Source organism: Micromonospora sp. CNZ280, from assembly GCF_011759515.1.
Genome location: NZ_JAAOYP010000004.1, coordinates 393,729 through 450,049 on the forward strand (window position 1 = coordinate 393,729; position 56,321 = coordinate 450,049).

Annotated in this window: 56 protein-coding genes, 2 pseudogenes and 1 riboswitch (2 of these 59 cut by a window edge); of the genes and pseudogenes, 27 read left to right on the top strand and 31 right to left on the bottom strand. The window is 71.0% G+C overall.

Annotated features, from left to right (window positions below):
* A protein-coding gene (locus FHX32_RS28960; RefSeq protein ID WP_167190237.1) for a LysR family transcriptional regulator crosses the window boundary here: on the top strand, window positions 1-460 show its 3' portion. 383 nt of this gene lie to the left of the window's left edge; the window shows 460 of its 843 coding nt (coding positions 384-843); its start codon lies beyond the left edge, outside the window; the stop codon is at window positions 458-460.
* Window positions 461-661: 201 nt separating this feature from the next.
* A complete protein-coding gene (locus tag FHX32_RS28965) occupies window positions 662-1,318 on the top strand; it encodes an HAD family hydrolase (protein WP_208419462.1) in 657 nt (218 codons plus the stop codon).
* Between the two features lie 9 nt (window positions 1,319-1,327).
* Here the strand turns inward: FHX32_RS28965 and FHX32_RS28970 are convergent, their stop codons facing one another.
* Window positions 1,328-2,266, bottom strand: coding sequence for a LysR family transcriptional regulator (locus FHX32_RS28970; protein ID WP_167190241.1), 939 nt, complete (start codon window positions 2,264-2,266; stop codon window positions 1,328-1,330).
* 125 nt (window positions 2,267-2,391) lie between these two features.
* Between FHX32_RS28970 and FHX32_RS28975 the strand changes: the two genes are divergently transcribed.
* The 3 genes from FHX32_RS28975 (at window position 2,392) to FHX32_RS28985 (ending at window position 7,058) form a co-directional block, all read left to right on the top strand.
* Window positions 2,392-3,675, top strand: coding sequence for an MFS transporter (locus FHX32_RS28975; RefSeq protein WP_167190244.1), 1,284 nt, complete (start codon window positions 2,392-2,394; stop codon window positions 3,673-3,675).
* Between the two features lie 146 nt (window positions 3,676-3,821).
* Window positions 3,822-5,858, top strand: coding sequence for a hypothetical protein (locus FHX32_RS28980; RefSeq protein WP_208419463.1), 2,037 nt, complete (start codon window positions 3,822-3,824; stop codon window positions 5,856-5,858).
* 186 nt (window positions 5,859-6,044) lie between these two features.
* Entirely contained in the window at window positions 6,045-7,058 is a 1,014-nt protein-coding gene (locus FHX32_RS28985) for a LysR family transcriptional regulator (protein ID WP_167190249.1), read from the top strand.
* Here FHX32_RS28985 and FHX32_RS28990 read toward each other — a convergent pair.
* Genes FHX32_RS28990 through FHX32_RS29010 form a run of 5 tightly spaced genes read right to left on the bottom strand, consistent with a single transcriptional unit; the run spans window position 6,941 to window position 11,973 of the window.
* On the bottom strand, window positions 6,941-7,738 hold the full coding sequence (locus tag FHX32_RS28990) for a serine hydrolase (RefSeq protein ID WP_167190253.1): 798 nt from the start codon (window positions 7,736-7,738) through the stop codon (window positions 6,941-6,943). The two genes, FHX32_RS28985 and FHX32_RS28990, sit on opposite strands and share 118 nt — an antisense overlap.
* On the bottom strand, window positions 7,735-9,357 hold the full coding sequence (locus FHX32_RS28995; RefSeq protein WP_167190255.1) for a D-aminoacylase: 1,623 nt from the start codon (window positions 9,355-9,357) through the stop codon (window positions 7,735-7,737). Before FHX32_RS28995 ends, FHX32_RS28990 begins: the two co-directional genes overlap by 4 nt.
* A complete protein-coding gene (locus tag FHX32_RS29000) occupies window positions 9,357-10,121 on the bottom strand; it encodes an amino acid ABC transporter ATP-binding protein (RefSeq protein ID WP_486481389.1) in 765 nt (254 codons plus the stop codon). The genes FHX32_RS28995 and FHX32_RS29000 overlap by 1 nt, the downstream gene beginning before the upstream one ends.
* A complete protein-coding gene (locus FHX32_RS29005) occupies window positions 10,118-11,089 on the bottom strand; it encodes an amino acid ABC transporter permease (protein ID WP_208419464.1) in 972 nt (323 codons plus the stop codon). The genes FHX32_RS29000 and FHX32_RS29005 overlap by 4 nt, the downstream gene beginning before the upstream one ends.
* Complete coding sequence (locus FHX32_RS29010) at window positions 11,086-11,973, bottom strand: ABC transporter substrate-binding protein (RefSeq protein ID WP_208419465.1); 888 nt, start codon at window positions 11,971-11,973, stop codon at window positions 11,086-11,088. Before FHX32_RS29010 ends, FHX32_RS29005 begins: the two co-directional genes overlap by 4 nt.
* Before the next feature lie 454 nt (window positions 11,974-12,427).
* On the opposite strand from FHX32_RS29010, the gene FHX32_RS29015 reads away from it, so the two are divergent.
* Window positions 12,428-13,624, top strand: a complete 1,197-nt coding sequence (locus FHX32_RS29015) for an epoxide hydrolase family protein (protein ID WP_167190261.1) — start codon at window positions 12,428-12,430, stop codon at window positions 13,622-13,624.
* A 19-nt stretch (window positions 13,625-13,643) separates the two neighbouring features.
* Here FHX32_RS29015 and FHX32_RS29020 read toward each other — a convergent pair whose 3' ends face one another.
* Genes FHX32_RS29020 through FHX32_RS29030 form a run of 3 tightly spaced genes read right to left on the bottom strand, consistent with a single transcriptional unit; the run spans window position 13,644 to window position 16,649 of the window.
* Window positions 13,644-15,149: a tripartite tricarboxylate transporter permease gene (locus FHX32_RS29020; RefSeq protein ID WP_167190264.1), complete on the bottom strand. Its 1,506-nt coding sequence runs from the start codon at window positions 15,147-15,149 to the stop codon at window positions 13,644-13,646.
* Between the two features lie 20 nt (window positions 15,150-15,169).
* Window positions 15,170-15,631: a tripartite tricarboxylate transporter TctB family protein gene (locus FHX32_RS29025; protein ID WP_167190267.1), complete on the bottom strand. Its 462-nt coding sequence runs from the start codon at window positions 15,629-15,631 to the stop codon at window positions 15,170-15,172.
* A gap of 1 nt (window position 15,632) precedes the next feature.
* Window positions 15,633-16,649, bottom strand: coding sequence for a tripartite tricarboxylate transporter substrate-binding protein (locus FHX32_RS29030; protein WP_208419466.1), 1,017 nt, complete (start codon window positions 16,647-16,649; stop codon window positions 15,633-15,635).
* Window positions 16,650-16,825: 176 nt separating this feature from the next.
* Here FHX32_RS29030 and FHX32_RS29035 point away from each other — a divergent pair, with 176 nt between their 5' ends.
* Entirely contained in the window at window positions 16,826-17,509 is a 684-nt protein-coding gene (locus FHX32_RS29035; protein ID WP_167190270.1) for a response regulator transcription factor, read from the top strand.
* A gap of 6 nt (window positions 17,510-17,515) precedes the next feature.
* A complete protein-coding gene (locus FHX32_RS29040; protein ID WP_208419467.1) occupies window positions 17,516-17,767 on the top strand; it encodes a hypothetical protein in 252 nt (83 codons plus the stop codon).
* A 41-nt stretch (window positions 17,768-17,808) separates the two neighbouring features.
* Here the strand turns inward: FHX32_RS29040 and FHX32_RS29045 are convergent, their stop codons facing one another.
* The gene (locus FHX32_RS29045) at window positions 17,809-17,979 is read right to left on the bottom strand and encodes a type II toxin-antitoxin system Phd/YefM family antitoxin (protein ID WP_486481390.1); all 171 of its coding nucleotides are present in this window, start codon (window positions 17,977-17,979) and stop codon (window positions 17,809-17,811) included.
* Window positions 17,980-18,013: 34 nt separating this feature from the next.
* Here FHX32_RS29045 and FHX32_RS29050 point away from each other — a divergent pair, with 34 nt between their 5' ends.
* Window positions 18,014-19,294: an RNA-guided endonuclease InsQ/TnpB family protein gene (locus tag FHX32_RS29050; protein ID WP_167190276.1), complete on the top strand. Its 1,281-nt coding sequence runs from the start codon at window positions 18,014-18,016 to the stop codon at window positions 19,292-19,294.
* On the opposite strand, the gene FHX32_RS29055 is transcribed toward FHX32_RS29050, so the two are convergent.
* Window positions 19,272-19,535 (bottom strand): hypothetical protein, encoded by a 264-nt coding sequence (locus FHX32_RS29055; protein WP_167190278.1) that lies wholly within the window; start codon window positions 19,533-19,535, stop codon window positions 19,272-19,274. The genes FHX32_RS29050 and FHX32_RS29055 overlap by 23 nt on opposite strands.
* Window positions 19,536-19,660: 125 nt before the next feature.
* Here FHX32_RS29055 and FHX32_RS34685 point away from each other — a divergent pair.
* Window positions 19,661-19,750, top strand: a pseudogene (locus FHX32_RS34685) (HAMP domain-containing protein); the annotation flags it as partial.
* Between the two features lie 6 nt (window positions 19,751-19,756).
* Window positions 19,757-20,521: a sensor histidine kinase gene (locus tag FHX32_RS29060; protein ID WP_167190280.1), complete on the top strand. Its 765-nt coding sequence runs from the start codon at window positions 19,757-19,759 to the stop codon at window positions 20,519-20,521.
* A 32-nt stretch (window positions 20,522-20,553) separates the two neighbouring features.
* On the opposite strand, the gene FHX32_RS29065 is transcribed toward FHX32_RS29060, so the two are convergent.
* The 4 genes from FHX32_RS29065 to FHX32_RS29080 form a co-directional block, all read right to left on the bottom strand.
* Window positions 20,554-21,510, bottom strand: coding sequence for a TAXI family TRAP transporter solute-binding subunit (locus FHX32_RS29065; RefSeq protein WP_167190282.1), 957 nt, complete (start codon window positions 21,508-21,510; stop codon window positions 20,554-20,556).
* Between the two features lie 61 nt (window positions 21,511-21,571).
* The gene (locus tag FHX32_RS29070) at window positions 21,572-23,083 is read right to left on the bottom strand and encodes a family 10 glycosylhydrolase (protein ID WP_167190284.1); all 1,512 of its coding nucleotides are present in this window, start codon (window positions 23,081-23,083) and stop codon (window positions 21,572-21,574) included.
* Between the two features lie 232 nt (window positions 23,084-23,315).
* Entirely contained in the window at window positions 23,316-23,927 is a 612-nt protein-coding gene (locus tag FHX32_RS29075; RefSeq protein WP_167190286.1) for an OmpA family protein, read from the bottom strand.
* On the bottom strand, window positions 23,911-24,498 hold the full coding sequence (locus tag FHX32_RS29080; RefSeq protein ID WP_167190288.1) for a hypothetical protein: 588 nt from the start codon (window positions 24,496-24,498) through the stop codon (window positions 23,911-23,913). Before FHX32_RS29080 ends, FHX32_RS29075 begins: the two co-directional genes overlap by 17 nt.
* 317 nt (window positions 24,499-24,815) lie before the next feature.
* Here FHX32_RS29080 and FHX32_RS29085 point away from each other — a divergent pair, with 317 nt between their 5' ends.
* Window positions 24,816-25,547 (top strand): alpha/beta hydrolase family protein, encoded by a 732-nt coding sequence (locus FHX32_RS29085; protein ID WP_167190290.1) that lies wholly within the window; start codon window positions 24,816-24,818, stop codon window positions 25,545-25,547.
* A 25-nt stretch (window positions 25,548-25,572) separates the two neighbouring features.
* Entirely contained in the window at window positions 25,573-25,806 is a 234-nt protein-coding gene (locus tag FHX32_RS29090; RefSeq protein WP_167190293.1) for an FCD domain-containing protein, read from the top strand.
* A 105-nt stretch (window positions 25,807-25,911) separates the two neighbouring features.
* Here FHX32_RS29090 and FHX32_RS29095 read toward each other — a convergent pair whose 3' ends face one another.
* On the bottom strand, window positions 25,912-26,859 hold the full coding sequence (locus tag FHX32_RS29095) for a CHAP domain-containing protein (protein ID WP_167190296.1): 948 nt from the start codon (window positions 26,857-26,859) through the stop codon (window positions 25,912-25,914).
* Between the two features lie 83 nt (window positions 26,860-26,942).
* Between FHX32_RS29095 and FHX32_RS29100 the strand changes: the two genes are divergently transcribed.
* Window positions 26,943-28,415, top strand: a complete 1,473-nt coding sequence (locus FHX32_RS29100; protein ID WP_167190299.1) for an NF041680 family putative transposase — start codon at window positions 26,943-26,945, stop codon at window positions 28,413-28,415.
* Window positions 28,416-28,903: 488 nt separating this feature from the next.
* On the opposite strand, the gene FHX32_RS29105 is transcribed toward FHX32_RS29100, so the two are convergent.
* The 8 genes from FHX32_RS29105 to FHX32_RS29140 form a co-directional block, all read right to left on the bottom strand.
* Entirely contained in the window at window positions 28,904-30,514 is a 1,611-nt protein-coding gene (locus FHX32_RS29105) for a glycoside hydrolase family 13 protein (protein WP_167190302.1), read from the bottom strand.
* On the bottom strand, window positions 30,511-32,544 hold the full coding sequence (locus tag FHX32_RS29110; RefSeq protein ID WP_167190305.1) for a hypothetical protein: 2,034 nt from the start codon (window positions 32,542-32,544) through the stop codon (window positions 30,511-30,513). Before FHX32_RS29110 ends, FHX32_RS29105 begins: the two co-directional genes overlap by 4 nt.
* A 14-nt stretch (window positions 32,545-32,558) precedes the next feature.
* Entirely contained in the window at window positions 32,559-33,827 is a 1,269-nt protein-coding gene (locus FHX32_RS29115; RefSeq protein ID WP_208419469.1) for a Gfo/Idh/MocA family protein, read from the bottom strand.
* A gap of 78 nt (window positions 33,828-33,905) precedes the next feature.
* Window positions 33,906-34,976, bottom strand: a complete 1,071-nt coding sequence (locus tag FHX32_RS29120; RefSeq protein WP_167190308.1) for a glycoside hydrolase family 130 protein — start codon at window positions 34,974-34,976, stop codon at window positions 33,906-33,908.
* Window positions 34,977-34,980: 4 nt separating this feature from the next.
* Window positions 34,981-35,793 (bottom strand): carbohydrate ABC transporter permease, encoded by an 813-nt coding sequence (locus FHX32_RS29125; RefSeq protein ID WP_208419470.1) that lies wholly within the window; start codon window positions 35,791-35,793, stop codon window positions 34,981-34,983.
* 91 nt (window positions 35,794-35,884) lie between these two features.
* Entirely contained in the window at window positions 35,885-36,811 is a 927-nt protein-coding gene (locus FHX32_RS29130) for a carbohydrate ABC transporter permease (RefSeq protein WP_167190314.1), read from the bottom strand.
* Entirely contained in the window at window positions 36,808-38,091 is a 1,284-nt protein-coding gene (locus FHX32_RS29135; protein ID WP_167190317.1) for an extracellular solute-binding protein, read from the bottom strand. The genes FHX32_RS29130 and FHX32_RS29135 overlap by 4 nt, the downstream gene beginning before the upstream one ends.
* A gap of 44 nt (window positions 38,092-38,135) precedes the next feature.
* Entirely contained in the window at window positions 38,136-39,176 is a 1,041-nt protein-coding gene (locus FHX32_RS29140; protein WP_167190320.1) for a LacI family DNA-binding transcriptional regulator, read from the bottom strand.
* A 274-nt stretch (window positions 39,177-39,450) separates the two neighbouring features.
* Here FHX32_RS29140 and FHX32_RS29145 point away from each other — a divergent pair, with 274 nt between their 5' ends.
* From FHX32_RS29145 to FHX32_RS35475, 3 genes and pseudogenes are all read left to right on the top strand, one after another.
* On the top strand, window positions 39,451-39,750 hold the full coding sequence (locus FHX32_RS29145) for a transposase (protein ID WP_167190323.1): 300 nt from the start codon (window positions 39,451-39,453) through the stop codon (window positions 39,748-39,750).
* A 2-nt stretch (window positions 39,751-39,752) separates the two neighbouring features.
* Window positions 39,753-40,679 (top strand): IS3 family transposase, encoded by a 927-nt coding sequence (locus FHX32_RS29150; protein ID WP_208419471.1) that lies wholly within the window; start codon window positions 39,753-39,755, stop codon window positions 40,677-40,679.
* Between the two features lie 82 nt (window positions 40,680-40,761).
* Window positions 40,762-41,071 (top strand): annotated as a pseudogene (locus FHX32_RS35475) (phosphorothioated DNA-binding restriction endonuclease); the annotation flags it as partial.
* 79 nt (window positions 41,072-41,150) lie between these two features.
* Here the strand turns inward: FHX32_RS35475 and FHX32_RS29155 are convergent.
* The gene (locus tag FHX32_RS29155; protein ID WP_167190326.1) at window positions 41,151-43,286 is read right to left on the bottom strand and encodes an MMPL family transporter; all 2,136 of its coding nucleotides are present in this window, start codon (window positions 43,284-43,286) and stop codon (window positions 41,151-41,153) included.
* Window positions 43,287-43,737: 451 nt separating this feature from the next.
* Entirely contained in the window at window positions 43,738-44,094 is a 357-nt protein-coding gene (locus FHX32_RS29160; RefSeq protein WP_167190330.1) for a nuclear transport factor 2 family protein, read from the bottom strand.
* A 101-nt stretch (window positions 44,095-44,195) separates the two neighbouring features.
* Between FHX32_RS29160 and FHX32_RS29165 the strand changes: the two genes are divergently transcribed.
* Window positions 44,196-44,759, top strand: a complete 564-nt coding sequence (locus FHX32_RS29165) for a TetR family transcriptional regulator (RefSeq protein ID WP_167190333.1) — start codon at window positions 44,196-44,198, stop codon at window positions 44,757-44,759.
* A 456-nt stretch (window positions 44,760-45,215) separates the two neighbouring features.
* Here the strand turns inward: FHX32_RS29165 and FHX32_RS29170 are convergent, their stop codons facing one another.
* Both FHX32_RS29170 and FHX32_RS29175 read right to left on the bottom strand, forming a co-directional pair.
* Window positions 45,216-46,244, bottom strand: coding sequence for an IS110 family RNA-guided transposase (locus FHX32_RS29170; RefSeq protein WP_167181226.1), 1,029 nt, complete (start codon window positions 46,242-46,244; stop codon window positions 45,216-45,218).
* A 163-nt stretch (window positions 46,245-46,407) separates the two neighbouring features.
* Window positions 46,408-47,612, bottom strand: a protein-coding gene (locus FHX32_RS29175; protein WP_486481391.1) for an IS3 family transposase whose coding sequence is annotated in 2 segments (ribosomal slippage) — window positions 46,408-47,381 and window positions 47,381-47,612 — 1,206 coding nt in all. Because the reading frame shifts where the segments join, the coding sequence is not laid out codon by codon here.
* Here FHX32_RS29175 and FHX32_RS29180 point away from each other — a divergent pair.
* The 6 genes from FHX32_RS29180 to FHX32_RS29205 all read left to right on the top strand — a co-directional run bounded on the left by FHX32_RS29180 (window position 47,590) and on the right by FHX32_RS29205 (window position 52,018).
* Window positions 47,590-47,997, top strand: a complete 408-nt coding sequence (locus tag FHX32_RS29180; RefSeq protein ID WP_167190336.1) for a hypothetical protein — start codon at window positions 47,590-47,592, stop codon at window positions 47,995-47,997. The genes FHX32_RS29175 and FHX32_RS29180 overlap by 23 nt on opposite strands.
* 93 nt (window positions 47,998-48,090) lie before the next feature.
* Complete coding sequence (locus tag FHX32_RS29185) at window positions 48,091-48,399, top strand: transposase (protein WP_167190339.1); 309 nt, start codon at window positions 48,091-48,093, stop codon at window positions 48,397-48,399.
* Between the two features lie 9 nt (window positions 48,400-48,408).
* Window positions 48,409-49,170: a prenyltransferase/squalene oxidase repeat-containing protein gene (locus FHX32_RS29190; protein WP_167190342.1), complete on the top strand. Its 762-nt coding sequence runs from the start codon at window positions 48,409-48,411 to the stop codon at window positions 49,168-49,170.
* Window positions 49,171-49,248: 78 nt separating this feature from the next.
* Window positions 49,249-49,361: riboswitch (SAM riboswitch) on the top strand.
* 230 nt (window positions 49,362-49,591) lie between these two features.
* Complete coding sequence (locus FHX32_RS29195; RefSeq protein WP_167190345.1) at window positions 49,592-50,428, top strand: ABC transporter substrate-binding protein; 837 nt, start codon at window positions 49,592-49,594, stop codon at window positions 50,426-50,428.
* A gap of 91 nt (window positions 50,429-50,519) precedes the next feature.
* The gene (locus tag FHX32_RS29200; protein ID WP_167190348.1) at window positions 50,520-51,290 is read left to right on the top strand and encodes an amino acid ABC transporter permease; all 771 of its coding nucleotides are present in this window, start codon (window positions 50,520-50,522) and stop codon (window positions 51,288-51,290) included.
* Window positions 51,287-52,018, top strand: coding sequence for an amino acid ABC transporter ATP-binding protein (locus FHX32_RS29205; protein WP_167190351.1), 732 nt, complete (start codon window positions 51,287-51,289; stop codon window positions 52,016-52,018). The genes FHX32_RS29200 and FHX32_RS29205 overlap by 4 nt, the downstream gene beginning before the upstream one ends.
* Window positions 52,019-52,330: 312 nt before the next feature.
* Here FHX32_RS29205 and FHX32_RS29210 read toward each other — a convergent pair whose 3' ends face one another.
* On the bottom strand, window positions 52,331-53,173 hold the full coding sequence (locus FHX32_RS29210; protein ID WP_167190354.1) for a transposase family protein: 843 nt from the start codon (window positions 53,171-53,173) through the stop codon (window positions 52,331-52,333).
* A 145-nt stretch (window positions 53,174-53,318) separates the two neighbouring features.
* Here FHX32_RS29210 and FHX32_RS29215 point away from each other — a divergent pair, with 145 nt between their 5' ends.
* The 3 genes from FHX32_RS29215 to FHX32_RS35480 all read left to right on the top strand — a co-directional run bounded on the left by FHX32_RS29215 (window position 53,319) and on the right by FHX32_RS35480 (window position 54,863).
* Entirely contained in the window at window positions 53,319-53,462 is a 144-nt protein-coding gene (locus tag FHX32_RS29215) for a hypothetical protein (RefSeq protein ID WP_167190358.1), read from the top strand.
* Window positions 53,463-53,518: 56 nt separating this feature from the next.
* Complete coding sequence (locus FHX32_RS29220; RefSeq protein ID WP_167190361.1) at window positions 53,519-54,259, top strand: uroporphyrinogen-III synthase; 741 nt, start codon at window positions 53,519-53,521, stop codon at window positions 54,257-54,259.
* A gap of 355 nt (window positions 54,260-54,614) precedes the next feature.
* On the top strand, window positions 54,615-54,863 hold the full coding sequence (locus FHX32_RS35480) for a DUF6228 family protein (protein ID WP_486481392.1): 249 nt from the start codon (window positions 54,615-54,617) through the stop codon (window positions 54,861-54,863).
* Window positions 54,864-54,965: 102 nt separating this feature from the next.
* Here the strand turns inward: FHX32_RS35480 and FHX32_RS29225 are convergent, their stop codons facing one another.
* Window positions 54,966-55,817 (bottom strand): ATP-grasp domain-containing protein, encoded by an 852-nt coding sequence (locus tag FHX32_RS29225; RefSeq protein ID WP_167190364.1) that lies wholly within the window; start codon window positions 55,815-55,817, stop codon window positions 54,966-54,968.
* A gap of 346 nt (window positions 55,818-56,163) precedes the next feature.
* Window positions 56,164-56,321: the final stretch of a DUF6882 domain-containing protein gene (locus FHX32_RS29230; protein WP_486481393.1), read on the bottom strand. 466 nt of this gene lie beyond the right edge of the window; 158 of the gene's 624 nt are visible here — the last part of the coding sequence; its start codon lies beyond the right edge, outside the window; the stop codon is at window positions 56,164-56,166.

Below are 56,321 nucleotides of genomic sequence, written 5' to 3' on the forward strand. Positions count from 1 at the left end.
TTCCAACGCCGCGATGCGGGAGGCATACGAGGCGGGCCGCGTCCAACTCGTGCTCGACGAGGCGGCGTACGTTCCCGGGCCGCCGCGCTGGACGGTACGCCGCCCGCTGGTCTGGGCGATCGGCCAGGGTGTGGACGTCGCTGCCGATCCACTGCCGGTGGTGCTGTTCTCGGACCCGTGCTTCTGGCGTACGTCAGTGCTGGAAACGCTCGAACGTGCCGATCGGCGCTGGCGGGTGGCGTTCGAAAGCAACAGCCTGCTCGGTGTGCTCGCCGCGGTACGGGCCGGGCTCGGCGTCGCGGCGCTCATGCCCGCGAACCTCGAACCGGCCATGGCCTGCCATGACGCAGACGCCCTGCCCACCCTGCCGGACGTCGAGCTCGGTCTCGCCCGGCACCCACGGACCGAAGGTGATCCGCTGATCGATGCCGTGGAGACCGCGCTACGACGCATGATCTGAGTTTCGCGGCTGGTCAGCGCGCCGATACTCGACCGGAGCCACCGCCGTACGTGCGGGTGGACCCGACCGTGGTGGTGGAGGTCGGCGCCGACGCCGACCACCCCCGCCGGCCGGCGCCGGCCCGACGTCCGGCAGGCTCTGGGGCATGGCTGGACACGCGATGGTGGCAGCGCCCCCGTACCGCCGTTGCCGGAACCGGGCGTGACCCGGCCGCCCCGCGTCGCCCCGGCCGCTGTCGTGTTCGACCTCGACGGCACGCTGGTCGACACGATGACGATCGCTCCGGCCGTCTACGTCGAGACGATCCGCGCCCTCGGCGGGCCGGACGTCTCGCCGGCCACCGTCGTCGCCACCTGGCACATCGGCCACACCCCGGTGGTGCTGGCCCACTTCCTGCGACGGCCCGTCACCGACTCGGACGTCGAGTGTTTCCACCGCCGGTTCCAGGCCGCGGTCGCCGACATACGACCGTTTCCCGGCGTGTTCGACCTGGCCGACGACCTCCGTCGGGCCGGCTGCCGGCTCGGCATCTTCACCGCCGCCCTGCGCCGGACCACGGCCCTGGTGCTGGCCGGTACCGGGCTCGACCGGCTGTTCCCGGTCGTGGTCTGCGGTGACGACGTCGCCGCACCGAAGCCCGCGCCGGACGGGCTGCGGCTGGCCTGTCGCCGGCTCGACGTCGACGTCGCCGAGACCGCGTACGTCGGCGACGCGGCGGTCGACCTCGCCTGCGCGGAGGCGGCGGGAGCGGTGGCGGTGCACGCCCGCTGGGGCGTCACCGCCGCCGGCGGCGCGGACGTGCCGCTGGTGGCCCGCCGGCCCGCCGACGTCCTCGACCTGCTCGCGGCCCTCGAGTGACCGGTCCCGCTACCGCCGGCAGGCCCAGCGCGGCTCCCAGCTGTCGGGCGGCCGGGCCGGCCGGGTCGCCACCAGGTGCCGGCGGAGCGCGGTGAGGGTGGGGTGCCGGTTGTCGGCGCGGTGCACGAAAGAGTGCGGGTAGATCGGCGTCGGGCCGCGCAGCGGGATCCGGCGCAGGTCCTGGGTGGCCGGCCAGCTGTGCCGGTCACCGGAGCCCACGAGGGTCGCCAGGTCGGCGGCGTCGGCGATCGCGTCGAGCAGCGCCGCGCTGCCGAAGTTCGGGCCGATCGCGTCGATCCGCAGGTCGAACGCCTCGGTCAGCTCGTCGTAGTAGACGGCCCACTCGGCGCCCGGCCGGATGCCCGGGATCCAGATCCGGTGCCCGGCCAGGTCGTCCGGGGTGAGGGTCGCGGCGGCGGCGAGCGGGTGGACCGCGCCGACGAGCAGTTGCAGCGGGTCGTCGAGGACCCGTTCGACCAGGATGCCGTCGGGCAGCTCGCGGGCGGGTAGCGGCACGGCTCGGAAGCTCGCGTCGATCTCCCCGGCGTGGACCGCCTCGATGGCCGCCTCCACGTTGGCGTCCGGGAGCGTGACCACGTCCAGGTCGATCCCCGGGTGGGCGCGGTAGAAGCGGTGCAGGGCCTCGGCCGGGGCGCTGCGCCGGTTCAGGACGTCCACCCGCAGCGCGCGGTCACCGGGCCGGACCGAGGCGGCGGCCCGTTCGGCGGCGCGGAGCAGCTCGCGGGCGTGCGGGAGGAACGCCTGCCCGTCGACGGTCAGCCGGACGCCGCGAGCGGTGCGGATGAACAGGGTGACCCCGAGGCCGCGTTCCAGGTTGGCCACCCGCTTGGAGACCGCCTGCTGGGTGATCCGCAGGTCGACGGCGGCTTCCTGGAACTGCCCCGCGTCGGCGACCGCGAGGAAGGTGCGTACGGCGTCGATGTCCACCGGCGGATGGTACGGACGCACAAGCGTTGGTTGTGGCTCGCCCACCCGGCGGTTGTTGGATCCCACGGACCCCGGCCTGGTCGAATCCTCGCCGTCGACGACCGGTCGTGACGGGGGGATGTGGCGTGGGGCGGCAGCGGCTGGGACGCTCGTTCGGCTGGTTGTGGTCGGCGTACGCGGCGAGCACCGTGGGCACCTGGTTGGGGTTCGGCGCGTTTCCGCTGCTGGCGATCCAGGTGCTCGACGTCGGGCCGGCCGCGGTCTCCGCCCTCGCCGCGGCCGGGCTGGCGGTGGGTGCGCTGCTGGCGCTCCCCCTCGGCCCGTGGCTCGACCGCCGGCGCAAACCGGCGGTCATGATCGTCACCAACGTCGTCCGGTGCGCGGCCCTGCTGAGCGTCCCGATCGCGTTCTGGCTCGGCCTGCTCAGCTACCTCCACCTGCTGATCGTCTCGGTGGTCGGGGCGGCGGCGAACATCGCCTTCACCGCCGCCAGCGGCGCCTACCTGAAGTCGATCGTGCGTCCCGGCCAGCTGCTGGTGGCCAACGGGCGGTTCGAGTCGACCCTCTGGACGGCCACCGCCCTGGGGCCGCCCCTGGGCGGTGCGGCCGTCACCCTGCTGGGGCCCGTCGTCACGGTGGTCGCCAACGCGGCCGGGTTCCTGCTCTCCGCGCTCGGCATCGGCATGATCCGGGACCGCGAACCGCGCCGGGCCGCGAACCGGCCGCCACGGCCGGCCGGTCGTGGTGCCGCCGCGGGTCGGCCGCGCCGCGACGACCTGCTGGCCGGATGGCGGTTCATCCTCGCCGACCGTGAGCTGCGCCGGCTGTTGCTGAACACGGTGACCGTCAACGCGCTGATCATGGCGACCGAGCCGCTGCTGGCCGTGCTGCTCCTGGGGGACCTGGGCTGGGCCGCCTGGCAGTACGGCCTGGCGTTCGGGCTGCCGTGCGTCGGCGGGTTCGTCGGCGCCCAGCTCGCCCCGCGACTGGCGGCCCGCCACGGGCGACGCCGGGTCCTGCTGGTCTCCGGCGTGCTGCGCGCACTGTGGCCGGTCGGCCTGGCCCTCGTCGTACCGGGCACGGCCGGTGTGGTGCTGGTGATCTCGGTCGAGTTGGCGCTGATCACCTGCGTGGGCGTGTTCAACCCGCTGTTCGCCACCGAGCGGCTCCAGCGGGTGCCGGCCGACCGGATCGCCCGCGTGCTGGTCGCCTGGCGGGTCACCGGCACCGGGGCGATCGCGGCGCTGACCGCGCTGTGGGGCGTGCTGGCCGCGGCCACCGGTTCCCGCGTCGCGATCGGGCTCGCCGGCGCGCTGCTGCTGGCCACGCCGTTGCTGCTGCCGTACCGCGGGAGCGGCCGGTCGGCACCCGGCGAGCCGGCCCGGCCGCCGCTGACCGCCGTGCGGTGACGCTTCTGGTCCGCCGTCGGGCCGTGCCGGCCGGCCCCTTGCCGAGACTCCTTGATCGGCGTAGGAAGGACCCACGCCCCACCCCCGGCTCCTCCCACCAGCGTCGGCTGGCGTGGCTCCGGCCACTGCGGCCACCGTCGAAGGAGATGCGTGTGACCACCCCCAGACGGCTCCGTCTCGCCGTGTCGGTGGTGGTGACGGTCGGTGCCGTACTGCTCGGCACCGCCGCCGCCGCCGAACCGCCCGCGCGGCATCCGGCCGCGCACGGCGCCTGCGACCCGATCGACCCGACGGCCTGCCTGCTGCCGTTCCCCAACGACTACTTCACCGTCCCCGATCCCGCCAGCCCCACCGGCAGACGGGTGCGGTTCACGGCCGCCGCGATGCCGGCCACCGTGCAGGGCACCCCGATCGACCCGACCGAATGGAACCGGCAGGACGGGTTCAGCCCCGGCTCGCCGATCCTGGTGCACGTGCCCGGCCTCGACGCCGCGGCCACCGGGATCGCCCCGGTCACCGACATCGGCCGGTCGCTGGCGCCGGACGCGCCGATCGTGCTGCTCGACACGGCCACCGGGAAGCGCACCCCGTACTGGGCGGAGCTGGACGCGCACGCCACCGGTCGGCCCGACCGGCAACTGCTCATCATCCGCCCGGCGGTGGCGCTCAGCGAGGGCACCCGGTACGTCGTGGCGCTGCGCGGCATGCGCGACCGGAACGGCGAGCTGATCCCGGCGCCGGCCGGGTTCCGCTCGTACGTCACCGGCGCCGGCCTCGGCCCGCGGGACCGCCGCACCCCGCAGGTCAAGCGGATCCTCGCCGAACTGACCCGGGTCGGCGTGAAGCGGCACAGTCTGCATCTCGCCTGGGACTTCACGGTGGCCAGCCGGCAGGGGCTGACCGGACGGATGCTGGCGGTCCGCGACGGGGCGTTCGCCACCCTGGGCGCGGCGGCGCCGTCGTTCACCGTCGCGCAGGTGACCGACTATTCGGAGCAGCAGGACGCGCGGATCGCCCGGCAGGTGACCGGCACCGTCGAGGTGCCGTCCTATCTGACCGGCGACGGCGGGCCCGGCTCGCGGCTGCACTACGGGCCGGCCGGCGGCGACGGGACGCCACCCACGACGTACGCCCGGCCCACCCCGTCCGGCGCGACGCTGCGGGCGGACTTCGTCTGCAACATCCCGCGCGGCGCCTCCGCAGCCGACCCGGCCCACCTCTCGCTCTACGGCCACGGTCTGCTCGGCCGGCCGACCGAGATCAACGCCGGCAACGTCAAGACCATGTCGGCGGAGTACGACTTCACCTTCTGCGCCACCAGTTGGATCGGGATGGCCGCCGCCGATGTCCCGTACGTGGCCGGCGCCTTCACCGACCTCAGCGCCTTTCCCGCGGTGGCCGACCGGCTGCAGCAGAGCTTCCTGAACTTCCTCTTCCTGGGCCGGGCGATGATCCACCCGGGCGGGTTCGCCGCCGACCCGGCGTTCCAGGACGCCGCCGGCCGGCCGCTGATCGACGTGGCGGGCGGGCTGCACTACGACGGCAACAGCCAGGGCGGCATCAACGGCGGCGCGCTCACCGCCATCGCCCAGGACTGGACCCGGTCGGTGCTCGGCGTGCCGGCGATGAACTACTCCACCCTGCTGCAGCGCAGTGTGGACTTCGCCCCCTTCCAGTCGATCATGGACGGGTCGTACCCGGACAAGGTCGACCAGCAGCTGATCTTCGCGCTGCTGCAGATGTTGTGGGACCGCGCCGAGGCCAACGGGTACGCCCAGCACATGACGGGCAACCCGTTGCCGCGCACCCCGGCGCACCAGGTGCTGATGCACGTCGCCTTCGGCGACCAGCAGGTCTCCCCCGCCGCGGCCGAGGTGCAGGCGCGCACCATCGGCGCCCGCCTGCACACCCCGGCCCTCGCCGACGGGTGGTCGCTGGACGTGCGGCCGTACTGGGGGATCAAGCCGATCCGGTCGTACCCGTACACCGGCTCGGCGATGGTGGTCTGGAACAGCGGTGCGGCGTACGCGCCGCCGCCGACCAACCTCGCCCCGGCCGGGCCGGAGTACGGCGAGGACTCGCACGAGTTCCCCCGTGCCCAGCCCGGTGCCCAGGAGCAGAAGGCGACGTTCCTGCTCACCGGCAGGATCATCGACGTCTGCGCGGGACGGCCCTGCCCGTGACGCGGTGACCGGCCGCGCCGGACGGGCGCGGCCGGTCCCCCACCGGGCCGGCAACCTCCGGTGCCGGTGACCGTGCGTATCCTCGGTGGGCCGCCGGGGCGACGACCCGGCCGCCTCCGATCCCGGTGCGGCCCACCGGGGAGCCGCCGGGGATCCGGCGGCGGGAGCAGGGAAGGCGGTCCACGCATGTTCAACACGGCACGCCTGCAGGTCGTGCTGGAGATCGCCCGGCACGGCACGATCGTCGCCGCGGCCGAGCAGCTCCGGCTCAGCCCGTCCGCGGTCTCCCACCAGCTCGCCACCCTGGAGCAGGAAGCCGGCGTGGCGCTGGTGGACCGGGGGCCGCGCAGCCTGCGGCTCACGGTGGCGGGCCAGCGGCTGGCCGACTACGCCCAGCAGATCGCCGATCTGATGTCGGCGGCCCGCGACGAGCTGTCCGCGCACGGGGAGGGCCGGCGGGGCGTGCTGCGGATCGGCTTCTTCGCCACCGCCGGCACGGAGCTGCTGCCGCGCGCCCTGTCGAGCTTCACCGCCGAGCATCCCCAGGTCGAGCTGGCCCTGATCCTGGGCCAGCCGCCGGAGCTGCTGCCCCGCCTCAACCAGGGTGAACTGGACCTCGTGGTGGTGTTCAACCATCCGCTGAGCCCGGTCCGGGAGGCGTCCTCCCCGGCGGTCTCCCCGCTGATGGTGGACCCGCAGCTGGTCGTGCTGCCGGCACACCACCCGCTCGCCGGGCGGCGGCGGCTACGGCTCAGCGACCTGGCCGACGAACCGTGGATCACCACCCTCGGCGTGCGGGACGAGGTGTCGGTGCTGGAACTGGCGGCCCGGGCCGAGGGGTTCCAGCCCCGGATCCGCTGTCGCAGCGACCACTACGAGGTGGTGCTGGGCCTGGTCCGGGCCGGCGTCGGCGTCGCGCTGGTGCCGTCGCTGGGACTGCGCAACCCGGGCGGGGTGGCGGTCCGTCCGCTCACCCACGCCAACCTGCACCGGGAGATCGGGGTCGCCCTGCGTCCCGGCAACCCGAATCCGGTGGTCGGCAGCTTCGTCGACCGGCTGACCGACGCCGCGGCCGGGCTCAGTCAGGAGTTGGCCGAGCGCTGGTCGCCGGCGAGCCGGTCGACCGCCGTACCCCACCGGCGCAGCTCCGCCACCGCGGCCCGCTCCGCGCCGGGCGGGAACGCCGCGACCACGGCGTAGACGACGGTGTGCGGGCCGACGACGATGCCGGCGTCGGCGCGTACGCCGGTGTCGGTGCCGGTCTTGTTCGCCACCCGGACTCCGCCGGTCGACCACGGGTCGTGCCGGATGGTGTCGGCGACGAGCGTGCGGTCGGTGTTGCCGGCGAGCCACCCGTGCAGCAGTTCCGACGCCCGCCGGCTCCGCCAGGTCCCGGTCGCCACGTCGGCGAGGAACGCGCAGAGGTCGTGGGCGGTGCCGGTGGCGAAGGTCGGCGGTACGTCGGGGCCGCGGGTGGCCCGGATCCGGTCGTGCACGGTGGTGGCGCGCAGGCCGCTGGTGCGGGCCAGGTGCTGCACGGCCTCCAGGGTCACCAACCTGAGCAGCGCGTTCGTGGCGGCGTTGTCGCTGACCGCGGCGACCGCGGTGGTGAGGTCGGCGACGGTCCAGCGACGCGGCGAGAGCAGACCGAGCAGACCGGTTCCACCCAGTGCCCGGTCGTCGTCGAGCAGGTCGACCGGCCGCTCGGCGGTGAGGGTCCCGGCGGCGAGGCGGCGGGCGACCTCGCCGAGCAGCAGCACCTTCCCGACGCTGGCCAGCGGGAGGACCAGGTCCGGGTCGAGCGAGAGGGTGCGCCCGTCGTCCAGCCGCCGGACCATCGCCCCGATCCGCACCGGGGCCGCCGGGCCGGGGCCGGTCACGGCCGTCCCCGCAGGGCGGGCTCGCGGTCCGGTACGGCGAGCACCCGCCCCGGCCGGGCGTCGGTGACCCGGTCGCCGTCGACGACTACCCGGCCGTCGACCAGCACGTGGCGGATCCCGCGCGGCGGCGCCAGCGGGTCGTCGTAGGTCGCCCCGTCGTTGACTTCCGCCGGGTCGAGGATCACCAGGTCCGCCGCGTACCCGTCGGCGAGCAGGCCCCGCTCGCGCAGGCCGAAGCGCCGGGCGGGCATCCCGGTCATCTTGTGCACCGCCTCGGTGAGGCTCAACAGCCCCACGTCGCGGACGTAGTGGCCGAGCACCCGGGCGAAGCTGCCCGCCCAGCGGGGGTGGGGCCGGCCCGGCTTGGGCACGCCGTCGGAGCAGACCATCGACAGCGGGTGGGCGAGCACCCGCCGGACGTCGTCCTCCCGCATCGAGTGGCTGATGATCGTCACGTTGCCCGCCTCGGCGGCGAGCAGGTCGCAGGCGCAGTCCACGGGGTCGACGCCGCGGACGGCGGCGAGGTCGGCGACGGTGTGCCCCTCGATGGCGGGGCTGGTGGGGGCGGACGCCAGCCGGATCAGCTCCCAGCCGCCGTTGCCGACGGTGTTCTCCCAGCCCGGCAGCCCGGCGGCCAGGTCGGCGCGGATCCGGTCGCGGACGGCCGGGTCGGCGAGGGCGGCGAGCATGGCCGGCACGCCGTCGGCGATGACCCAGGGTGGGAGCATGGCGTGCAGGGCGGTGCTGCCCGCTGTGTACGGGTAGACGTCGCAGCGGACGTCCAGGCCGTCGGCCCGCGCCCGCTCGATCCGCGCCAGGGTGCGCACGGTGGCCCCCCAGGCGTGCCGCCCGGCCGTCTTGTGGTGCGAGACCTGCAACGCCGCGCCGGCCGCGGTGGCGATCTCGATCGCCTCCTCCAGCGCCGACTCGACCTGCGACATCTCGTCGCGCAGGTGGGTCACGTACGGCTTCCCGTGTGCGGCGGCCACCCGGGCGAGCGCGATCACCTCGGCGGTGTCCGCGTTGACCCCGGGCGAGTAGATCAGGCCGGTGGACAGCCCGGCCGCGCCGGCGGTGAGCGCCTCGTCGAGCAGGTCGCACATCCGCTGGACCTCGTCGGCGGTGGCGCGTCGCTGGGCGAAGCCGACGACGGCGGCGCGGAGCGTGCCGTGGCCCACCAGGGCGGCGAGGTGGTTGCGGCGGCCGACACCCTGCGCCGCGGCGAACTCCGCGAAGGACGGGTACGTCGCGGCGGGCGGGCCGAACGTCGCACCGACCAGCTCCCGCACCGTCTCCGCGGGCCGGGCCGGGACCGGGAAGGGGCTGATGCCGCAGTTGCCGCAGATCTCGGTGGTGACCCCTTGGCGCAGCGGTGCGAACCGCAGCGCCTCCCGCTGCTCGTCGTGGCCGGCGAGCAGGTCGGAGTGGGTGTGCACGTCGATGAAGCCGGGGGTGACGACCAGGCCGTCGGCGTCCAGCATGTCGGCGGCGGCGCTGCCACTGCCGGCCGGCAGCAGCAGGAGCCGGCCGTCGCGTACGCCCACGTCGGCGGTGCGGGCGGGTGAGCCGGTGCCGTCGACGACGGTGCCGCCGGTGATCAGCAGGTCCAGCCGGGTCATCAGAGGACCTTGGAGAGGAAGGCGCGGGTCCGGTCGTGCCGCGGCGCGGCGAGCACCTCCCGCGGTGGGCCCTGCTCGATGATCAGGCCGTCGTCCATGAACACGAGGTGGTCGCCGACCTCGCGGGCGAACCCCATCTCGTGGGTCACCACCACCATCGTCATGCCGCTGGCCGCGAGGTCCTTCATCACCTCCAGCACCTCGCCGACCAGTTCGGGGTCGAGCGCCGAGGTCGGCTCGTCGAAGAGCATGAGTTTCGGTGACATCGCCAGGGACCGCGCGATGGCCACCCGCTGCTGCTGCCCGCCGGAAAGCTGCGCCGGGTAGTGGTGTGCCCGGTCGGCGAGCCCGACCCGGTCGAGCAGGTCCCCGGCCTGCCGGCGGGCTTCCGCCGTCCCGACGCCCTTCACGGCGACCAGGCCCTCCATCACGTTCTCCAGGGCGGTGCGGTGCGGGAAGAGGTGGAACCGTTGGAACACCATGCCGATCGACTCGCGCTGTCGCCGCAGCCGGGCATCCGGCAGCGGTCGCAGCCGCCCGTTGCGCTCCTCGTAGCCGATCAGTTCGCCGTCGACGTGGACCCGGCCTGCCTGGGGCTCCTCGAGGTGGTTGAGACAGCGCAGCAGGGTGGACTTGCCGGAGCCGGAGGGGCCGACCACGCAGACCACCTGGCCCCGCTCGATGACCAGGTCGATGCCGCGCAGCACCTCGATCCGGCCGAAGCTCTTGCGGAGCTGCTGGCAGCACACCATCGGCGCGGTCATCGGGCGCTCCCGCTGAAGCGCAGGTTGCGGCCGATCCGCCCGCGCAACGTGCCCGGGGCGGTGGTGCCGAAGCCGCGGCTGAACCGGCGCTCCAGGTAGTGCTGGCCGACGCTGGCGACGGTGGTGAGGACCAGGTACCAGATGGACGCGACGATGAGCAGGGCGATCACCTCGAAGTTGGTCAGGTAGAGCCGCTGGGCGACGGTCAGCAGGTCGGCGCCGGCGATCACCGAGACCAGCGAGGTGGTCTTGAGCATGGAGATGAACTGGTTGCCGGTGGGCGGGACGATGATGCGCATCGCCTGCGGCAGCACCACCCGTCGCATGATCTTCGAACGGGACATGCCCAGGGCGGCCGCGGCCTCCTGCTGGCCGGGATCGACGGCCCGCAGTCCGGCCCGGACGATCTCGCTCATGTAGGCGCCCTCGTTGATGCTGAGCCCGAGCAGCGCCGCGACGAAGCCGGTGACGAGGGCGTTCGTCTCCCAGGTCACCAGCTTCGGACCGCCGAACGGCACGCCGAGGCCGACCTCCGGGAAGATCAGCGCAATGTTGAACCAGAAGATCAGCTGCACCAGCAGCGGGGTGCCGCGGAAGAACCAGACGTAGGCCATCGCGCCGGTGCGCAGGATCCGGCTGCTGGAGGTCTGCATCAGCGCCACCACCACGCCGAGCACCACGCCGATCAGCATCGACGCGACCGTCAGCTGGATGGTGACCCAGAGGCCCTCCAGGATGACCCGGTCGAACTGGTAGGCGACGACGATGTCCCAGTGCAGGTTGGGGTTGACGGCGATGGTCCAGCCGAACCAGATCAGGACCAGGGCGGTCACGCCGGCGGCCAGCCACCGCCCCGGGCGGAGCGGGTGGCTGATCCGGTTCGGCTGCGCGAGGTCGGGCCCGTCGGGCGCCGGGCCCGCGCCGGCCGTGTCCTGCTTGTCGACCGTACGGTCCACCGGCGTGCTCACTTCTGGTCGTTGACGGTGGCCGCTTGGACGGCGCTGCCGGTCACGCCCCACTTCTCCAGGATCTTGGTGTACTCGCCGCTGTCGATCAGCTCCTGGAGCGCCCGCTGCACCGCGTCGCGCAGCTGGCTGTCCTTCTTGTCGATCGCGATGCCCCACGGGCCGGCCTCGTACTGCGCCTCCAGCACGTCGTACTTGCCGCTCTCCTGGGCGAGCATCTTGGCCACCGGGTAGTCGACGATGGTGGCGACGGCCCGTCCGGCGTCGATCTGCAGCAGGCCGGTGGGGGCGTCCTCGCTCTGCGAGATGGTCATCTTCTTCGCGCACCTGGCGTTCTGCCCCTCGCCGATGGCGAGGTTGGAGCTGCCCTTGGCGAGTACGACGGCCCGGCCGCAGAGGTCGGCGAGGTCCTTGACGCCGGCGGGATTGCCCTTGGCCACCATGATCGCGCCGCCGGCCTGGAAGTAGTCCACGAAGTCGACGGCCTTGCGCCGCTCCTCGGTGTCGCTCATCGAGGACATCGCCAGGTCCCAGCGGTCGGCCTGCAGACCGGGGATGAGCCCGGGGAAGCTGGCGTTGGTCATCTCCAGCTTCAGGCCGAGCCGGCCGGCGATGGCCGCGGCCAGGTCGGGGTCGACGCCGATCAGCTCCTGGGTGCCCTCCTTGTACATCTCCATCGGCGGGTAGCCCTCGGCGGTGGCGACCCGGAGGACACCCTTCTCCTTGAGGGCGGCGGGCACCAGGTCGGCGGCCTTGGCGTCGGCGGCGACGGAGGCGGCGGCGCCGGGCTGCGGGGTCTGCCCGCTCGTCGACCGGCCGCAGCCGGTTGCCGCGATCGAGAGTGTGACCAGACCGACGACGACGTGGAGCGCACGCTTCCTGAGCACGGTGAACCTCCTGGCTGAGCGACTGGCGGGGACCCTATCCGGGATCAGCCAGCATGAACAGCCTGAATGCTCTGCATGGTGAGCGTCAATTCGATCGACGCTCAGGTGCCGAGGTGGCCGGCAGCGCCGTGACGGCGGCCAGGTCGACCGGCAGCGCCGTGACGGCGGCCAGGTCGGGCGACCGCCGCGCCGGGTGATGACCCCTGCTGGACCGGAGGGGTAGGGCCGATCGCCACGGGGCGGCGGCGCCGGGCCGGCACACCTCGGCGGGGATCTGAGAGTGTCGTGACCGATTTCGATCAGATCGCGGTCGCGGCCCCCTAGCCGGCCCGGGCCGGACCCGGGCTCGAAATCGCGTTCCGGTCCGCCAGCCGCCGGGCCGGTGCGAGGATGAGCGCGTGCCAGCCTCGCCGGCGCTTCCGCGCCGGTCGACCCGACGCGGCAGGTGGAGAGCATGCCCAACGACCAGGAAATTCGTCCGTTCCGGCTCGACACACCGGAAGAAGCGATCGCCGACCTGCGGCGCCGGATCGCGGCCACCCGCTGGCCCACCCGGGAGCTGGTCAGCGACCGCTCCCAGGGCGTGCAGCTGGCGACCGTCCAGGAGCTGGCCCGCTACTGGACGACCGATCATGACTGGCGCGCGTGCGAGGCGCGGCTGAACGCCCTGCCGCAGTACACGACCTACATCGACGGCGTCGAGATCCACTTCATCCACGTGCGGTCGCAGCACGAGAACGCCCTGCCGCTGATCATGACGCACGGCTGGCCGGGCTCGGTCGTCGAGCTGCTCGGGGTGGTCGGTCCGCTCACCGACCCGACCGCGCACGGCGGACAGGCCGAGGACGCCTTCCACCTGGTGCTGCCGTCCCTGCCCGGCTACGGCTTCTCCGGCGAGCCGACCGAGCTCGGCTGGGATTCGAACCGCATCGCCCGCGCGTGGGCGGAGCTGATGAGCCGCCTCGGCTACCCGCGCTACGTGGCGCAGGGGGGCGACGTGGGCGCCAACGTCACGGACGCGATGGGCCGCCAGGGACCCGAGGGATTGCTCGGCATCCACGTCAACCTGCTCGCCGGGGCGATCGCCGTCAAGGACAAGCTGCCGGCGCAGTCCGAGCCGGAACGCACGGCGCACGACCGGCTCAACACGTTCACGACGGACGGCTTCGGCTACTTCCTGGAGCAGTCCACCCGGCCGCAGACGATCGGCTACTCCCTGCTGGACTCACCGGTCGGGCTGGCGGCCTGGATGCTCGACCACGACACGGACAGCTACTACAAGATGTCCCGCGCGTTCGTCGACGGCGGGCCGGTGGGCGGTCTCACCCGGGACAGCATCGTCGACAACATCACGCTGTACTGGCTGACCGGCACCGGCGCCTCGGCCGCCCGGTGGTACTGGGAATTCGGCCGGTTCCGGGCCGCCGCTGCTGCGTCCGGCCAGGCGCCACCGCCGGTCAAGGTTCCGGTCGGCTTCACCACGTTCCCCGGCGAGCTCTGGGCCGCCCCCCGCAGTTGGGCCGAGGCGGTCTACCCCGGCCTCGCCTACTTCAACGAGGTCGACAAGGGCGGCCACTTCGCCGCCTGGGAGGAACCCGACCTGTTCGCGAACGAGGTGCGGGCCACGTTCCGGCCGCTGCGGGCAGCCTGAGCCGGGGCCGTCGGCGCTTCTACTCCTCGTCGGCGAACACCACCTCGCGGCGCTTGCGGATCGTCGGGAGGACGGCGACGACCAGCGCTGCCACGGCCAGGGCAAGCAGCACCGCGGAGATCGGTCGGGTCAGGAAGACCGACGCGTCGCCGCGGGAGATGATCAGCGCGCGGCGCAGGTTCTCCTCGAGCAGCGGGCCGAGGACGAAGCCGAGCAGCAGGGGCGCCGGCTCGCAGCCGCACTTGATCAGGATGTAGCCCAGCAGCCCGAAGAGCACGATCGCGTAGACGTCGAACGCGTTGAAGCTCAGCGAGTAGGTGCCGATCGCGGCGAACAGGATGATCATCGGGAACAGCACCTGGTACGGGATGCGCAGCATCCGCACCCAGACGCCGATCAGCGGCAGGTTCAGCAGCACCAGCAGCACGTTGCCGATCCACATCGAGGCGATCAGGCCCCAGAACAGCGCCGGCTCGTCGGTGATGACGTTCGGGCCGGGGGTGATGCCGTGGACGATGAACGCGCCGACCATCAGCGCCATCACCGGGTGGGCCGGCAGGCCCAGGGTGAGCAGCGGGATGAACGACGTCTGCGCGGCGGCGTTGTTCGCCGACTCGGGGCCGGCGACGCCCTCGATCGCGCCGCGCCCGAACTCCTCCTGCCGCTTGGAGATCCGCTTCTCGACCGCGTACGAGGTGAACGAGGCCAGCACGTGGCCGCCGCCCGGCAGCACGCCGAGCGCGGTTCCCAGGCCGGTGCCCCGCAGGATCGGGGCGACGATGCGCCGCCGGTCCTCGCGGGTCGGCCAGAGGTTCTTCACCTTGCTGACCACGGCCGTGCGGGTCTGCTCGTTCTCCAGGTTGCGCAGGATCTCGGCCACCCCGAACATGCCGACGGCGACGGACACGAAGTCGATCCCGCCGTACAGTTCGCGCTGGCCGAACACGAACCGGGGCAGGCCGGTGTAGATGTCCTGGCCAACCACGCCGAGCAGGACGCCGAGCGCGATCATCGCGAGGGCCTTGAGCGTGGAGCCGCGCGCCAGCGCGATCGACACGATCAGGCCGAACAGCACGAGCGAGAAGTAGTCCGCCGGGCCGAACTGCAACGCGACGCGGGCCAGCGGTGGGGCCGCCACCGCCAGGGCGACGGTGGCCAGGGTGCCCGCGATGAAGGACCCGATCGCGGCGGCGGCCAGCGCCGGCCCGGCCCGGCCCTGGCGGGCCATCTCGTGGCCGTCCAGCGCGGTGACCGCCGCCGACGATTCACCGGGCAGGTTGATCAGGATGGCCGTGGTCGAGCCGCCGTACTGGGCGCCGTAGTAGATGCCGGCCAGCATGATCAGCGCCGTCACCGGTTCGAAGTTGAACGTGATCGGCAGCAGCATCGCCACCGTGGCCGTCGGCCCGATGCCGGGCAGCACGCCGACCGCCGTACCGAGCAGCACGCCCACGAAGCAGTAGAGGACGTTCTGGACCAGGAAGGCGGTCGAGAAGCCCAGCGCGAGGTTGTCGAAGAGTTCCATGCCTCAGTCCGGGTGGTGCGTCAGAACGCCAGCCACGGGCCCCACAGCGGGATCCGCAGCTGGAGTCCGACGACGAAGATGAGCGTGCTGGCCACGGTCAGTCCGGCGGCCACGGCCAGCGCCGTGAGCAACCGCACCCGCCGGCTGGCCAGGGTGATCAGGAAGGCGGTCACCGCGGACGTCGGCACGAATCCGAGGCGCCGGACGCTGTAGCCGAAGAACACGACGGCGATCACGATGACGCCGACCGCGCGCCACGGGACCGACCCGAACGAGACCACCTCGCCGGCGACGAGCCCCTTGCCGACGATCGCCAGGCCCAGGGCGGCCAGGATCACGCCGACCAGCAGCGGGAAGTAGCCGGGGCCCATCCGCAGTGGGGTGCCCAGCTCGTAGCTGAGCGACCCCACCACGAACGCGCCGCCGATCACGACGAAGATTCCTCCGGCGAGGACGTCCGGAAAGGAGCGTCGGCGTTCCACCTCAGGAGGCCTCGACCCCGGCGTCGGCGATGATCTTCGCCCAGATGCCGAGCTGCTCCTGCAGGTGCGCCCGGTGCGCCTGCGGGGTCGCGTCCTCCGCCGTTACCGGCGCGGTGCCCAGCTTGGCCATCTGGTCGATCACCGCCTGGTCGGCCAGTGCCACCTTCAGCGCCTCGGACAGCTTGTCCACCACCTGCTGCGGCGTGTCGGCCGGGACGTAGAGGCCGTGCCAGACGCTGACCTGGAGCTGGGTCAGCCCCGCTTCGGTCGTGGTGGGCAGGTCGGGCAGGCTCTTCACCCGCTCCGGGGTGGTGACCGCGTACGCCTTGATCTCGCCCGCGGAGATCTGGCCGCTGGTGTTGGTCGTCTGGTCGCACATGAAGTCGACCTGGCCGCCGACGAGGTCGGTCAGCGCGGGGCCGGTCCCCTTGTACGGGACCTCCTGGAGCTTGACCCCGACGGCGTGCTGGAACAGCAGGCCGCACAGGTGGGACGCGGCGCCGACGCCGGCGTTGGCGAGGGTGACCTTGTCGGCGTTGGCCTTCACGTGGGTCACCAGGTCCGGCAGCGTCGCGGGCGGGAAGTCCTTGCGGGCGACGATGGTCATCGGCACCTCGGTGACCAGCCCGACCATCTCGAAGTCCTCGAGCGGCTGGTAGCCGAGGTTCTTGTAGAGGGCGGGCGCCGTGGACATGCCGATGTGGTGCATGAGCACGGTGTAGCCGTCGGGCTCGGCCCGCGCGACCTCGCCGGCGCCGACCGTGCCGCCCGCGCCCTCGACGTTCTGTACGACGATCTTGGCACCCAGCTTCGCGGCCATCGGCTCGGCGATCATGCGGGTGACGGTGTCCGTCGGGCCGCCGGCGCTGAACGGCACGACGAACGTGATGTTCTGCTCCGGGTAGTTCCCGGCGTCGCCTCCGCCGCCGCCACCATCGCCGGAGCAGGCGGCCAGCAGCGAAACGGCGCCGATCGCGGCGACCATCCGCGCGGCGGCCCGGTGCCTGGTCGTTGTCATGTCGGGGGCCTCCTCGTCAGCGCATACGCATCCGTCGGTGGATGCGCGGCCTCAGTCTCGGCGGGCGAGGACGCGGATGGTGTCAGAGAAATCCCAAGGAATGCGCGGGATGTCAGAGAAATCCCAAGAACCGGAGGGCTAACAGCGGGGTGCTCCGGGCCGTACAATTCGCCGACATGCGGATCACCGTCATCGAGGATGACGACCGCGTGGCGCGGGGTCTGGTGACCGTCCTGGCCCAGGCGGGCTTCGAGGTCCACCGCATCGCCACCGCCGCGGAGGCCGTGCGTGCCGCCCCGGCCGACGTGGTCCTCGTCGACCTGGGCCTGCCCGACGGCGACGGCCTCGAGGTGATCCGCAGGCTGCGCGACCGCCCGGAGACCGCCGTCATCGCGGTGACGGCGCGGTCGGAGGAGCACGAGCGGGTCCGCGGCCTGCGCGCCGGCGCCGACGACTACATCGTGAAGCCGTTCGGCATCCCGGAGCTGCTGGCCCGGATCGACGCCGTGCTGCGGCGCACCCGGGCGGCGCGGGCCCTGAGCCACCCGGCCGAGCCGCTGGTCGTCGGTCCGATGCGGATCGGCGTCGGCACCCGCGAGGTCACCGTGCACGGCACGCCCGTGACGCTGACCCGCAAGGAGTTCGAACTGCTCCTGCTGCTGGCACGGCGGGCGCCGAACGTGGTGAGCCGTGACGTCATCCTCGACCAGATCTGGGGCGCGACCTGGGAGTCCTCGAGTCGCACCCTGGACACCCACATCGCCGCGTTGCGGCACAAGCTCGGGTCGACCGTGGTCATCCGCACGGTCCACGGCGTCGGCTACCGGCTTCTGGCCGACCAGCCGGAGCTGATCGGCTGACCCGCCGTGCACCGTCGCCTGCTCGCCGTCCTGGTGCCGCTCGCGGTGCTGCTCGTCGCGGCGCTCGGGGTGCCGCTCAGCGTCACCGTGGCCGAGCGGGAGATGCAGGAGACCTACGTCGACCGGCTGGGCGACGTCGGCCGGTTCGCGTCGCTGGCCGAGACCGCGCTGTCGACCGGACGCACCGAGGCGCTGCACCAGGAACTGGCCCGCTACCGGACTGCGGCCCAGTGCTCCGGCCTTCCAGGCCGGGGGTGAAGGCCCGCGCTGGGAGGGCCGCCAAGGCCCGGGCGGTGCCTTTAGGCTCGCGCCCGCTCGCTCTGCTCGGCCAGGGGCACCGGCACGATGGCGGCGATCCGGCGACCGTTGCGGGTCACGTAGAAGGTCTTGCTCTGCACGGCGGCGTCGTTGAGGATCTCGGCCAGGTTCTTCCGCAGGTCGGCCACGCTGATCTCGTTCGTGTCGGTCATGGCGCACATCGTACATTGTCGTACACTGTAGTACGTGCAGCTCCGTTACAACTTCCGTGTGTACCCGACGCCGGGCCAGCAGACCGAGCTGGCGAAGGCGTTCGGGTGCGCGCGGGTGGTGTTCAACGACGGGCTGCGCGCCCGGCAGGACGCCCATGAGCAGGGCTTGCCGTACGTCTCGGACGCGGAGTTGTCCCGGCGGGTCATCACGGAGGCGAAGAAGACGCAAGCCCGCGCCTGGCTGGGCGAGGTCTCGGCGGTCGTCCTGCAACAGGCCCTCGCGGACCTGAACACCGCCTACCGGAACTTCTTCGCCTGCCTGTCTGGCAAGCGCACGGGCAGGCGGGTGGCCCCGCCGCGGTTCCGGTCCCGCAAGGACAACCGGCAGGCCATCCGGTTCACGAAGAACTCCCGGTTCAAGGTGCTCGGCAACGGCCGGCTGCGCCTGCCGAAGATCGGCGATCTGCGGGTGGTCTGGTCGCGCCGGCTCCCGTCCGCACCGACCTCGGTCACGATCATCCAGGACGCAGCCGGGCGGTACTTCGCGTCGTTCGTCGTGCAGACCACGAACACCCCGCTGCCCGAACTGGACACCGCGGTCGGCATCGACCTGGGCCTGACGCACTTCGCGGTGCTCTCGGACGGCACGAAGATCGCCGCGCCGAAGTTCCTGCGCCGGGCCGCCCGCAAGCTGAGGCGGCTGCAACAGGACTTGTCCCGCAAGCAGCGGGGCAGCCGGAACCGTAAGAAGGCCGTCGTGAAGGTCGCTCGGGCGCACGCCCGGGTAGCCGATACCCGGCGGGACTGGCAGCACAAGCTCTCGACGCAGGTCATCCGCGAGAACCAAGCGGTATACGTCGAGGACCTGTGCGTCGCCGGCCTCGGCCGGACCCGGCTGGCCAAGTCCGTCCACGACGCCGGCTGGGCGTCGTTCGTCGGCATGCTGGAGTACAAGGCTGCCCGGTACGGGCGCACCTTCGGCAGAGCAGACCGGTTCTTCCCCAGCACGAAGAGGTGCTCGGACTGCGGCCGGCTCAACGACAAGTTGGCGCTCAATGTCCGAGCGTGGGACTGCCCCTGCGGGTCGACCCACGACCGGGACGTCAACGCGGCAATGAACGTACTCGCGGCGGGACGCGCCGAGAGCCTAAACGACCGTGGAGCGCACATAAGACCGGCACGAGTGCCTGCAGCGCGCAACGAAGCGGTAATCCACCCAGGCGCAGCGTGTTCCGCGCGCAGCGCGGAGGGAATCGCCGTCCTTCAGGACGGGGAGATCGTCAACACCAGCTCTACGGCATCCGGGCCGCGGTGATCGACACCTCGGGCACGGTGCTGCTCGGGCCGGCCGGCGCGTACCAGGAGGCGGCGCGGGCCGAGCCGGCGTTGCCCCGGATCGTCACCGCGGCGCTGGCCGGCGCGAGGTCCGAACCGTCCGGGGAGCGGGCGCCGTGGGACGACTCCGCCCTGGTGGTGGCGGAGCCGGTGGGCCGGGACAGCGAGGTCGTCGGCGCCGTCGTGACGATCTCCGACCTGTCGCAGACGCGCGGCCACATCCTCGTGCGGTGGGCCCAGCTCGCCGCGCTCGGGCTGCTGCCGTTGATCGCGCTGGTGGCCGTCGCCTGGCCGGTGTCCGCGTGGGTGCTGCGGCCGGTGCGGGAACTGGACGCGGCGAGCGCGGATCTCGCGGGGCGACCTCACCATCCGGGCCGACGCCGAGGCCGGCCCGGTCGAGCTGCGGCGGCTGGCCGAGTCGTTCAACACCATGATGGACGCGGTGGAGAACGCCGTGCAGCGGCAGCGGGCGTTCGTGTCCGACGCGTCGCACCAGTTACGCAATCCGCTGACCAGCCTCCGGCTCGCGGTGGAGAGCCTGGAACCGCATCTGCGCCCGGCCGGCGACGGGCAGGGGCTGTACGACGTCGCCGTCGACGAGCTGAAGGCGATGCAGCGGATGTTGAACTCGCTGCAGGCCAGTGCGCGGATGGAGAGCATCCGGACGGCGTCGCCGGTCGACCTCGACGCGGTGCTGGCGACCCGGGTGAACCGGTGGCGGGCGTTGACCGCGACCGCGGGGCAGACCCTGGTGGTCGACGTGCCGCCCGGGCTGCGGTTGCAGGAGCCGCCGGGCGGGCTGGGCAGCGTCCTGGACGAGTTGATCAGCAACGCGTTGCGGCTGTCCGGCTCGCAGGTGGTGCAGGTGAGCGCCCAGGTCGTCCCCGGCGGCGCCGGCGCTGGCCCCGGCGACGCCGCCGCGGGCGTGGTCACGATCGCCGTCCGGGACGACGGCCAGGGGATCGACGTCGCCGAGCGGGCCCAGGCGCTGCGACGGTTCTGGCGGTCGCCGCGGCACCAGAACGTGTCCGGGACCGGCCTGGGTCTGGCGATCTGCGCCGACCTGGTCGGGGCGGCCGGGGGCGAGCTGCGACTGGAGGACGGCCTGCCGCGTCCGGACGGGTCCGGGCACGGATTCGCCGCGGTGGTCGCGTTGCCGGTCGCCGCGCCGACGGCGACCGCGGCCGACGCCGCATCGCCGGTCTAGGACTCCCCCGCCGGCGGGTCACCGTCCCCGGGTCAGCGCTTGCGGTCGCGGAACCAGGCGGCCGCGCCGGGATGCAGCGGGACCGACCCGGTGGAGATTCCGGTACGCACGTTGATCTGCCACGCCTCGGGAACGGCCTCGGCGTCGTCGCGGCCGGCGGAGGTGATCGTACGGGTGTGCGTGAAGATCGTGTCGGTGATGGCGTAGACCAGGTCGTCGGGCAGGTCGTTGCGGGCGAGGAGCACGTTCGGCACCGCGACGGTGCGGGTGGCCGGGACGCCGGCGTAGGCCGTCGCGGGGATCCTGGCCGGAGCGTACGGACCGGGGTACGCGGTGAACAGCGCGCCGGCCTGCGCGTCCAGCGGGATCAGCCGGATCGAATGCCGCTGCGCCAGCTCGGTGATGGCGGGGGTCGGCACGCCGGTCAGGGAGAACATCGCGTCGATCTGGCCGGCGCGCAGGGCCGCCGCCGATTCGGCCTGGCTGAGGTACCGGCCGTCGGCCCGCACCCGGGCGAGTTCCAGCACCCGCAGCGAGGTGAACTCGGTGCCCGAGTCGCGGGCGCCGAGGGATATCCGCCGGCCCGCGAGGTCTGCGAACTCGTCGATCGCGGAGGCGGCCAGGACCACGAGGTGCAGGTGGCTGTCGTAGAGCCGGCAGATCGCCGAGAGCCCGTCGGGGGCGCTGCCGTCGGTCGTGATCAGCGCGTCCAGGCTGGTCAGTCCGAGGTGCACGGCGCCGGCCCGCAGCATCCGGATGTTGTCGGTCGACGCCCCGCTCGGCACGGTGGTCACCGTGGCTCCCGGCACCTGCTCGGAGATGTGTGCGGCGATCGCACCGCCGATGCGCCGGTACACCGCCCCCGCCGGCCCGGTGGCCAGTCGCAGGTGGACCGGGTCGACCTCGGGCTGCCGGGAGCAACCGGCGAGCAGCCCGCCGGCGGCCAGCAGCACCGCCCGCCGGCTGAGCCGTACCGGCGTCAGCGCCATGCGGAGATGATACGGAGGGTCCCGCCCGTCCGATCTGGCGGACGGGCGGGACCCGGGTCGGCTACAGCTGGATGAGGTGGGTCAGGTTCACCGTCGAGATCGCCCCGGCCTGCACCTGGGCGACTGCGACCGGCTGGCCGACGACGCTGTCGGGCAGGTCGACCTGCACCAGATAGGCGCCGGGACGCAGGTGCACGAAGCCGAACCAGCCGTCCCCGTCGGTGGCTCGGGTGATCGGCGCACCGCCGGTGGTCAGCGGTCGCAGGGTGACGGTGGCCTGGTCCAGCGGCGCGCCGGTGCGCAGCGCGACGCGGCCGGAGACGTGCCCCTCGGCGGGGGTCGCCTTCCACGGCATCACCGGCACCGCCACCTGGTTGGCGAACGGTGCGTCCGGCCCGGTGGTCAGCGCCTGGGCCAGCTTGTCCCGCTCCGCGTTGCGGACGGCCAGCGGCTGGCCGACGCCGGCCCGGGTCGGGTTGGCGTACGAGTAGCCGCTCCAGCCGGCGGCGGTGTTGCCCGCCGCGGTGGGGGCGAGCGCCGTGCGTACCTGCTCGACGCTGTCGGGGATGTCGTTGAGGTACAGGGCCGGGCCGATCACCGCCTGCCGGTCGCCCTGCCAGTCGGCGAGCACCTCGGTCCACTCGTCGTACATCTGCTTCTGGTCGGGCATCCAGTTGCGCTTGTAGTTCATGGCCACGACCGTGTCCATGATCCCCTCGGCCAGCCAGCCCTTCCAGTCCTGCAGCACCTCGGCGTAGGGCCGGGTCCGCTCCCAGCCGCCCATGGTCTGCGGTCCGTAGCTGTAGGTGATGCCGTCCATCGACAGCCGCGCCCGCGGGTCCACCTCCCACATGCCGAGGTAGATCTTGCGGACCAGGTTGGTCATCTGGGTGCGCCGCCAGTCCGAGAACTGCGGGTCGGAGGGCAGCGGCGTGTCGGTGCGGCCGGTGGCGGCGCGGAAGCGGGCCAGCGAGGTCTCGCTGTAGCCCCAGTCGCTGTGCGTGGTGGTGGAGTTGAAGTCCGGGTAGCGCACGTAGTCGAGGTTGATGCCGTCGACGTCGTACTCGCGCACGAGGCTCTGGATCGCCGAGACGATGTAGTTGACAGCGGCGGGGTTGGCCGGGTCCATGTAGGCGTTGTTGCCCATGAGTTCCTGGCCGTCGTAGCGCTTGTTGAGCCAGCGGTCGGCGCCGGTGGCGGACCGGCCGTGCTTGTTGAAGACGTGCTCGGGCGAGGAGTGCGGGGTGGCCGAGTTCCACATCGTGTTGACGTTGACCCAGGCGTGCACCTCCATGCCCGCCGCGTGCCCCTGCGCGATCATCTCGTCGAGCGGGTCGTAGGGCAGTGGTGCGATCGCCGCGTCGGTACGCGGGTAGAGCGCCCGGTTGCAGAAGCAGTCGTAGCGGCGGGCGACCTGAACGATCAGCGCGTTGGCGTTGATCTTCTTGGCGTCCTGCACGAGCTTGGTGACCTGTGCGGGGGTGTAGATGCCCTCGTTGAACGCGTCGACCCAGTAGCTGCGCCACTGCTGGGTGGGTTCCGCGTCGGGTTCCGCCTTCGCGGCGGTGGCCATGCTGAGCGTCAGGAGGATGGCGGTTAGGACGGCTAGTGCTCGTTTTGTCACTGGACCCTCCACGTGCGGGAGTGCGCTGAAAGATATCTGCAAGTGATTGCAGTAGATGCGAAGGTAAGCTACGGCCCACGGCGGGGGCAAGGGCGGCTGCGATCTCGGCGGCAGCGTCCACGACCTCGGCGCTCGTAGCGGATCGACGGTTCAGCCGACGGGTCGGGCGCCCGGCCAGCCGTCACCGGTCGAAGCGGATCTCCACCCGACGGTTCCTCGCCCGGCCACCCGGGTTGTCCCTGCCGTCGACCGCGTTCGGCGCCACCGGCCGGGCCTCGCCGTATCCCGCGGTCTCGATCTGGATACCGGTGCCGGAGAGCACCCGCAGGATCTCCTCCCGGACCGCGTCGGCCCGTCGCCGCGACAGCGCCAGGTTCGCCGCGTCGCCGCCGATCGAGTCGGTGTGGCCGTCGACGTGCACGGTGCCCTTCGCCTGCGCGCGCAGCCGCTCGGCGAGTTCGGCCACCGTGCCCTTCGCCGCCGGGGAGAGCTCGGCGCTGCCGAAGGCGAACAGCACGTCCGCGGCGAGGGTGAGCTCGACCCGGCTGGTGGACTCCGCCTCGGTCAACCTGCCGTCCAGGTCCTCGACCCGGACGTAGATGTCCGAGGTCGGAGTGTCGATGTCGACGACCGGCGCGTTCACCCGGTCGCCCGGCCCCGGGGTCGGCCCCGGCACCACGGTGGCCTGCGGGGTCGGCGCCGGAGCACCGGCGAGCGCCGGCTCGGTCAGCAGCAGGCCGGTCGCCAGCGCCGCGGCGGCCAGCGCCGCCGGCCGGCTACCCGAGCGGAACATTCTCGAACACCGGCGCCCGGGGCACCACCACGTCGACGGCCGTCACGTCGTCCGGCGGTGCGCCGAACATCGCGTACAGGTTGACCGACTGCCCCGCCTCCATGAACACCGACGCCAGGCCGGACGAGGCGAGGTAGTTCGGCCGGCTGTTCTTCGCCTGGTCCGCGCCGGCGGTCCGCGCGACCAGGTACCGCTTCCGGTTCTTCCGGTCGACCAGCGTCACGCCGGAGAAGTCCAGTGAGATCGTCTCGCCCTGGAACGCGCTGCCGATCTGCCACCGCTTCCCGGAGCCGGCCGGGTCCGTCCGGGTCAGCCGCACGTTCACCGTGACGAAGCCGTTCCGCCGGTGCAGCTCGTACAACTCGATCTTCAGTGGCACGATGTCGCCGCCGTCGGCGACCTGGAACTCGCCGCTGGCGACCACCGCGCCCAACTCCGCCGGTCCGCCCGGGGAACTGAGCGTCGACCTCTCCTCGGCCCCGTCGGATGTGCCGAGGCTGTCGCACCCCGTCGCCAGGAGTACCACTGCCAGGGCGACCGCCCCGCGCCTGACCAGGTCACGTAGCCGCACGGATTTTCCTCGTTGTCCTCGTGGCGGGAGGCCGTGCCGTCCGGTGTGCACGACCGGACTTCGCGCGGCTTCCGCCGGAGTTCGACGCCAAACCCGTCACACGGTAGACCATCGCCACGTCCTGGGCAGCCTGGCGGAGCCTGAGCAAAACCCGGTGGCGGACCACGGTGACCGCTGCTAATTTGCCGGAGGCCGTGCGAGAGATCGAGGAGGTGGTACCCGTGAACGTATCGACGTGGGTGCTCCCCTCCGGGGTCACGGTCGGGCGATAGGTCGTCCGGGAGCGCCGTTCACGAGCACTCCCGAAAGGCACGACCATGCGATTCACTTCCGAACAGCGCCTCGACGACGGCCTCCTCGAACGCGGGTTCACCCTCGACGAGATCCCCGGCATCCTGTGGACGCCCGGGTCCGCATCCGCACCGGCCCCGTTGATCCTGCTCGGCCACCCCGGCGGACTACCCGGGATGTACCCCCGACTGGTGGCTCGGGCCCGGCACTGCGCGGCGGAGGGCTTCGCCGCGGCCACCATCGAGCTTCCCGGGGGCGGTGACCGACCCCGTTCCGCCGCCGCGGAGCAGGCCCGCGCCGATCTGCACCGGGCGCTGGAGGCCGGCGAGCCGGTCCGCGACGAGATCGTCGACCGGCTGGTCCTCCCGCTGGTCGAGAAGGCGGTCCCGGAATGGCGGGCCGCCCTGGACGCCCTCCTGTCGCTGCCCGAGATCGGCGGCCCGGTCGGGTACGCGGGCGGGGTGATCGCCATCGGCGTCCGGCTGGCGGTGGTCGAGCCGCGCATCTCGGCCGCCCTGCTGTTCGCCGGGAGTTTCGTGCCCCGCACCATGTTCGAGGAGGCCCGGCAGGTCACCATTCCGTTGCTGGTCCTGCTGCAGTGGGACGACGAAGGAAACGACCGGCAGCTGGCCCTGGACCTGTTCGACGCCTTCGGGTCCAGGGAGAAGACGCTGCACGCCAACATGGGCGGGCACACCGGCGTCCCGCGGTTCGAGGGGGACGACGGGAACCGGTTCTTCGCCCGGCACCTGAAGTGAGGCCGGGCCCTCCGGCCGACAGCTGATGGAACCCCTGGGCAACGACCTGATCCGCCAGCTCACCGAGGCGTTCTGGCAGGTGCAGGCGATCGTGGCCCCCACCCTGCGCACCGACCCGGAGGACCGGATGATCACCGCCCAGCGGCACCGGGCGATCGTCGACGCGATCACCGCCGGCGACCCGGCGGCCCTGCGGGCCGCCATCGCCGACCACTACGCACCCGGCCGCGCGAGCCTGGCACGCGCCGTCCAGTCCTGATCGGTCCGACCAACTCGCCGGCGGGGAAACACACCGCTACCGGACCTCTCCCCGTACGCGAGGCGGCGCGCCCGGCCAGGCCGGGCGCGCCGTCAGGTCAGGCGGTCAGATGATGTTGTGGAAAGCGCCCCAGCCGTGGCCGATCTGCCGGGCGTCCGGGCTGCTGTACGGCACGCCGTTGTCGCGCTCGATGTTGTTCGGGTACAACCACAGCGTCCCGTCGGTCTTGCGGGCAACGAGGTCGGTGTAGCCGTCGCCGGTGACGTCGGCGCCGACGATGTGGTTGAAGCCGCCCCAGCCGCTGCCGATCTGGCTGGCGCTGCCGTACGGCACGCCGTCGTCGCGGACGAAGTTGTTCGGGTAGAGCCACAGCGTCCCGTCGGTCTTGCGGGCCACCAGGTCGGTGAAGCCGTCACCGGTGACGTCGGCGTTCACGACGTGGTTGAAGGTGCCCCAGCCGCTGCCGATCTGCCGGGAACTGCCGTAGGGCACGCCGTCGTCGCGGACGAAGTTGTTCGCGTACAGCAGCATGGTGCCGTCGGTCTTGGCGGCGACCAGGTCCGCGAACGAGTCGCCCGTGACGCTGTGCCCGACGTTCCGCTCGTCGACCGGCGTTCCGCTGCCCACACCCGCGGGTGACACGTACCCGTCGATGTCGATGTTGGTGCGCGAGTAGCTGGCCCGGCTGACCTTGCTGGAGTAGTTGTTCGAGTTGCCCTGGTTGCCGCCGATCGTGTTGACCTGGGTGCTGGTGGCACTGGTGACGATGGCGACGTGGTCGATCGGGTGGCCGTCGCCGGAGGCGTGGTCCCAGTCGAACACGATGGCGTCGCCGGGCTGCGGCACGTACCCGCTGGAGCGGGAGTGGTAGAGCCCGCGCCCGATCCCGTACGTCTTGAACGACTGCGCCCACGAGTCGAGGCCGCTCACGTAGGAGACGCCGGCGGTGCGCCACACCCAGCGGGCGAACTCGGCACACCATTCGATGCCGCAGTTGTTGTATTGACGTTCTCCCCGCCCTAACTTGGTCTTTAACCTGCGGGGCGGTGGCATCGACCCCGGCTGATCATGGGGACAGCCCTTGATCGATCATTCCTCTTGTCTAGGGAAGAAGATCAAGAACCAAGGGCTGTCTGGTGATCAGTGTGCACGATGCTGGGATGACCGACGAGGTCGGGCGGCTGGTCGCGTTCCGGCGTGAGGTCCACTGCTGTCTGACCGCTCGTGGGGATGCGTTGTTCGAGCTGGCGGACGCGTTGTTGTGCGCGGGCGCGCCGGTGCGGTCTCTGGTGGAGTTGTCGCTGGTGGGTGAGCACCGGCGCGGTCACGGCTCGTTGTACGCGGCGTTGAACCGGGGCCGGATCGACATCGAGCGGCTGCGGACCGCGGTGGCGGCGGTGCCGCTGCCGCGGGCCGCGGACGGGCGGATCGTCCTGGCGGTGGATGTGACCTGCTGGCTGCGGCCGGAGGCGCACACCTGCCCGGAGCGGGTGCTGTGCCACACCTACGGGCGCGGCAAGGACACCCACATCGGGGTTCCGGGTTGGCCGTACTCGTTCGTCACCGCACTGGAGACCGGGCGCACCTCGTGGACCGCGCCGTTGGACGCTCGGCGGCTGGCGCCCGGCGATGACGCTGCCACGGTCACCGCCGGTCAGTTGCGGGACGTGGTGCAACGGCTGATCGCTGCCGGACAGTGGCAGCCTGGTGATCCGGACATGTGGATCGTCGCGGACGCCGGCTACGACGGGCCCCGGCTGGCGTTCCTGCTGGCCGACCTGCCGATTCAGGTTCTGGTGCGGATGCGTTCCGACCGGGTGCTGCGCCGGCCCGCGCCACCCCGGCTGCCCGGCACCACCGGCCGCCCGCCCCGCCATGGCGGCGAGTTCATCTTCGGCGACCCGGCCAGCTGGGGCGACCCGGATGTCGCCACGACCACCGACACCCGTCTCTACGGCACCGCGACCGCGCGGGCCTGGCACCGGCTGCACCCCAGGCTGACCCACCGCACCGCCTGGATCAGCCAGCACGGCCCGCTGCCGATCATCGAGGGCACCGTGATCCTGCTTCAGGTCGACCGGCTGCCATCAGGAGCTACCGCGAAACCGGTCTGGCTCTGGTGGTCCCAGCCAGCCGCCACTGACGCCGAGGTTGACCTGCTCTGGCAGGTGTTCCTGCGCCGCTTCGACATCGAGCACACCTTCCGCATGCTCAAACAGACACTCGGCTGGACCAGCCCGAAACTGCGTGACCCGCACGCCGCCGACCGCTGGACCTGGCTCGTGTTGGCCGCCTACACCCAGCTACGCCTCGCCCGAGGCGCCGTCGCCGACCTGCGCCGGCCCTGGGAACGCCCCGCACCACCCGAACGGCTCACCCCCGCCCGCGTCCGCCGCGCGTTTCGGCACCTGCACAGCAAAGCGGGCAGTCCCGCCTGCGCACCGAAACCTTCCCGGCCAGGGCCCGGCCGACCACCCGGACTACGCAACCGCCACCCGGCCGCCCGCCACGACGTCTACATCGTCACTGCCGCCACCAGCACAAAACCGAAAGGTGGCACGAAGAAAACGAAGACTTCGAATAACCCGAGGCCACGCCGAACGGGTTAAAGATCAAGCTAGGTCTGCCGATCGGTCGCTGATTCAGGAGCCCCAGCGCAGCGAGGCCTTCCGATAGTCCTTTTGGGAAGGAACTGCTGGCGCAGCTGTTCGTCGAGGCGAGCAACAAGGGGGCCACAACGGCGAGGCCGTTCCTGGGAGCCGGCTCGTCGAGGTTATCCAGGAGAAGCCGATCCTCGGCTGCTACGACAGCAGCGAGTGGACGCTACTACTGGCGCTGGAACCGCCGATGGTGGATGCCATCCTCGACGTGCTCGCCGAGCGCAGCCCCCGGCTCGCGGAGATTTGGAGGCTGCCCGCCATCCCAAATCACCCGCCGGCCTCGCCAGGAAGCCTGGCTGAAGCAGTGGGAGAAAGATCGCGAAGCGGCATAGCAGCGTTACACTTGCCGAGCTCTGCCGACCCGCAACTGCTCTGAATCGGGATACGCACCACGCCCAGCACGGCATGGCCGGGGGTCGCTTCGCTCCGCGATACCGTCACGTCGGAACGAACCAGACCGCGACGTCCGGCGGTAGCAGGAGCGTTCCATCCGCTGGCTGGACCGGTGCGCTCGCCAGTAGCACTCGGCCGACGCCGGTCAGCGGTGCCGCCCGGTCGCTGGGGTTAAGGGCGCAGCCGAGCCGGTCACCGCGCTGGAACGCCACTATGTCCGGCACGGCGTCCCACCAGGTCAGCTCATCGGCGGCGATGTCGTTGCCCAGCTCCCGGCGCATCCGAATCGCCGCTCGGTAGAGCGACAGGGTGGAGGCTTGATCGACCGTCTGCCGCTGCACGCTCCAGGTCCCCCAGTTGTCGGGCTGCGGCAGCCACGGCGGGGCGGCGCCATCCGGCGAAAAGCCGTTCGTTTCGCCGTCCACTGTCCACGGTATCGGCACCCGGGAGCCGTCGCGCCCGCGCACGGTCCGTCCTGAGCGTTCCCAGATCGGGTCGCGCAGGGCCTCGTCGGGGAGATCCACCTGGGGCAGCCCCAGTTCCTCCCCTTGGTAGATGTAGACGGCACCGGGGAGCGCCAGCATCAGCAGGGCGGCGGCCCGGGCCCGGCGCAACCCCCGTTCTCCCCCGCCGTAGCGGGTGACGGTCCTGGTTGCGTCGTGGCTGTTCAGCACCCAGGCCGGCCGGGCGCCGACCCGGAGGTACGCCTCGAGCGTCTGCCGGATGGTGTTCCGTAGCGTCGGGGCGGACCAGTCGCATTCCAGCAGTTCGAAGGTGAATGCCTGGTGCAGCTCGTCGCAGCGGACGTACCGGGCGTGCCGGTCGGCGTCGAAGAGGCAGACTTCTCCGATCAGCGCCCGCTCGCCCGGCATCGCGTCGACCATGGTCCGCCACTGCCGGTACAGCTCGTGCACGGGCGTCTGGTCGAAGAAGGGCATCAGGTGGTTGCGACGGAAGTCGGTGTGCTGTCCGGGGCCGGCGTCGACCAGGTCGGGGTGCTTGAACAGGGCGTGCGCCATGTCGATGCGCAGCCCGTCCACACCCCGGTCGAGCCACCATCGGATGATCTTTTGGAACTCCGCCGGCACCTCCGGGTTGTCCCAGTTCAGGTCGGGCTGCTCGGGGCTGAACAGGTGCAGGTACCACTCGTCGGGCCCGCCGTGTGGGCTCGGCACTCGCCGCCAGGCGCTCCCGCCGAACGCCGACTGCCAGTCGTTGGGTGGCCGGTCCGGGTCGTGGTCATCGACTGGGCGGAAGATGTACCGGCGGCGGGCAGCGCTGTGCGGTGGTGCGGCGAGGGCCGCCCGGAACCAGGGGTGCTGCTCCGAGGTGTGGTTGGGCACCATGTCGCAGACGACCCGCAGGCCGAGCCGGTGCGCTTCGGCGATGAGCGCGTCGAAGTCGGCGAGGGTGCCGAAGATCGGGTCGACGTTGCGATGATCGGCGACGTCGTATCCGCCGTCGGCCATCGGTGACGGGTAGAACGGGGTCAGCCAGACGGCGTCCACGCCGAGGGAGACCAGGTGTGGCAGGCGGGCGGTGACCCCGGGGAGGTCACCGATCCCGTCCCCATTGGAGTCGGCGAAGCTGCGGACGTACACCTGGTAGCAGACCCCGTCGCGCCACCACGGCTCCCCCGGCGCGGACCCGGTCACCGGCGGACCAGTGTGAAGCCGCCGGGCAGCACAGTCACGTTCAGCGTGACCGTGCTGCAGGTGTTCCGCGAGCGGAGCACGCCCGCCGCGTCGTACACCTCGACGGTGGCCGCTCCGGTGCCGCCAAGGCTGACCTCCGCGGTCAGCGCGGTCCGGGCGGCGCTGCGCAACAGCGTCGTGCTCCGCCCGTCGCCGGACAGGGTGAGCCGGGAGACCAGCGGCTCCAGCACGACCGCATCGAGGGTCGCCGGCTCCCCGGCCGTCGCCTCGGCGGTCAATTCAGTGGCGTGGGCGGCGAGTTCGCGGGGCAGGGTGACCGGGAGCAGCGCGCCCGGCGCCGGGGAGTTGCCCTGGGCGCCGACCCGGGCGTGGTCGACCTCGCCGAGCGGTCCGGCGTCGCTGCGCCAGACGGTGCGGGCTGGCGCGCCGGGGCGCAGGTCCACCACGGGGAGCACCAGCCGGGGCTGGTCGGCCGGCGGGAGCTGCCAGCGCAGCCCGGCACCGGCGGGCAGGTCGACGTACGCTGCGCTGATCAGCGATTCACCGGTCCATGCGGACGGTGGGGTGATCACGGTCGCGCCGCCCGAGCGGGTGGCGTCCTCGGCTTCCAGGGTCACCGCGCCGACCCGTTCGACGATCTCCGTCCGGCGGGCGAGGGCGGCCAGTTCGGGCCGGGCGTCAAGGGCGAGCATGCTGAGCAGCGTGTGGATGGTGGACTCGGCACCGGAGTTCCGGTTGACCTGCCCGTCGCCGTTGATGCCATCGATGGCCCGGCCGGTGTCCGGGTCGTAGCCGGGCGTCCCGGCGGGGTTCGCGCCGAAGTACCAGGTGGCGGTGACGGCGGCGAGCTGCGCGAATCCGGAACGTCCGCTGGTGTCGGCGACGGCGAGCAACGACTGCACCCGGGAGTCGACGCCGTAGGCGATCTGGGTCCGGTCGGTCCGGGTGGGCAGCCGGCCGTTGTCCGGGCCGCCGGAGGTGAGCAGCCAGGGGGTGAAGACGGCCGAGTCGGTGATGGCCGGGTCGAGCAGAGTCCGGTCGCCGAGTGCGTGCGCGGCCCGGGCGAGCGCGGCCGGCATCTGGGCGCCCCAGCCGTGCCAGACCGAGCGGGACAGCGCCCAAGGGCGTACCGCGCCGAACGGCCATTCCCGCACGTCGCCGTCGGTGAGGGCGGCGATGCCCCGGGCGAGTTGGCGCAGCGCCTGGCGGGCGGTGGTGCCGCCGCCGGCCTCGACGTAGGCGGCCAGACCGATGACCGCTTCGGCGGTGGCGTCCCCGCCGTCGACGATTAGCCAGGCCGGGGTGCGTTCCCCGTCGATGATCTGCCACCGGTTGTAGCGGACGAGCACCTGGCGGTGGACGGCGGCGATCGCCAGGTCGAGGCGGTCGCGCAGGAAGCCGGCGAAGTCCGGGTCGGTGTCGCGGAACGCGGCGTACCCTTCGCCGAGCGCCCAGATGGTCCGGGCCAGCCAGTACGAGGCGTCGCTGTCGGACGGGTCGGGTAGTTCCTTCGGCTCGGCGCTGGGGTTGAGCGTGCCGTCCGGCTGCATCCAGAGCACGACGTTGCCGGCGTGCGGACCGTCGGCGGTCTGCAGGTAGGTCAGGCCGCGCAGGAGCTGATACGCGGCGTCCCGGCTGGTGGTGGTCCCGGTCTGTCGCCAGTGCCGCAGGTAGACCACTGCGGCCCGGGAGATGTCGTCGGCGTTGTAGGCGCCCTGCCCCCAGGTGTCGGTCTCCGGGTCGTAGGCGCCGCCGCCGACGCGGCGGAACTCGCCGTCCGGGCCGGGTTCGGCGTAGGTCCAGAGCACCCCGATCCCGGGAGCGTCGGCGAGCCGGTAGGTGGTGTGTCCCTGCTGGTCCGGCGGCGTGACGTCCTGTCGGAGGAAGTCCAGGTGGGCGAGGTTGGTCAGCGGCCCGATCTTCGCCGCCGTGCCCTGCACGGCGGCGGGGGCGGCTCCGGCCGGGCCGGGGGTCGTCAGCAGTGGGGTGGTGAGGGCGAGGCCGCCCAGCAGCAGGGATCGGCGTTTCACGGGGGTCTCCTCGGTCAGGACGGGTGAGCGGTGGTGGGGCAAGCCGTGAGTTGCTCCGACGACCGCCGTAGGTGGACGGTGCGTTCCTCGCGGGCGGCACGGCGGGCCGCGGCGGCGACGGTGACCGCCGTCGCGCCCTCGGTGACTCCGGCGACGGGTCGGTCGCCGGTACGGACGCAGCGCACCAGGTCGTGCATGGCGGCGCGCACGCTCTCGGCGTAGACGTACGGTTTGGCGGCCTCGCCGCCGAGGTCGACGGTGATCCGGCAGTGGTGCGGCAGCCGGCGCTCGTGGCCGCGCTCCCGGGCGTGTGCCGGACCGGCGTGCCGGCGCACCGCCACCTCGACGGCGGCCCGGTCAGCCAACCGGTGCCCGTCGACGGCGAGCAGGTCCCCGGCCCGAACCGGCAGGGTCTCGACGAGCGCGGCTCCGGCGTCGTCGGTCCAGATGTCGATGGCGGCGTGCACGGGAATCCAGCCGGTCACCCGGGCCTCGGCGGTGCCGAAGTCGATCCGCAGCAGTTGCCGCTCACAGCGGTGGGCGTGGCTGAAGCCGTGCGCGAAGGTTGCCACCGCGCCGTCCGGGTACCGGGTGGTGGCGACCGCCAGGTCGATCAGGTCGCTGTCGGGGCGGTGGCTGAGCATGCCCTGCACGGACTGAGGGGGCGAGCCGACCAGGGCGTCGGCCGCGTCGAAGAAGTGCACGCCGTGCTCGACGAAGATCCCGCCGCTGACCCGCTCGTCCCAGAACCAGTGCTCCGGGCCGAGGTCCTCGTCGCTGGCGTCGTTGTCGAAGGCGAGCCGCCGGACCGGACCAAGCAGCGGGTCTGCCGGGGCACCGGGCGGCGTGCCGAATCGTGGGTCACGTAGTCGGGCCAGCGCCCGTAGCACGGGGTTGTAGCGCAGTACGTGGTCGACGACCAGGACGCGACCGGTGGCGGCGACCGCGTCCCGAATGGCGATGGCGTCGTCCTCGTCGGTGGCGAGGGGTTTCTCGCAGAAGACATGCCGACCGGCGCGCAGCGCCGCGAGGGTGGTCTCCGCGTGGCCGGCCGGCGGGGTGGCGACCACCACCGCGTCCACGTCGTCGGCCGTGACCAGCGCCTGCCAGTCCGGCACCGCCTGGGCGGCCAGGGTTTTGGCCAGCCGCCCGGCCCGGTCGGTGTCCGGGTCGGTGACCACGGTCACCGTCACGTCCGGTAGGTCACGGAGGGCGCCGGTGAGGAAGGTGGCGAAGCCGCCGGCCCCGACGACGCCGAGGCGCAGCGCGGCGGGGCCCGTCACGGTACCCACCCCGCCGCCGCAGCCGACCTGGTCGTGGACACCGGCCCGGTCACCAGGGCCGGCTGCGCCGTCGGCGGCTCACCGGACACGGTCCAGCCGGGCGACGCCGATCTTGGCGTCGGCCATCCCGTAGAAGACATACCGGACCCCGTCGATCTCCTCGATTGCGGTCGGGAAGACCACGTTGGGCACGGTGCCGGAGCGCTCGTCCTCGGTCTCAGGCACCAGGATCGGCTCGGCGGTGCGGGCCAGCACCCGCCCCGGATCGGCAGGGTCGAGCAGCATCGCTCCGGCCGCATACTCGACCTTCTGCGTGCTGGGGTCGAAGGTGTCGGGGATGTGGCCGGTCACACCGTGGTGGATGAGCAGCCAGCCCTCCTCCACCCGAACCGGTGGCGGGCCGGCGCCGATCTTCAACTCCTCGTAGGGAAACTCGGACAGGGCGACGCACCGGTGGTTGCGGAGCCGGACCAGGGCGCTGATGTCGGAGTGCACCTCCTCGGCGGGGACGTAGGAGATCCAGATGCCGGGCCGTTCGTCGGTGATCCCGGCCGGCAGGTGCACCCCCTCACCGGGGCGGAACCAGCCCAGGTCCCACATCGGTCGGTGCAGCATCGCGTAGCAGGCGCGGCCGTCCGGTCCGGGCACCGGCTCGGGGAAGAAGACCGCGTCCTTGTTTGGGAAGAGGTTGAGGTCGGTGTCCAGATCCGGCTGGTACGCGAACTGCACCGGACCGAGCCGGCGCCAGGTGCGCAGGTCGGTGGAGACGGCCAGGGCCAGACGCGGGCCGAGTGGCCCGTAGGCGACGTACGTCATCAGGTGCGCGCCCAGACCCGGCACCCAGGTGGTGCGCGGGTCCTCGACCCCGGCGTTGTTCAGCCCACGCTCCCACCCCTCGTCGGGGGCGAGCACGACACCGCGCCGGATCACCCCGGCCGGCACCCCGTCGCGGAACTCGACCTCGGCGAGCCCGACCCGGGAGACGTTCCCGTCGGCGACCAGCCGGGGCAGCAGGTGCACCTTGCCGTCCGGGGTACGCCCGCTGGCCGGGTTGAGCACCCCCTCGACCTCCAGCGGCTCCCCCGCTTCGGGCGCCATGACCACGCCCAGCCGGGTGAGGGTGTACGGGACGACGGTGGAAACAGTCAACGATTTAACCCTTTACGCCAGATCCGATGTTGGTGGAGGTGAAATGCCGCTGGAAGGCGACGAAGAGCGCCACGGCCGGGGCGGCGAGCACGCAGGCGCCGGCGAGGATCGCGCCGTACGGGTTGGCGGCCCGCGCGGCGACGTTGCTCAGGTAGTTGGCGAGCGAGACCGCCAGCGGCTGCATGTCGGTCTGCTTGGTGATCAGGAACGGCCAGAGGAACTCGTTCCACGGGCCGATGAAGGTCAGCAGCACCACGGTGAGCAGTGCCGGACGGACCAGGGGCAGCGCGACCGACCAGAGGATGCGCGGTTCATTTGCGCCATCCACCCGAGCGGCGGCGAAGAGGTCGGCCGGTAGTTGCAGGAAGAACTGCCGGAAGACGAAGACCGCCGTGGTGTTGATCGCGAACGGCAGGATCATGCCGAGGTAGGAGTCGGCCAGCCCGTACCCGCGCACGATCAGTACGTAGAGCGGGATCAGCAGGAGCTGAAACGGCACCACCTGGACCAGCAGGACCAGGCCGAAGAGCGTGCCCCGGCCCCGGAAGCTGAGCTGCGCCAGCGCGTAGCCGGCGAGGACGCCGAAGACGACCGTGCCGAGGATGACCCCGCCGGTGAAGATCCCGGAGTTGACCAGAGACCGCAGCAGGTTGATCTCGGCGTCGATTTCCCGGTAGTTGTCCAGGGTGAGGCCGCCGGTAGGGAACGCCCCGGCTGGAGAGGTGTCCGGTTCGGCCTGCAACGACCCGATGAGCATGTAGTAGAACGGGAAGAGGAAGGCGAGCGCGAAGGCGACCAGCGCCGCGGTGCGCAGCACCCGCCGCACGGTGCCGGGGCGACGGCGGGCCACAGGCGCCGTGCCAGGTGCGGCTGCGGTTTCGGGTACGCCGAGGGTGCCGGTCGACATATCAGCTCCTCTCCAACAGTCGACGGTTGATCATCGAGACGGTGACGACGCCGATGACGAGCAGCACGCCGATCGCCGCCGCCACGTCCGGGGCGCCCTGCTCGATGCCGCGCTGGTACATCAGCAGCACCGGAGATGTGGATGCGCCGTTCGGGCCGCCGCCTCCGGTGAGCAGGTAGGGCTCGGTGAAGAGGTTCGCGCCGGTGATGGTCGCCAGGATCACCACCAGGGTGGTGGCCGGGCGGACCGCCGGTACGGTCACCGAGCGGAACCGCTGCCAGGCGGTCGCCCCGTCCACCGCCGCCGACTCGTACAGCTCCTTCGGGACGTTCTGCAACGCGGCGAGGTAGAGCAGGATGAAGAAGCCGAGCTGCTTCCAGGCCACGAAGACCGCGATGAGCGGCATCGCGAGCGTCTCGTTGACCAGCCAGGACGGGTCCGGGGCGAGCGGGCCGAGGACCGTGTTGACCAGGCCGTCCGAGCTGAACAGGAAGAGCCAGACCCCGACCACGGCGACGCTGGCGGTCACGTACGGCACGTAGTAGGCGACCCGCAGGAAGGTGCGCCCCCGGATGGCCCGGTTGAGCGCCACGGCGAGGGTGAGCGCCAGCACGGCGGTGAGCGGCACGTTGATCAGCAGGAAGACCAGAATGTTGCCGAATGCCTCTCGGACCCCCGGGTCGCCGATCACCGCCCGGTAGTTCTCCAGCCCGACGAAGGGGCGCTCGACCTGGGCTCCCGGCGCGGCGAAGAAGTAGTCGTGGAAGCTCATCCAGACGGCGAACCCGAAGGGGTAGGCGAAGACCAGCACGATGAACGCGGCGTAGGGCGCGATCAAGGCCAGCCCGACCGGGTGACGGCCGAGCAGGGCCGTCACCGGTCGGCGGCCGGGGTGCCGGTTCGTACCCCGGGTGAGGCGGATGGTCATCGCTGGCCGGCGAGCTCGTCGACCTTCTGCGCGGCGTCGCCGAACGCGTCGGCGACCGGCCGCTTGCCGAAGATCACCGACTCGGAGTACGCGTCCCGGAACGTCTGCCAGATGGTGATGGAGTTGGGCACGTTCGGTACCTCGACGGTGCGCCCGGCCTGGTCGGCGAAGACGCGGTAGGCGGGCTTCTGGGTAAAGAAGTCCGGGTAGGTGGCGGTCAGGTCGGTCCGCAGTGGCATCTGGCCGGTTGCCTTCAGCAGCGCGCCGTCCTGCTCCTGGCTGGTGGCGAACTTCAGCACCTCCCAGGCGGTGCCTCGGTTCTTGCAGGAGGAGTACATGGCGACGTTCTTGGCGTCGCTGAAGGTCTTCGTCTCGGCGGCGGGCTTGCCGACGGAGGTGGGGACCGGCTTCAGACCCCACTTGATCTTGTCGCCGTATACGGGGATCGCCCACGGGCCGACGATCGCCATGGCGGCCTTGCCCTCGCCGAAGGCGTCACCGTTGTACTGCTCCTTCGGAGCCAGACCCTCGGCGTAGAGGGTCTTCCAGAAGTCGGCGACCCGCTGCCCCTCGGCCGAGTTGAACTGCGCCTTGCCGTCCTGGACGAGCTGCTTCCCGCCGGACTCGGCGACGAAAAGCGGGTAGAAGTCGAACCAGGACTGGAAGAACTGGCTGGCCGGCGAGGGGTAGATGGCCGCCTGCGCGGCGCCTGAGGACTTGATCTTCCGAGCGGTGTCGAGGAACTCCGCGTACGTGCCGAGCGGTGGGTTCTCCGCGTCGACACCGGCCTTCTGCATGACCGTTTTGTTGTAGACGATCATGACCGGGTTGGCCTTCCAGGGCATCTGGTAGTACTTGCCGTCCGGCGACTTGTACTGCTCGGCGACCGAACCGGTCCGCTGTTCGATGTAGCCCTTGGCGCCCTCGAAGTCGTCCAGCGCGACCAGCCCGCCCTGCTTCTGAAACTGCGGCACGGCGGCCGGCGCGGTGTTGAAGATCAGGCAGGGGGCGTTGCCGGCGGTGATCGCGGCGCCGATGACCTCCTCGGAGGACTTGCCGGCCGGGATCTCCTGGGCGGTGACCTTCTGGTCGGCGTGCTGACTGTTCCACGCCTCGACCATCGCCGTTCCCCAGGCCAGCTCCTCCTTGTTATTGGACAACCAGACGGTGATCGGCCCCTTGGCCGACGAGTTGGCCCCAGCGTCGGAGCCGCCGTCACCGCAGGCTGCGGTGAGGCCGAGAGAGAGGACGAGCAATGCGGCGGGGACGGTTCGCCTCATGATGGGTCTCCGATCTCGACTGCCGTGACCGGCCGGCCGGCCAGTCACGGCGATTGGTGTGGTGTGGGTGGTGGGGCGGTGGAGGCGCGGACGACGAGCTGGGCGGGAGGCATCTCGACGTCGCCGCCGCCATCGCCGTCGATGAGGTCGAGCAGGGTGCGGGCGGCGACGCCACCCCACCCGGACGGATCGGTCCGGACGCTGGTCAGCGCCGGGCTGATGTGGGCGGCCAGTTCGGTGTCGTCGAAGCCGGTGACCGAAAGCCGGCCCGGGACGTCTAGGCCACGGTCCCGGGCCACGGCCATGCCGGCCATTGCCATCACGTCGTTGGCGTAGATGATCGCGGTCGGCGGATCGGCCAGATCGAGCAGTTGATGGGTTGCCTGGGCTCCACCGGCAGCCGAGAAGTCGGCGGGCACGCAGGGCCCGGGCGGCAATCCGGCGGCCCGCAGCGCGTTCTCCCAGGCGTTGCGTCGGGCCGTCCCATGCAGGAAGTGATCCGGGCCTGCGACGTGCGCGACGTGCCGGTGCCCCATCTCCACCAGATGGCGTACCGCGGCGGTGATCCCCCGTCGATCGTCGACGAGCACCGCCGGGAACGGGCTGGCCACGTCGGGACGGCCGAGGGTGACGGCAGGCAGCCGCAGCTCCTCCAGCAGGGCGATCCGGGGATCGGCGATCCGCAGGTCGAGGAGGAACACCCCGTCCACCCGGCCATCGGCGGCCAGCCGCCGGTAGCCTTCCTCCTCCGCCCGCTGGCTGGTGACGACCTGCAGGACCAGCGCCTGGTTCCGCTCGGCGAGGACCCGTTCCACACCGGCGATGAAGGCGGGGAAGAACGGATCGGCGCCGAGCAGCTCCGGCGGGCGGGCAAGGACCAGGCCGACGGCGAACGCCCGGGAGGTGGACAGGGCCCGGGCGCGGTGGCTCGGGGTCCAGCCCAGCGCCTTCGCCGTCGCCAGGATCCGCTGGCGGGTCTCCTCGGCCACCCCGGGCCGGCCGTTGAGGGCGAAGGAAACCGCTCCCTTGGAGACCCCGGCGGCACGGGCGACATCGGTGATCGTCGGTCGACCTTGTCTGACCAACTGTCGGCCTCCTTCCCCATACTGCGGAGTAGCCCCGGCTACTAAACCGGTTTGGGGGATGCTAGACCGGTTTAGCAAACAGATCAATGGCTCCCTCCGATCACAATCAGTGACTGGCGTCGACCCTGACCGGACCGGACCGCCCGATCAGGAGACGGGAGGCGTGGCTGGTATCGACTGTCCACCGGTAGCCGCCAGCACCCATCACGATGCTGCCCTACACGGTGCGGTTCCCCGCGTAGCGTGGAGGCCAGGACTTGAGGGATAGGGGTTCATGGCTGAGACGAGACGCCGGTTCGATCCGGAGTTCCGTGCGGGAGCGGTGCGGATCGTGCGTGAGACCGGGAAGCCGATCGCTCAGGTCGCGCGTGACCTGGGGATCAACGACGGGACTCTGGCGAACTGGGTGAAGAAGGACCGCGAGGCCCGGGGCGAGGCCGCTGCGGGTGGGCTGTCGGAGGACGAGCGGGCTGAGTTGGCCAGGTTGCGGCGGGAGAACGCCGAGTTGGCGATGGAGCGTGATGTCCTCAAGCGATCTGTGGTCCTGTGGGTCAAGGAAGCGACGGGCCGGTGAGGGTGGCCGCCTTCATCGCTTCCCAGAGGACCGAGCACGAGGTGCCCCACGCGGTGGCCTGCCGAGCCCTCGGCGTGTCGCAGTCCTGGTTCTACAAGTGGCGCGACCGGCCGCCCACACCCCGGCAGGACCGTCGGATCCGGCTGGCCGCTGCGGTGCACAGGGTCTTCGAGGACTCCGGCGGCACCTACGGCAGCCCGCGTATCGGTGACGAGCTGCGTGAACAGGGTTGGCAGGTCTCCGATAACACCGTCGCGGCGGTGATGGCCGAGTCGGGGCTCGTCGCGCGGGCCAAGCGTCGTCGCCGTGGGCTGACCCGCCCGGGCAAACGCCCGGCTGCCCCGGACCTGATCAAGCAAAGGTTCACCGCGCCGGCGCCGGATGTTGCCTGGTGCGGTGACATGACCGAGATCGCCACCGACGAGGGCAAGCTCTACCTCGCCACCGTCATCGACCTGTACTCCCGCCGCATCCTCGGCTACGCCATGGGCGCCCACCATGACGCCGGCCTGGTCGTCGCGGCGTTGAACATGGCCGCGGTCACCCGCGGCGGCGACATCGCCGGAGTGATCTTCCACAACGACCGATTGAACTCGCCGAATACACCTCCGCCGATTTCGCCAAGGCATGCGCCCGGTGGCGGGTACGCCAGTCCATGGGCCGGGTCGGGTCGTGCTTCGACAACGCCGTCGCCGAGGCCACCTTCTCCGCCATCAAGGTCGAGTACATCCACCGCCGGCAGTTCCGCACCCGAACCGAAGCCCGGATCAAGATCGCCACCTGGATCACCGACTTCTACAACCGGCGCCGCCGGCATTCCGTCTGCGCCGGCCGCTCACCAATCGACTACGAACGATCAACGGCGCGAGCTCTGGAGGCTCAAGCCGCATAAGGGAGCCCTCCACGCTTCCAGGGGATTGACACCTTGAACCGCCCCGCGGCTGGTAGAGACCTCTTTGCTTGAGAGGATCTGACCATGCCGATGCAGTGCCCGAGAGACCTGCGGGAGCGGGCGGTGCGTCTGGTGCTGTAGAGGCCGCGCATGTGCGTTGGTAGTCGTTCGATAGGCCGGACAGCCCGACCACGAGCTCGCGCTCTGCGTGTTGCACCACAAGCTCTTCGACTTCGGTGCTTTGGGGCTCGATGACGACCTGAACATCACCGTCTCGACGGCCTTCACTGCGCGCACCGCCACCGGCCGCACCGTGTATGACCTGCACGGCCGGCCCCTGCGACCGCGGCCGGCACGCCGGTTCCCGCCCGCCATCATGTGGCGTGGCACCAACGCGAGGTGTTCAAGGGCGATCCTCTGGCGGTGTGAGCGTCCGCAGCCTGCTCCTCCCGACACTCGTTCCCGCGTGGCTGCGCCGCCCGCTACGCCTGCCTCACGCTCTCCGGCGTCAGGGCGTCGGGGCGGCGTGCCGCCCGCCGGCCGGTCGCTCGTCCCCGTGCCCCGGCCACCACGCCTTGTGTCCGATCAGCGCGGTCAGGGCGGGGACGAAGAACATCGACATGACGAACGCTGACAACACGATCCCGATCGCCACGGCGAAACCCATCTGCTGCAGGAACGAGATCGGCGCGAGCATCAGCACCGCGAACGTACCGGCGAGGATCAGGCCCGCCGCGGCGACCGTCGGCCCGGCGTGTTCGACGCCAACGGCGGCGGCCTGGCGCGGCTCGTTGCCCTCCCGTGCCTCCTCACGCAATCGGGCGATCATCAGGATGTTGTAGTCGGTGCCGATCGCCACCACGAACAGGTAGAGGATGATTGGCAGCTGGAAGGTGACGCCAGGCTCGCCCTGCACGCCTTGGAAGAGGTAGACCGTGGCGCCCAGCGTGGCGGCGAAGTTCAGCAGCACCGCGATCACGAGGTAGATCGGCGCGACCAGGCTCCGCAGCAGCAACGCGAGGATGAGCGCGATCAGGCCGGCCGCCACCGGCAGGATCACCGACAGGTCGCGGTTGTTCGCCGAGTTGATGTCCGCGAAAATCGCGGTGGTCCCGCCAACCAGCGCCTTGGTGCCGGCTGGAGCGGCCGCGTGCACGGCGTCGCGCAGGTCCTCGCGGACGAGCGTGATCGCCTCGTTGGAGACCGGATTCTCGTTGAGCAGCAGGTTGACCCGGGCCACGCTCGGGTCGCTGCCGCGCTGCGGAGGCTGCGCCTGACCCACCCCTGGGGCCTTCGCCGCGGCCGCCGCGAACTCGCTGATCTGTTGGTCGGTCAGCGGCGTCCCGTTGCCGGTGGTCAGGTAGACCTCGGTGGGGGCGAGCGCACCGGCGGCGAACCCGCGCTGCAGATCCTGCGCGGCCTTCGCCGACTCGGTGTCCTGCGGGAAGCCGGCGCTGAAGTCGTAGTCGGCCTTGTAGCCCAGCACGCCCGCGGCGAGCGCGACCAGCAGGGCGCCGGATGCCGCCGCGACGAGCGCCGGCCGGCGCCCGATGAGGTTGCCGAGCCGGTGCGACATGGTGGGCTTGGGCGGGCGCTGCCACGCCTTGGACGGCCAGAAGACGAACCGGCCGAGCAGCGAGACGACCGCCGGGATGAGCGTGAGCGAGGTGACCAGCATGACGCCGACGGCGATGGCCAGCGCCGGGCCGAGCGAGCCGAAGAAGCCCAGGGAGGCGAGGAGCAGTACGAGGAACGCGACGATGACCGCTCCCGCGGCCGACGTGATGACCTCGCCGACCCGCTGGACGGAGACGATCATCGCAGTGCGCTTGTCGTCACCGGCCCGCAGCCGCTCGCGGTAGCGGAAGAGCAGGAACAGGATGTAGTCGGTGCCGATGCCGAACAGCACGATCAGCAGGATCGTCTGCAGATCCTGGCTGACGGTGAGATCGAATGCCTTACCCGCGGCGGCGACCAGCCCGGTCGTGACGCTCATGACGACGCTGATGACCACGATGGGCAGCAGCGCGGCGATGGGGCTGCGGAAGATGAGCAGGATCAGTCCGATGATCAGGATGATCGTCGCGATGCCGACCACGGAGAAGGCGTCGTTGAAGGTGTCCTCGTTGTCGACGAAGCTTGCCACGTCGCCGGCCACACCCGCGGTCAGCCCGCTGCCCGCCAGCTCTGGGCCGATGGCCGCGCGCAGATCGCGTACGGCGTCGAGCAGCGCCGGGTCGTCCGGGGCGGGAGCGTCGAGCCCGACGTTGACCACCTGCACCGACTTGTCCGGCGCGACCGCCTGCGGGCCGGTCAGGTAGCCGGACGTGTGCGGGATGTTCTCGGCCTTGAGCGACTGGGCGAGCTGGCTGACCGTCGCCTCGTCCGCCGGGGTGAGCGGCTGCCCGTCGGCGCGTTTGACCACGACGATCACGGTGGCGGTGGCCGCCTGCGGGAATGCCTTCTGTCCGAGTTCGGTGGCCTGCACGGACTCGTAGGAGCGGGGCAGGAAGCTTTCCTGATCGGCGGAGGTGATGTCGCCGAGCGACGGTGCGGTGAAGATGATGGCGAACGCCGCGAGCAGCCAGCCGGCAATCACCCACCACGCCCTGCGTACGACGAATCTGCCCAGCCGCTCGAACATATGCAATCCCCCGTCTGTTCGGCCTGACCGACGTCCGGGTCCCCTGCGCGCCCGCTCGGCACGCTACCGATCAGCCTTCGCTACCCCGTGTGGCAGCGTACCGCTCGGACGCTGGAGGTAACGCGCGTCGCGTGAGTCTCAGCCGCTCAGGTACGCGAGCAGTCAGCGGTTGTCGTCGTCCGACGGCGGCATCCCGGGCTTGCTGAAGATGTTGCTGATGTACTTGCTGCTGACAAATGAGGCAGGGGCGCCGGCCACCACAGCCGGCTCCCCGCGTACATCAGACCGCCTTCGGCCTCTCGTACGCCGGGCGGACGTCGACCTTCACGTCGAGCCCGGCGTCGATGAAGATGTCGACGAACTTCTTCGACCACCCCACCGCTTCCTCCTTCGACCGGGGCGTCCCCTCGTCGTGCCGGCCCAGCTTGGCAAGGACCGCGCGGCGTTGCGACTAACCGGCGCGAAGCGGCGCGGTGTCGAAGGCGACCAGGGATTCCGTCACGACGCCGTCGCGCATGCGCATCCGGTCGATGCCCTGCCACTCGATAGCGACACCGGCGACGGTCGCCCGGGCCCGCCAGCTGATGAACAGCAGGTCGTCGCGCTGGGCGTGGTCCGTCACCTCGAGCCGCAGGTCGGGGAAGCGCTGGAGGGTTCCGGCGACCCGGCTCACCCAGGCGTCGGCCCCGCGAATCGGCTCCGCCAGACCCGGCCAGGTCATCACGATGTCCGGATCGCTCAGGGTACGGATCTTCTCCGGCGTGGGGTCACCCCAGGCCGCCGCCCACCGCTCGACGAAGTCAGGCATCGGCATCTCCTCAGCTAGAAAAGATACGTACTCAAAGGTACGTACTTGCGGTATGGAAGTTACGTACCCGTAGTATGTGATGTCAAGTGGAGGGAGCAGGGATGCGGCGTACGCAGGCGGAGCGGACGGAGGCCACGACCTCGGGACTGGTGGAGACGGCGGCCGGGCTGTTCGGCCGCGACGGCTACGCGGCCACCTCCATCGACGACGTCGCGCGCGCCGCCGGGGTCACCAAGGGAGCGGTGTACCACCACTTCGACGGGAAGATCGGACTGTTCCGGGCGGTCTTCGTACGCGAGGAGCAGCGGCTCGTGGAGCGGCTGGTTGCCGCGGCCGGCGGGACGGCCGACCCCTGGCGGGCCATCCGGGCCGGCTGCGCCGCGTTTCTCGACGCCTGTCTCGACTCGGCCGTGCGGCAGATCATCCTGCTGGACGGACCGGCGGTCCTCGGCTGGCAGGAGGTTCGCCGCATCGAGGACGACTACCTCGTCGCCCTGCTTCGCCGCGGCCTGGAGCGCGCGAGCGGGGGCAATATCGAGGCCCGCACCCACCTGCTGGTCGGGGCGCTCTGCGAGGCGGGCCTGTTGCTCGCGCGCGACCCTGCGGCGAAAGCCGAGCTCCGCCGGGAGTTGGATCTACTCCTCACCGCGTACTCGACGCGTTAGTACTCCAACGTCACATGGGTCTGTCATTCCTGAAGGAGTGGGGCCGTGTCAACCCTTCTTGGCCGGACTGCTGCCTCCGGTTTGTGCTGATTCCCGGCTTGGTGCAGGCAAACGCCGGTGAGGGGTCGGGGTCAAGATTCGACCGGAGGTCGGCCGCGTCAGCGGCTTGGTCTTGACGCCGATCCCGTGCGGCGCACAATCGGTGCGCCGGGAGACACACGCTCAGCTGGTGAAGTTGTGGGGGGTGTGGCCGTGTTCTTCACCGTCCGTAATGTGGACGAGTTGGCAAGCCGGGAGGGTCCCGGTGCCGGTCATTCCTTCGCCACGCAGGTCTGCCCTGGTGGCATGAAGTGAAACGGCCGCGGCCAGGCGGGGTCAATCAAAATCGCTCGACCACGCCGGTGGGGGTCAGACAGACCACGACCTCGCGCCTGGCCGCGCCGGGACTGGGGGTGTTCATGCCGCTCGGTGGTTGGTCAGGCAGCGGATGTGTCCGTCGCGGAGGCCGTAGAAGACGAGGGTGAGTAGTTCGCGGGCGGCGGCGACCTTGGCGATGTTGGTGCCCCGCCGGGCGGCGAGCCGGGCTTTGGTGGCGGCGAGGGGCCCGTGGTGGACGCGTTGGACGGCCTCGACCGCGGCCCAGCGGACGAGGTTGTTGCCCTGCTTGGTGATGCGCCCACGGTGGACTTTCGTGTCCGACTCGCGGTGCCGGGGTGTCATGCCGGCCCAGGAGCACAGCTGCTGCGGACGGGTGAAGCGGGTGACATCGCCGATCTCGGCGACGAACACCGCGCCCAGCACGGGACCCACGCCGGGCAGTGCCTGGATCGCCCGGAACCCCGCGTGGTGGGTCAACTCGGCGCTGATCCGCTTGCCGACCAGGTCGATCTCGAAGCCGTAGGCGTCGATCAGGCGGAGCAGTGACAGCACGCGGGCCTGGAACGGTGGATCGAGTCGCAGCTCGTCGAGCTGCCGCCGGCCGGCCGCGCCGAACATGTCCGAGGGCGCCAGGGTGACGCCCTGCCGGGCGAGCACGGCGTGGACCTGTGCCTTGAGCCCGGAACGCAACGCGACGAGCTTGGCCCGGTGCCGTACAGGCTCCCGCAGTGCCCGCACCTGCGGCGGCGCGATCCACGCCTCCGGCAGGCGGCCCATACGCAGCAGGTCAGCCAGGTCGGCGGCGTCACGCTCGTCGTTCTTCACCCGCCGATACGCAAAACCCTTCACCCCCAACGGGTGAGCCAGGTGCACCGTGGCGCCGGCGTCGGCGAGGACGTCCGCGGCCCAGTACCAGCCATAGGTGGCCTCCAGCACCACCTCCGGAGCCTCGCCCCACAAGCCAACCTGGGCGGCGAACTCCACCGGGTCGCTGGCGATACGCACCACCGGCCCGATCCGCTCACCGTCCGGCCTCATCCGCACGATCACACTGCGCCGCCGGTGCAGATCTATCCCCACATACTGCCGGCCGTCATACTCGTCCACAGGGGCCTCCTTCGTCGTGGTACGTCGTGACAACCCCAGGGAAACCCCTGACCAGGGTGACTGTCACGAGGAGCGGAGGCCCCGCTCCTTCATCGCATCAAAAAACATTACATGATTCTGAATCCACCCGAGGTGAGGTTCCCCCCGGGATGTGGACACCGGGTTATGCCGCGATCTGTTGCAGCGTAGTCGGTTGCAGGGTTTGTTCGTAGTTGGCGGGGCTGAGGTAGCCGAGTGCGGAGTGGCGGCGTCGGTGGTTGTAGAAGGCGATCCAGCGGAAGACGTCGCGGCGGGCGTCGGCTTCGCTGGTCCAGGTGCGGCGGTCGACGTCGAGTTCCCGCTTGAGGGTGGCGAAGAACGCCTCGGCCAGGGCGTTGTCATACGACGAGCCGGTGCGCCCCATCGAGCGGCGGACACCGTGGCGGCGGCAGGCGTCGGCGAAGTCGCCGCTGCCGTATTGGGCGCCCCTGTCCGAGTGGAAGATCACGCCGTCGACCCGGCCGCCGCGGGCGGCGACCGCGGCGTCCAGGGCGTCGATGACCAGGCCGGTGCGCATGTGGATGTTGATCGACCAGCCGATCAGCCGTCGGGTGGCGATGTCGATGACCGTGGCCAGATACAACCAGCCGGCACCGACGCGCAGGTAGGTGATGTCGCCGCACCACCGCTGGTCCGGTGCGGTGGCGGTGAAGTCCCGGCCGATCAGGTCCGGCGCCGGCGGGACGGCAGGATCCGGGATCGTGGTCCGTTTGCGGCGGCGCAGGTGCCGACCCACGACATCCCGTTGCCGCATGATCCGCTCGACCCGTTTGCGGTTGACCCGCACACCCCGCTCGTGCAGCTCGACGGTCACCCGAGGGGATCCGTAGGTGCCACCGGAGTCGGCGTGAATCCTGGTGATTTGCTCGGCGAGGGCATCCTCGTCGGCGGCGCGAGCCTGCCGGGCCGGCTCGCTTGCCGTCCAGCGGTAGAACCCGGAGCGGGACACCGCCAGGATCCGGCACAGCCGCTTGACGCCGAACGTGGCACGGTGGGCGGAGATGAACCGGAAGCGGCTGGTCACCGATCCATCTCCTTCGCGAAATAGGCGGCTGCCTTGCGCAGGATCTCCTTCTCCTGCCGCAACTCCGCGTTCTCACGCCGCAGGCGGGCGATCTCGGCGTCCTTGTCGGCCACCGACAGCCCGTCCCCACCCGAGACGGGCTCGGCGGCCTTGGTCTGGCGTTCGGCGGCGCGGACCCAGTTGCGCAGCGTCTCGTGACTCATCCCGAGCTCACGCGCCACCTGGTTGATAGGCCGCTGCGACGAACGGACCAGGTCAACCGCGTCACGCCGGAACTCTTCCGTGTACTTCGATGGACGCCCCAACGGGACACCCCTTCCTCTGGACCAACATCCAGTCTCAGGGTGTCCACATCTCAGGGGGAAGCCCAAGGATCTGGTAGAACTGAAAGAACTGGTTGAAAAATACGGTAAGAATCACCGGATTGAGGGAGAAGTCCAAGGAACGGGAACCAAGAGCAGGGTTTTCTACATGTACTTCTACAGGGAGAGCGACGACCTGCCACGAGACTGGCAGCCTGATGAAAGTTACCTGAATACGGATCGACTAGAGCACCACAAAAACGATCTCATCGCATCAATAACCTGGTCGGACGCCGACCCGGAGAAGAAATACCACAGTTACAACAAAAGCAAGGAAGGGAAGATCCTGAAGCGCATGTATTTTATTGAGGATCGGCTCGTTCAGTGACGCTGACCCAACCGGTCGCGGTCGCGACGGCTCCCCTGATCCTGACCAGCTCCCGCCCGGGCGGCTCGGATCAGTCGCGCCGCCGGATGCGGCATGGGAAATCGTAGGACCCGGTCCGAGCGGATCGGCCGACCAGGAGCGCATGGGCAAGTCGGACAGCAGCCAGACCAGCCGGGCGGCGTCGTAGCCGGTGTCGCAAGATCCGGATGTCCGGGTCACCGGGCCGCCACAGCAGCGTCCGCACCTCCTCCCACGGGAAGTCGGGCAGCTCGATGCTGCCCGAACGCCGTCGGCTGCGCTGATGCGCTCCACGTGGTCGCCTGGGCCACCGACGCCGCCGACCGGGTCCGCCGCCAGGCATGGAAGAAGGCTGTGCCTCAGCTCGGCTCCGGATCTTGTTAGGTTTGGCTCGTGATCGACACTGGTGCAGCAGTCGAGTGGGTGATCGCGCACGGTGACGAGCCAGACGGGCACCGACTGGCGACGGTGCTGACCGGGGTGTGGCCAACGCCGCTGGACGTGGCGGACGCGTTGTTCGCCGACCAGTCGCCCGAGGGTGGTTTCCCCGCACCCTGGTCGACCGGTGCCCCCTCCGTGGCGGCAACGTGCGAACGGCTCGCCCAGATCATCGAGTTGGACCTGCAGTACAGCTCACGGGTTGACCGGTGCGTCGATGGGCTCGCCGCGCTGGTCGCGCCAGACGGCACGGTGCGCTCGGCGGTGGATGCTGGACGCCTACCGTCGCCGGACCCACTCCACCTACCTGCCAACGTCGGCTGGTGCCTGGCGGTCCTGGACCGACCCGAGGCGGCCGGCCGGGCCGCCCGGGCGGTGCGCGAGGGCGTCGAGGCCTCAGGTGCCTGGCCATCGTGCCTCACCACCACCTGGCTCGCCGCCGCCCTGCTGTGGGCGGTGGGGCTGCGTGCGGACGCGGACCAAGGGCTGGACATCCTGGCGCGGCGGCTGCTCGACGCGCCGCCGGCCGACGTCGCCCGCGCCGGATGGGCACTGCGGACGGCGTTGCTGCCCCCGGACCATCCGGTGTTTCCCGCTGTGGTCCGGCGGCTCACCGCCACGCAGCGTCCGGACGGCTCGTGGCCGGTCGACGGTCCACGCGCCGAGCAGGTGGCGGTCGCCATCACCGCGATAGCCGCCGTCGCCGGCCTGGTGTGAACCCGCGGTACGGCGGCACGTGAGGGTGGTCATAACGGCTGGACGGCGCACCGTCACGCCCTGCTAGCCTCGGCGTCAGGTCATGAGCGCCAGCGTCAAGCCCCGGCTTGCTGGCCGGCAACCCTCGTCCACGTAGGGGTGCCCCGGGTGAGGACCAGGCACCGGAGCAGGCTCCGGTGCAAGCGTGGCCTGGACCCAGGTCAAGCACCGGCCTGGAGGAGAGCTGTGTCCGTTCGCATCGACGCCCCACTGCCGGCCCTGACCCGGCGCCGCCACGTCGACATGATGCGGATCTGCAGCGCCGCGTGTAGCTGACCGCGCCGCTTCCCTTCCCTCGGATTTACCCCAGCGGTACGCCCACCGGGCGCACCGTCGGCGTTGCACGCCCGTGCGCGTCGCCCGCACCACCTCGGAGACTCCTGTGCGATTCACGTCTGCCTTGACCCGGGCCGCTGCCCTCACCGTCGCCGCCGTCCTCGGCACCACCGCGCTCACCGCCTGCGGTGACGACGCCGCCGGCGCGGCCGACAACCCCTACAACCTGCTTCAGCCCGGCGTGCTGCGCGCCGGCACGCTCACCGACGCACCGCCGAACGTCTACCTGAAGGACGGGACGTTCACCGGCTTCGACAACGACCTGCTGGTCGCGGCCGCGGCCAAGGTCGGCCTGAAGGTGGAGTTCGTCGGCACCGACTTCTCCGCGCTGCTGTCGCAGGTCGCCAACCGCAAGTTCGACGTTGGCAGTTCCTCGATCACCATCACCGAGGCACGGAAGAAGACCGTCGACTTCGGCAACGGCTACGACTTCGGCTACTTCGGACTCGACGTCCCGACCGGCTCCACCATCACCAGCTTCGACCAGCTCAAGGGCAAGCGCGTGGTCGTCGTGCAGGGCACCGTCCAAGACGACTACGCCACCCGCGAGGGCCTCAACCCGGTCCGCGTGCCGGACTACAACGGCGCGATCAACCAGCTCAAGGCCGGCACCGCGGACGCCTGGATCGCCCCCGCCGAGATCGGCGAGAAGTCGGCGGCCGAGAGCGGCGGCAAGATCAGCGTGGCGGCCAAGGAGCTCAGCCCGGCCCCGACCGCGTACGCCTTCGCCAAGGAGAACGACGCGCTGCGCGAGGCCCTGGACAAGGCGCTCGACCAGGTGATCGCCGACGGCACCTGGGCGCGGCTGCAGGAGCAGTACTACCCGGGTCGGCCGATCCCCGTCGAATTCAAGCCGGGTAGCGGCACGGTCGCGGTCGGCTGACAAGTACGGGCCCCTTCGCAATGCCTGGCGAGCTGGAAGGGCCCCTCTTAACAGGACGAACGAGCGAGCGGGGCGGTAGGAGAAGCGAACGATGGATCCGTTGAGCACGTTGTGGGAGACCTTCTTCGACTGGGACTCCATGCGCGAGGCGCTGCCCGAGATGCTGACCGTCGGGCTGCCCAACACGCTGATCCTGGCGGTCTCCGCCGCCCTGCTCGGCTCGGTGCTGGGCATGCTGCTGGCGGTCGCCGGCATCTCGCGTACCCGCTGGTTGCGCTGGCCGGCCCGCGTCTACACCGACGTGTTCCGCGGCCTGCCGGCGGCGGCGACGATCCTGCTGATCGGCGTCGGCCTCGCGCCGCTCGGCATGGAGATCTGGGGCCCGAACCCCTACCCGCTCGGGATCCTCGCGCTGTCGCTGATCGCGGCGGCGTACATCGGGGAGATCTTCCGCTCTGGCATCCAGTCCGTGGAGGCCGCGCAACTGGAGGGTGCCCGCGCCCTCGGCTTCTCCTGGGGTGAGGCGATGCGGGTCGTCATCATCCCGCAGGGCGTGCGTCGCGTGCTGCCAGCGTGGGTGAACCAGCTGATCGCGCTGATCAAGGACTCCAGCCTGGTGTACTTCCTGGGCCTGCTGGCCAGCCAGCGGGAGCTGTTCCGGATCGGGCAGGACTACGCGGCGAACACCGGTAACCAGTCGGCGCTGCTGCTGGCCGGACTCTTCTACCTGGTGCTGACGGTGCCGCTGACCCACGCGGTCAACTGGATCGACCGCCGCCTTCGGCACGGGCGCCCGGCCGTCCCGGCCGGTGAAGACGATGACCTTGCGCTACAGAGCGCGGGGGAAGGGGGGCCGCGATGAACACCTCGGTCAGCGTGAGCGTCCGCGACGTGCACCTCGCCTTCGGACCCAACCGGGTGCTCCGTGGCGCGGACCTGGATGTGGCCCGCGGCGGGACCGCATGTGTGATTGGCCCGTCCGGCTCCGGCAAGTCCACCCTGCTGCGGACGATCAACCGCCTGATCGAGCCGGACCGCGGCGACGTGCTGCTCGACGGCCGCAGCGTCCTCCGGGACGACCCGGACCAGCTCCGGCAACGGATCGGCATGGTGTTCCAGCAGTTCAACCTCTTCCCGCACATGAGCGTCCTGCGCAACGTCACCCTCGCGCTGCGGCGGCTCCGCAAGCTCTCCGAGGAGGAGGCCGTGGCGGTGGCCCGGCACCAGCTGGACCGGGTGGGGCTCGCCGCGAAGGCCGACGCCCGGCCGGCGCAGCTCTCCGGCGGGCAGCAGCAACGGGTAGCCATCGCCCGCGCGCTCGCGCTGCAACCGCAGGTGATGCTCTTCGACGAGGCGACCTCGGCGCTGGACCCCGAACTGGTCAAGGGCGTGCTGTCGCTGATGGCGGAGCTGTCCGCGGGCGGCATGACGATGGTGGTGGTCACCCACGAGATGGGCTTCGCCCGTGAGGTGGCCGACACCGTCGCGTTCATGGACCGGGGCGTGGTGCTGGAGGCGGGCTCTCCGGCTGCCATCTTCGAATCAGCCGAGCACCCCCGACTGCAACGCTTCCTCGCCCAAGTCCTCTAGTGGCACGGCGCCTTACTCGCCGCACCACCAGTTCGGAAGAACGCGCTCAACGGGCCGTGATGCCTGAAACGCCTGCGGCCGGCGGCAGAGCAGAATGCCGCTCGGGCCCGCTCCGCGCCACGGTTACTGGCCCGTGGATCGCCCTGCCGATCCGATCCGGATAGCCTCGGCGATCAGGAGTACCGGCCGGCCGGGCAGCGGAACCGAGCGCGTGGTCCTATCGTCCGTGCGTGACTCTGACGCAGTATTTCGTCGCCATGAGCATCGATGGGTACATCGCTGAACCGGCCGAACAGCTTGACTGAGGTGATCTCAACAAGATTCGGGTAGGTAGCGGTATTCGAAGTGGGTGAGATGCAGTGCGGCGCGGACGGTATCGCCGGTTCTTCGTGGGCTGGCGGTGCTGTGCCGGAGGCTGCGCCAGCGGCCGGTGAGGATGGCGAAGCCGCGTTCTCCGCGGCACCGCATGGATCGAAGGACAGCGTTGTAGGTGCGGTTGTCGACGGCGAGGCGGCGGCCGTCGGCGGGTTGCTTGTACGGGGTGTGGATGCCCTGGCCGGCGCCCTCGTAGCCGGAGTCGGCCAATGCCGGCAGGTGCAGTTCGGAGGCCGCCCAATACAGGGCGCCGGTGACATCCAGTTGTTGGGCGCAGGTGAGGTCGTGCAGGTGTCCGGGCATCGCCTCGGAGGTCCAGATCGGTAGTCCGTCCGGGCGCATCACGGCCTGAATGTTCGCGCCGAAGTCGCGGTGTTTCCCGGAGTACCAGGCATCGATCGTTTCGCCCTTCACGCTCATGGTCGTCTCGGCCACTCGGTCGGTGTCGAACAGCTTGCCGTCGAGGATCACGTGCGACCAGCCCTCGCCGGCGACCCGCGCGAGGGCCTCATGCAGGGTGGGGGCCTGCGCCGCTAGGACCCGCACGGCCTCGGCGACATACCGGTAGGCGGTTGCCCTCGACACGCCGAACCCCGCCCCGAGAGTGGTCTTGTCCTCACCCTTGCGGAACCACACCAACACCAGAAGCGCCTGGTAGAAGCAGGTCAACGCCCGCGTTCCCGATCGGGTGCCCACCGCACGGCGCTCGGCGCGTAACAGCCGCGCCACGTGCTGAACGAGTTCCCTGGGCACGTCGAGCATGGCACGATAGGCGATCACGTGGGGTCCTCACTTGCTGGGCTGATCTTGTGGTGAGAACTGCCTACCGAGGGCCCCACGCCCTCCTCAAGCATCGTCCGATAAGGACGCATTCGCGCATGTCGCGCACGTCAAACGGCGATCCTTGTTGAGATCACCTCAGTGCGTGACTTTGCGGGCGTGGATCCTCGAGGATGGCCTGCTTCTCGGCGGTGATGGCGGGGCGAAGGTCTGTGTCGTGCCATTGATCGCGATGGTCGCCGAGCGCAGCGGCCGCGGCTGCTTGATGACGTTGCGGATCGCCAGCTGAGTCGGCAACCGAGACCTCGCCGCCGACGCTGCTGGCGCTCTGCAAGGATGGTGGCCGTGGCGAGCTTCCACGCGCGGTACGTGTCCGGTGATCCCGACGACGTATGGCGCGACCTGCGCGGTCTTGGCCTACGGGTCTTCGACGCCCCGTACCGCGAGGACGCCGAGGCGGTGGCGCGCGAGTTCGCCGACCGTGCCCGCAGGAACGTCGAGACGCTTGTTGAGCGGCTGCAGGCGCGGGGCTTCCGTGCGCATGAGAACGACGACGAGGGGACGCCGTGTCGCGCCCACGTTCCCCCGTCGCCGGGCGCGCCCGCGCTGGCCGACTGGCTGGAGGTGACGTTCGCGCCGTTCCCGATGACGGTCAGCGCGTGGATCCGGCAGGTGGGCGATGTGTGGCTCGTCGGAGAATTGCCGGGTTGGCCGGCCAGCGTGCTCGCGGACCCGTTGGTGGTGCAGCTCGAGTGGGCCGAGCGGGGCGGCTCGCGCTCCTACTACGAGGCCGAGCACGCCGCGTACCTCCGGGACACCGCGCGCCGGGACGCCGGCATCCCGTTCCAGCTCGACTACGCGCCCGACGAGCTCCACAAGGCGAACATCAGCGGCGACGCGCCCTACGGCATCGACCTGCCCGGCCCCGGAATCGACGGAAAGGTGGGGCCCGCGATCTGGTTCGTCGACGATCTCAACACTGCGTTCGCGGCCGGCGGCTTTCCCGGTGCGCTGTGGGACGAGGGCTACCAGGAGCCGCCCGCCGGATTGCGTGAGTCGCTCGCCGCGGGGCTGCTGCGGCTCTGAGGCCGCCAGACGGCTGGCCGGTCAGACCCAGTTGACTCATTCGGTTAGTGCGTGAAAACAGCCCCACCTGCAGGCATCACCGCAGGTGAACGCGACGCGGGCCTCGCGAGCGCGGCACCGTGAGCCGACTCAGGTCAAACATCGCGACACCGGCAAGCACCAGTGGCATGCTCTTCCCCGTGTTGCGGCAGTTGGACGACGGCGTCGAAATCACCGCCGAGACGGGGCTTGGGTCCGTCCGTCTTCATCACGCCGAGCGGCCGTGGAACGACGAGGTGCTCGACCTGCGGTGCGAGTTGGCCGATGACGGCGTCAGTGCGGTGACCTGGGTCCGGACGTCAATGGCGACGGGATCGTGTCGTGGGCAGCCGACCTCGCCGAGTCGTATGAGGGATGGGACGGTGTGCGGGGCTGGGAGTCACTGGAACACGACCTCCGCATCGACGCGACGCATGACCGACGAGGTCACGTCATTCTCCGTTTCGTCATCCGGGGCCCTCGGGACTACGACCCGAGTGCCTGGGAGGCATCCGTCATGGTGACCCTTGACGCCAGCGAGGACATGCGAAGTCTCGTCGCCGAACTCGGCGACTTGATCTCGTAGCGCGGCCTCAAGTCGGAGGCGCGCGATCGGCGGCAAATCCGTGCACGCGATCTCATTAAGTGCCGGGTCGGTGGGCGAGCGGCCGGTGGCACCGTTATGTGGTCAGCGGTCCTCGATGTTGAGAGCCGCGATCAGCTCGGCAGCCGGGGTGCTGCGTGGCCGGTCGCTAACCTGGCCGTCGCCGATCTCGACGATTCGCCACCGACCATCGTCACGCAGTGCGAAGTCCGCCGTCACGAACGGCAGGTCCAAGGCCCGCACCGAAGCTTCCACGGCCGTCAGGTCGAACTCCGCGGCTGGCTGGTGCTCCGGGGTATCCGGGTGCGCGGTGACCAGGCGGCAGGAACCCTCGACCCACCACGTCCGCACCTCCGCCCCGACGAACGACTCGAACCGGCGCAGCACAAAGCCGCCGGCGTAGTCGTCACCACGCAACTGCCGAAACCGGCTGGCCACCCGCCATGCCGCGTCGCGATCAGCCACGTCCGGGATGAATGACGCCTCATGCCAATAATGCTTCATCGACTTGCTGTAGTCACGAAGCACCGCCGGGCCGGCGCCGAGGGCCGCGCACGCTTGGAGGAAGTCGCGGCGATCGTCGCCGGAAGTCCACACCGACTCGGGAGTGTGGCCCTCAATCGCGGAGTACCAACCAGGAAGCTCATGTGCCCGCCGGTACTGCTCGGGGCTGGTCCGCAGACTCACACCGCGACCCGCGACGGCACGCACCAATGCTGCGTACTGCTCACTCCGCAGCATCCACCCCCGATAAACCGCATCCGCACCCTCGGGGACCCTGCCGACCGCCGTCCCGTCCGCCTGCCCGCGAACAAAGGCGTCGTGATCGATCACCGCGACACCGATCCCGGCCTGCCGGGCCGCTTCGGCCTCGTCGGCGAAGTGCTCGTCCGGGCGGCGGGGACGCAACACATCGGCGGGCACCAGCAACATCATGCAACAACGATCAGCTAAACAGCCGACCAACGCATCCGAGTATCCACCCGGGCTTGCTCAGCCGTTGGCGCCCGGCATCACTGCCTACCCACGGTAACGGTGCGCTGGCGGCAACCCCACCTCACCGCGGCATGTGCGTGCACCTGATCTTGCCGTGCTAGGACGTCGTGCTGTTGGCAGGGAAATGTCGAAGTGGTGGGCCGCTTTGCGGTCCTGTGATCAGATCGGCGCCGCGCCTACGTGCTCTCTCGATGCTGCCGGCGCTGTGCACCGCCGAAGAAACGGGATTCGTCCACCCACGGATGAGCCGGTACGGCCCGAAGAACTCACACGGCGCCGCACTGGACTACGGGCTAACTGTGCCGGACATGTTGCTGACGCGGCCCAGGGCGTCGAACTCGACGCGCAGGGTGGAGCCGTCGGCGTGGTGCGCGGTGACCGACGTGGGCGCCGGGTCCAGGCGCCACGCCTGCTGCTGCAGGAACGACTCCACGGCGATGCGGT

Bases quoted from the DNA above. Each gene is read 5' to 3' on its own strand.
- FHX32_RS28980 (WP_208419463.1), top strand. From the start codon at position 3,822: ATGCGTGTGACCACCCCCAGACGGCTCCGTCTCGCCGTGTCGGTGGTG.
- FHX32_RS29065 (WP_167190282.1), bottom strand. From the start codon at position 21,510: ATGGCGCTGACGCCGGTACGGCTCAGCCGGCGGGCGGTGCTGCTGGCC.
- FHX32_RS29225 (WP_167190364.1), bottom strand. From the start codon at position 55,817: ATGATGTTGCTGGTGCCCGCCGATGTGTTGCGTCCCCGCCGCCCGGAC.
- FHX32_RS29075 (WP_167190286.1), bottom strand. From the start codon at position 23,927: ATGTTCCGCTCGGGTAGCCGGCCGGCGGCGCTGGCCGCCGCGGCGCTG.
- FHX32_RS29200 (WP_167190348.1), top strand. From the start codon at position 50,520: ATGGATCCGTTGAGCACGTTGTGGGAGACCTTCTTCGACTGGGACTCC.
- FHX32_RS29035 (WP_167190270.1), top strand. From the start codon at position 16,826: ATGCGGATCACCGTCATCGAGGATGACGACCGCGTGGCGCGGGGTCTG.
- FHX32_RS29185 (WP_167190339.1), top strand. From the start codon at position 48,091: ATGGGAAATCGTAGGACCCGGTCCGAGCGGATCGGCCGACCAGGAGCG.
- FHX32_RS29155 (WP_167190326.1), bottom strand. From the start codon at position 43,286: ATGTTCGAGCGGCTGGGCAGATTCGTCGTACGCAGGGCGTGGTGGGTG.
- FHX32_RS29055 (WP_167190278.1), bottom strand. From the start codon at position 19,535: ATGTGGCCGCGCGTCTGCGACAGGTCGGAGATCGTCACGACGGCGCCG.
- FHX32_RS29085 (WP_167190290.1), top strand. From the start codon at position 24,816: ATGCGATTCACTTCCGAACAGCGCCTCGACGACGGCCTCCTCGAACGC.
- FHX32_RS28985 (WP_167190249.1), top strand. From the start codon at position 6,045: ATGTTCAACACGGCACGCCTGCAGGTCGTGCTGGAGATCGCCCGGCAC.
- FHX32_RS29145 (WP_167190323.1), top strand. From the start codon at position 39,451: ATGGCTGAGACGAGACGCCGGTTCGATCCGGAGTTCCGTGCGGGAGCG.
- FHX32_RS29090 (WP_167190293.1), top strand. From the start codon at position 25,573: ATGGAACCCCTGGGCAACGACCTGATCCGCCAGCTCACCGAGGCGTTC.
- FHX32_RS29130 (WP_167190314.1), bottom strand. From the start codon at position 36,811: ATGACCATCCGCCTCACCCGGGGTACGAACCGGCACCCCGGCCGCCGA.
- FHX32_RS29045 (WP_486481390.1), bottom strand. From the start codon at position 17,979: ATGACCGACACGAACGAGATCAGCGTGGCCGACCTGCGGAAGAACCTG.
- FHX32_RS29135 (WP_167190317.1), bottom strand. From the start codon at position 38,091: ATGAGGCGAACCGTCCCCGCCGCATTGCTCGTCCTCTCTCTCGGCCTC.
- FHX32_RS29020 (WP_167190264.1), bottom strand. From the start codon at position 15,149: ATGGAACTCTTCGACAACCTCGCGCTGGGCTTCTCGACCGCCTTCCTG.
- FHX32_RS29205 (WP_167190351.1), top strand. From the start codon at position 51,287: ATGAACACCTCGGTCAGCGTGAGCGTCCGCGACGTGCACCTCGCCTTC.
- FHX32_RS29030 (WP_208419466.1), bottom strand. From the start codon at position 16,649: ATGACAACGACCAGGCACCGGGCCGCCGCGCGGATGGTCGCCGCGATC.
- FHX32_RS29015 (WP_167190261.1), top strand. From the start codon at position 12,428: ATGCCCAACGACCAGGAAATTCGTCCGTTCCGGCTCGACACACCGGAA.
- FHX32_RS29000 (WP_486481389.1), bottom strand. From the start codon at position 10,121: ATGACCGCGCCGATGGTGTGCTGCCAGCAGCTCCGCAAGAGCTTCGGC.
- FHX32_RS29160 (WP_167190330.1), bottom strand. From the start codon at position 44,094: ATGCCTGACTTCGTCGAGCGGTGGGCGGCGGCCTGGGGTGACCCCACG.
- FHX32_RS28995 (WP_167190255.1), bottom strand. From the start codon at position 9,357: ATGACCCGGCTGGACCTGCTGATCACCGGCGGCACCGTCGTCGACGGC.
- FHX32_RS29095 (WP_167190296.1), bottom strand. From the start codon at position 26,859: ATGCCACCGCCCCGCAGGTTAAAGACCAAGTTAGGGCGGGGAGAACGT.
- FHX32_RS29070 (WP_167190284.1), bottom strand. From the start codon at position 23,083: ATGGCCACCGCCGCGAAGGCGGAACCCGACGCGGAACCCACCCAGCAG.
- FHX32_RS29165 (WP_167190333.1), top strand. From the start codon at position 44,196: ATGCGGCGTACGCAGGCGGAGCGGACGGAGGCCACGACCTCGGGACTG.